The sequence below is a fragment of the Streptococcus sp. HMSC061E03 genome (genome assembly GCF_001813505.1).
GTDB lineage: Bacteria > Bacillota > Bacilli > Lactobacillales > Streptococcaceae > Streptococcus.
Map to the genome: position 1 here is coordinate 459,895 of NZ_KV812784.1, position 57,671 is coordinate 517,565.

The following is a 57,671-nucleotide window of genomic DNA, read 5'->3' on the forward strand; positions in this document are numbered from 1 at the left end:
CATACGCAAAACGACGCTTACTGGGCTGATGGTGGAGATGGCTCTGGGAAGAACAAGCTAGGTCTTCTCCTGATGAAAGTACGGAAAGAGTTGAAAAACGCCACTCTGTAACCTCGCCTCTAGCTATTCCATTTAACACCCTAAGTTTGGTATGAATGCCGCAATGATCAATAATATGGAACTCAAGTCAGTCGGCTTGAGTTTTTTTGCGTGAGCGAATGTGCTGGGAATACCACTAACTAGGCTTTTTTATAGCTGTGAAAGATGTTATAATATGAAAAAATTTAAAGGAGAAATGAATGGGAGATAAATACACCGTAAAAAGTGATCTTTCGGTGGCTGCTAAGCATGCTACTGCAATAGGATCTGCCAATAATCATTCAGCTATTACAGTTCAAAGAGATGAACAAACGACAGTTGCTGGTAATAATAGTGCAAAAAATGGTATTAGTCAATTTGAGAATCTTCAGACTCAGCTATCGAATCATATTGTGAATATGATTCAAAATATCCACAGCTTAGCTGAGCAGTTTGAAGATAAGGATGCCATGATTCGTCAAAATTTAAATATTTTGAATACTATTCAGTCTAAGCCATCATTCTCAAATGAAGCGAAATCAAAATACTTAGATGTAATAGAGGATTAGATATGAATGTAGAAGATACATGGAATAAGCTCCATGAGAAAGAACTACAACTTTCAGATAAGGAGTGGGACTTATACCAGCGGATAGAAAAATTAGATTCGAAGAAAATGGAAGTAATGGATCAGCTGTTGAATGATTCACATTGGTTAAATGATCTAGATTTTCTTTTCGAAGGTAGTAGATATCAAAGTCAAATGATGGATGACCAGTTAGAATTCCAGCATCAAGTGAGAATAATGGAATACAGCCTGGATGAAGAATTAGAAAAACTTCGGAAAGAACATAAATCTATTGAAATAAAGTTAGATTCGATTCACCAAGAAAAAAGACGATTAGTGACGGAGGAAATCACATGAGTATAGATATGTATCTAGAATCCGCCAGAAGTCAGGCAAATAGTTTATCTAGTATATCCGCCCAGTGCGTGCAACAGAATATTGAATTGATTAAAGTTCTTGAAAATTTTGTAGCTGAAGAAGAGTTAAAAGGGCATGCTTACGACTCAGCAAAGGCGCATATTACAAGTACTGTAATTCCATTAATTCAAGGGATTGTCTTATACCAAGAATCACTGGCGGAGGAGTGTCAAAAATTTGTCAGTCAATATACCTCTGATGTAGATAGTAAAAGTTGGCGTCAAGTTGATTTAGAAGAAAAAATTAGGGAAGCAGATCAAAAGATTTCCAATATACAACAGTTAATGGAAACAAAATCGGATAATAAGATTTCAGCTTTTCTAAATCTTTCGGTATCCATAGCCGTATTAGAAGGAGCAAAACAAAAATTACAGAAAATATTAATTAGCCTGCTTACTTTTAATGCAGTATCTCCAACTATCTTTTTAAATTCAGAGCGCTATTTATTGGCCGTTCAAAATGGTTTTGCCCAAGCTGCACAATCATGGGATGCTACTAGCGGAACCTACTTGCCCCCAAGTAATGGAGCTGATCTATCATGGAAGCAAACAATCTCTTTAGGATGGCAAAAACGACAAGCAGTCCTGAACAAAGTGAAGAACCCGAAGGTTGAAACGTTAGAGGAAAAACTCTCAAAAATGTCACGTGCAGAACTGGAGGAAGAGTATGGTTCTGTGATTCAATCATATAAAAGGTTTCTTACAATGGGACAAGGCGATAATGTGACTGCTACTATGGATTATGAGGATGTGAAACTAATTTGGAAGCGATATAATGAAGTGAAGAATGATCACTTAGGATTATTACCTTCAGAATTAGCCAAGGTGGACCCGAAATTTAGGAAACGTATCGATGCAATGGATCAAGAAGCGTTAGAAGAGGCCTACCCAGAACTTAAAACATTGATCTCCATGGCCCATGTGAATCCCTATGCACAACTATTTAAATCTGAAACAGAACGCGCTAATTATGATTACCTACTAGATCGCTATTTCCTTTTAGATAGTCAAAAAATGCTTAGTTGGCGAGATCCCGCCTTTCAAACTAAGTATGATTATTATATAATTGAAGAAGGAATTAATCCTTTTACAGGCAAACCAGCTACACAGGAAGAAATCAATCGGGCAAAAGATATCAAGAACGTGAGGGCTTTTACTGAGAGCTTGCAACTGGCAAGTTCCCTGTATACCTCTTATGTTGGATACAATCAGTACTACAATAAACCCTATACAACGTTCTCGGATGTATTTAGTAAAGTAAAAGGGAAGGTTCCATTCTTCAATAGGAAACCAGTAATTCCTGAGGTAAACCCTAAGGTAGATACCAATGTTAAAACTATAACAGAACCAACAAAAACTTATGATCGTGAACGCATTTTACGAAATATAGAAGAAAGCAAACTTGCAAGGAAGAGTTCAGGTTTTAAAGATTTTGCAACTCGAGAAAGATATCTAGAGAAAGTCTTTGACAAATTAACTCCTGAAGAAAGGGAATTAATTTTTAATATTTCTAAGGACTCACCTAAAGTGAAGTATATTAGAGGTGCATATACTAAGAAGGATATACTTGATATCAAGCCCGAATCTCAGAAAGGAATCTTTCGCCCTGATGTTGAGGAATATCTCACCCCTAAGTATATAGAAGCACACAGACAACTATTTAAAAATGGAGCATCCCGATTCCAAAAATTTCAGCCTAGCGAAAATTGGAATGGAGGTATTGTTGGAGGTGATGATGGAACAAGTTTCTGGTTGAGTAAAGAACATGCAGATATCATTGAAAAGGTTGCCAATGGAGATAATCGTCTTTATGAAATAATATTAGGACTTGATGAAGGTTATTTAGGAGACGGGCCACTTTATCGTTTGGATGTTACTCCAGAAGTAGTAGCAGAAAAAGGGATTTCAATACCAAGTGGAAATGAAGCAGGAGCCAATGACTGGTGGAGACCAGCTGGACGAACTTTCCCAGGAGATATTCCAGAAGGTGTCATGGAAGATATTAGTACCAAGAGAGGAGAACATACATGGAACATAGTAAATTAGGCTGGGAAGATGTTATCCAGTTCGAAGAAGTAAAAGGTTATGGTCAGCACATTTGGAGAGATGGCAATACTCTTTATTACGTTACTGAGGAGGGAGGAATTGCCCCTCAGCGAGTGGTTTATGAATTACCAAATGAGTTATTTGCCTTACTAGAGAGTGGGGAGAGAACGATACGAGAAGTATCTTATAGAGTAAAGAACAATTGTTGGCCACCGACGGAAGAAGAAAAGAACGAAATAAGAAAAAAAAGAGCTAGAGAAAAGCCAATTGTGCTGATATCAAACCGTAAAAATCAGTTGCTTTTTAGTAATAAAGAACTTGAAATACTTATTCCTCAAGCTGAACAACAATGGATAGAATCAATGGGTGAACTTCCAGACGATTATGTATCACCACTTTAGTAAGGAAGGTATAAAATGAAACCAACAAACCTAGAATGGGAAGATGTTATCCAGTTTGAAGAGGTAAAAGGTTATGGTCAGCATATCTGGAGAGATGGTAATCATTTTTATTACGTTACTGAGGAGGGAGGAATTGCCCCTCAGCGTGTAGTTTATGAATTACCAAATGAGCTGTTTGCCTTATTAGAAAGTGGAGAGAGAACGCAGTTAGAAATATTAAGTAAACTTCAGACCGATCGTTGGCCACCGACGGAAGAAGAAAAGAAAGCTAGTGAGAAACGATTCATAGAAGAGAGTCCTACATCATTAATTGATTTACCTGAAACTAGAGAGTTATTTACTCAGGAAGAGCTTGAAAGATTAATTCCGCTTGCTGAACAAAAATGGATTGACTGGAGAGGCAAACTTCCAGATGATTATGTATCGCCACTTAAGTAAAAGAGGTATAAGATGAAACCAACAAACCTAGAATGGGAAGATGTTATTCAATTTGAAGAGGTAAAAGGATACGGTCAGCATGTCTGGAGAGATGGTAATCATCTTTATTATGTTGATGAGGAGGGAGGAATTGCCCCTCAGCGTGTGGTTTATGAATTCCCATTAGACCTATTTCAATTATTAAAGTCTGGGGAAAAAACACTTAAAGAAATTCATTTCAAGCTAAAAAACGACTGTTGCCCACCGAACGTGACACAAGAAGAAGCTAATAAAAATTTCTTTAGGCAATTTCCAGAAGCTTTAAGAGGAAATCCTAAAGCACAAGGCTTATTTACAAAGTCTGAACTAGAAGAAATATTACCTGAAGGGGCTGAAATTCTAGCGAGCAAAGATTAAAATAACTCTTTATATCTATGTTGGAATTGAAACAAATAAGAGTTTACGAATTAAGTATTGGTAAGCTCTTGCTTTAATTCTCGCCTATAAGAATTCTGTAGTGAAAATCCAACAGAGCATTTACAATATCAATTATCCCTTCATGAGCCGAAATATTCAGCCTGAATTACAAGGGAAACAAAAAGACGGATTAAAAAGCAGTGAGGACTATTTTTGGGAAGTCAAGAGGACAAACTTTCCCCAAAGTATCTCAATAGGGCTAGAATAGCCTCACAGAATGATTGGAATAAAGCGAGTGGGGACATTGAACTTTACGATAGGTTTTTTCAAGAGGAACAAATTCGCTTATTTAATATAATTGACCCTAAATATGGAGAGAAGAAGGAAGAAGAATAAACTAAATTGAAGGAAAAAATAAAAATTATAGAAGCTATTAAAGAAGGAAACGTTGAAGATATACTTCGCGGAAGACAAAAGTATCGAATTGAACCTCCAACTCTTGTTCCAGACGTTTTTCCTACAGATATAAATCAGGTACTGTTTGAATATTTTTATAATCAAAGTGATGTCAAAAACATTCAATTATTATTAGAGAACTCTTTAATTAAATTGACAAAGAGTTCAGCTACGGATTTGTATATTTCAATATTATTTTTCGATTCAATACTCTTTATGGAAGATAAGGGTATTGCCACTTTTAAAATTGATACTTCAAGATTAGTAGCTGAAATAGCATCTGGGATACAAAAATTTCGGGAAGAGTTAAAGAAAAGTATAACTTTTGATAATGGATTAATAAAAAAAGACCCTATGAATGTAATTGTTCGCTTCAATCAGAGATACAACAACAAATATAATTTTTCAATTCTTGAGGATTAGAAATAGGCTAGAACAAGTGATAAAAAGACAATATAAATTATTCAAGAGTGTCGACGACAAAATAGCACTCACCGTCCTATATAACAGAGAAAATTATAAAATTTTAACAACCTTTATGATGACGGAAGTTCATACTTTTATCCGGATGTTCGCGAAGCTTTGGAGAATGTCATTTCTAGGAATATGGAAGAATCCGCTTTTGATGGTAATTTATTGGGGATCGAAGTTGGAAAAGATATAACTGAAGTATATTATCAAATGGATGATGAAAGTCTTGGAGACCCTTGCTTCATTCCTACAAATCATGAGAAAGAGGAGTATTTGGACTTAGTTCAAAAGCTAGAGGAATTTGATTACTCTCTTGCCACCTATTTCCGTCGGTTGATTGACTAGAAAGGAGAAAGTCATGAATGATTTACTCCTTATCCCAGTAATTTTTTTAGCAGTAGGAGGAATTCTCATTCTTTTATGGAGACTCTTTCTTATTGCCAGTGGACTTTTCCTTATTGGTTTTGTCAGTTTTCTTATTTTCGTAGAGGTCTATGGAATTTATCTGTTCTTTACTGAACCGACCCTTTATATGGAAGATTTATCCCAGAATGGTCTGATCAGTTTTACAGGATTTTATGCGGTATTTAATCTATCCTTACTTTTATGTGGTGTTTTGAAAATCATTAGTTGGACAAGAAGATTAAAAAGTAGCTGAGCAAGAGATTGTTCAGCTACTTTTTAATTGGGCACTATAAAAATTTTTCTCGAAAATAAGAAACTTGCACGATTTACTCATTACTTAGCCAATACTAGAGTTTATACTAGTTACTGTAAAGATGATCATCTAAAAGAAGGAAGGAGGCAACCTTATGTCTAAAAATACAAGTCGTCCAGAGATTGATTCTCTAAGTTTCGAGGTTGAAAACCAAGAACTTTCCGGGAAATCAGGAGCTAGTGGTGCATAGCTTTTAAAATGACACTAGCAGGTCGCTGTGGATTGTGTTTCACCTGTTCCTATGAGTATACGAGAAATAATGTTTGTTGTTAGATAAAACAAAAGGAAAATTCTTGAGTTTTATTACAAAACATTGACAACACTTTGATTTGGTGTTATATTGACGGGAGAAATACAAATGAAACAAGACCATTTTGAGATTGATTCTTTGGATTATGAAATTAATAGCCAAGAGTTAAATATTAAATATACTGCTGGGTGACGTACGACTGTTAGATTAACAGTACAAGGTCGCTGTGGTTGGTGGTTTACATATTCTTATGAATGTACTTCGCCAAACGTACGCTGTGGATAAAACTACCTCTATTTTTTGATAGGAGGATAAAATGGAAGGAATTATTGGAACACTAGAATTCTATGCACCTGTACTGGTCTTAGGAGTTATTGTCATAGGGATTGTTTACTTTATGAAAAAAAGAAACGATCGCAAATAATCAACATCGACCGATACCTGAAAAAGGCATCGGTTTTTTATAACTTGAATATATTGCACAAAATACTCATGGAAAACCTTGAAAGAAACCGTATAATGAGAGAGTAATAAAGAAACGGAGGAATGAAATGATGAAACAGCTTATTGTGACAGGATTAACGAAAACATTTGGTCAAGGGGATAATATCGTTCATGCTTTATTAGATGTGAACTTGTCCGTTGAAAAAGGTGAATTTCTGGCAATTATGGGTGCCAGTGGTAGTGGAAAAACAACACTCCTCAACTGTATTTCAACGATTGATAAACCAACATCAGGTGAGATTCGATTTGAAGATTTTGACATCATCCATGCCAAGGAAAATGAACTAGCTGACTATCGTGCTAAAAACATTTCCTATATTTTCCAAGCCTACAACTTGGTGGAAACCTTGACGGTCTATGAAAATATCATTCTACCTCTTCAAATTCAGGGGAAAAATATCAAAAAAAATCAGGATAAGATTGAGGAAATTTTGGATAAGTTGGCCATTCAAAACTTAAAAGATAAGTTTCCTAATCAGTTATCAGGTGGCCAGCGACAACGTGTGGCAACTGCTAGAGCCTTGATTGATGATTCTAAACTGATTATCGCAGATGAGCCGACAGGAGCCTTGGACTCTGCCAATTCTGAAAAACTGATGGCACTTTTGCAGGAAATCAATAAAAGTTTTGGTATTACCATTTTACTGGTTACGCATGACCCTGCCGCAGCCAAGTACTCTTCACGGATGGTGCTACTTAGCGATGGAAAGATTATGGATGATTTGGAACGTAACAGCTTATCTAATGAACAGTATTTGCAAGAGATTTACAGCCGTACCAGATAGGAGGAAGAGAGTATGTATCCAAAATTAATTTTACGAAATGTATTTCGAAATTTACAGACTTACACCATCTACTTTTTCAGTCTAACCTTGATTTATAGCTTGCTCTATGCTTTTAATGCTTTACCAAGCCATCCAGTGATGCAAAGTTTATCAGGAGCAAAGGAAATGTTGACGACGGTGATGAGTCAGTACATGGGCTTGCTTTCCTATCTGATTCTATCGGCGATTGCCTTTCTCGTCGTTTATTCCACAAACTTCGTCCTGGGACGGCGCAAGAAAGAGCTGGGACTTTATGCAACGCTGGGAATGAAGAAGAAGCAGATTATCCGTACCCTGTTCTTTGAAACCATGCTGGTCAATATCTTTTCCTTGATTCTAGGTTTCTTGCTTGGCTTGATTTTACTGGTCATTCTATCTAAGGTTGCATCTGAGTTTTTTATGGCCAATTACTTTGGTAGTCTGCTTTTTTTTGATAGCAAGTCTGTCATCTTACTAGTTTATTCCTATTTGGTAACCAGTTTTATTGTTGGTGTCATGGACATTCTTACCTTTAGAAAGCAAAATATCATTGCACTCATTCAAGAAAATGGGGTCAAGAAATCTGTCTTGGCAAAAGGCAAGCCAGTTCTTCAAGCACTTCTCTTTATTCTTTCGACAGCTGTTATCGGTTTTGGTGCTCTCTATTTTTCAGACTATCACCATCTATCACTCTTGAAAAGTTGGGGTATTTTGCTGGTATCTGTCTTCGTGATTTTTGTGATTTTATTTTACAATACCTTGAGCCATTTTATCTTGGTTTCCCTTAGAAAACTGCCTCAAACCTACTATAACAAACTAAACAGTTTTAAAATTCGTCAATTTTCAAAACAAGCTGATAGTAATTCGGTCACGTTGGCTGTCTTATCCTTGACCTTGACCCTGGCTCTCAGCTTACTAGTTTTTAGTGGTAGTGCCTATACGACTATGAACCGAGAGCTGAACAAATACTCACCTTATGATGTAACTGTCAATCTCTATCGTGGTCAGGAGTTCCAGTTTTCTCAGGAATCTGTCAAAGACAGATTAAAAGCAGATGGATTTGACTTTAACCTCATCAAAGAGGAGTACAGCTATCCTATCTATTCTAGTGATTTAATCTATAAAGATTTGATTGATACTAGCAATCTCTGGGCGCATGATAAGGAACTTCCTGAATCAAAAGTACCGATTTTAGGAATTTCTGCCTACAATCATCTCCGCAAACTGCAAGGGGAAAAAGCGGTTGACTTGGCAGATAACCAATTTCTGGTCAATGCTAACTATAAAGGAACTGCCAAGCAGATTCAGGACTTTCTATTAACGACAAAAACTCTCATGATTAACGGTTATTCTCTTAATCTTGCGTCTTCAAAGCCGCTTGAAACAGTTTACTTTTTATCGTCAGTGGGTACAAATGACACAGGAACCTTAATTGTACCAGATAAGGTAGTAGTTGGATTGACGGAAGACCACACGACCTATGTTGCCAATTTCAAAGAAAATATCGACAAACGGAAAGTAGAAACATTCTTAAGTCAGTGGATAGAAAAATACTACTTCACTCGTGATGGAGCAGAGTTGAATCCGTTCACCTATCAAACCAAAGGAAGAATTTTTGAGATATATCTTGGATTTATGGGCGTCATTGTCTTTGTCATGATTTTTGTCAGTGTTATTTTTATCATTATTTCCCTCAGTATCTTGTCCCTTCAAACTTCTACAAGTGCTTTGGATAGTGTCAATGATTATCAAATCTTATATCTTCTTGGGAATAAGAGGAAGCAAAATCGCTCTATTCTTTTGCAACAGATTCTAAGTTATTTCTTGGTTCCGCTGGTCATCGCAGGTCCGCTAGCATTTGCCTTGAGTACCGCACTTCTAGGCTATTTTGAAAATTTCGCTAATACCAGCATTTCTATAGATATCACCTATTTGGGAGTAGCGGTTTTACTCTTTGTCCTTTACTTGCTAGTGACTTACAGAGTAAGTTGGCAAATTATTGAAAATTAAGTCAAATACCAGAGTTGCCTATCCTGCAATTCTGGTATTGTGTTATAATAATATTAAAGTAGTTCAGGAAGTAGATACATATGAAACAGTTTGTCAAATTGTTCTCGAAAAACTCACTTTTATTGTGGTGGTTGACGATTTTGAATCATCTAGCTTTAATGATTTATATTTATCATAGGATCCCTCTGGACTTTTCGACAGATTTTTCCTTGCAGATGGTTTTATTGCTGATTATTGCTTTAATTGTATTTAGCTATATTTGTAATATTGTGACCTTTCGGTATAGTGAGTTGAAACTTTGGTTGCTCCTGATGATGTTTCTCATTAGCTGGCAATCTATATTTAATCAAGGAGTTGCGAGCACCCTGTTGCACTTTTTTGATATTCTTCATCCGCTCAACTCTTTTTTATTGGTGTATAGTTCTCTGTCTATTATCTTTCTGGGAGAGAAAATAGGAGAAGAACTGTTGAGTGTGTCCTTTGTGTTGACACTAATCACCATTAGTTCATATCTGTTAAGTCCTTCAATTTTTCTATTTCTGTCCTTGTTTGCGTCTTTCTTTTTAAACCTTGTTCCCTTGATTTTACTGATTTTATATCATAAAGAGTTGAAAAGTAAACTCAAGTATCAGAGACGAAATTTGTGGATATTAGCTTTGATATTGCCTCTTTCTTATTTCTTTTTGTATATCAATACGAGGGGCTCAGGAGTGATGAACCTAGTCTGGTATCTAGAAATTCTTGGTATCTTAGCTTTTTTACACTTCAAAACAATTATCAGCTCTCTTCAAAAAAAGGTATCAGAGTTAAAATTGTCCTATATAAAAGCTTTTTCACGCTTGTTTTTACTGGTTATGTTTTTGTTAGTAGGCATTTTCATCATCTTTCGTCTAGATTTAAACACGAGCTTTTTGGTCTTGAATATCATGTTACTATTGTTCGGGATTTGTTCGGAAGAATTGATTCGCCTCTTTCGTTCTGCTGAAATGCTAGATTCTGGGGATTATGTAAAAGTTCTCTTTTTAAAGCGTAACCGTATGGTGAAAAATCTGCTGGCAAATGAAGATACAGAACAACAGTTCTCCGAATTTCTTCACAATGAAATCCTGCAAAATGTTATGGCAATAAAAAATTTCAATAAATATAGTAGCAATCAAGCTTTTGGTGAACAGATCAATCTGGTAACAGAGGAGTTGGTTCAGCGGATTCGTGAGCGGATGGATTATTATCAGCCAATGGTAGAAACAGACGAGCAGTTAGACATCCAGTATCAAGGGCTGATTAATCGGATTGTCAAACGCTATCACGCAGAAAATGAAGTAGTCACACAGTTTCCTGCCCACTTTAGGCTTTTATCTCCTTACGATAAAATTGCCTATCGTCTGGTTGAGGAGTTGGCGACCAATGCCGTTAAGTACGCTAGTGGTGGAAGGATTTCTTTGAAGATTGATGTGCATGATGACGCTATTTTTATCATTTCTGAAAATGACTGTCTTCAAACAGAAAAATCCTTAGGTTATGGCTTGAAAAATATGTCTAATAAAATTAGTGTTTTAGGTGGTCAAATGCAGATTTTTGAAAATAATAAGAAATTTCGTGTAGAAATTACTCTCCCGATTGATAAGGAGTTGTGTTATGAAAATTTTGTTAATTGATGATCATAAATTATTTAGCCAAAGTATCAAGATGATTTTAGAGTTATCGGAAAACATTAAAAAGGTCCAGTTAGTGGATAATTTTTCGACTATTTCGGAGATTGCTTTTAATGACTACGACATTATTTTGATTGACATCAACCTGACGAGTCTGTATCAAGATGATGGGCTGACCTTGGCACAAGAGATTATCGACAATGGTTGTTCTAGTAAGGTTGTGATTTTGACAGGTTACAGTAAAAAAATGTATGAACACCGAGCTAAAGTTATGGGGGCTTATGGCTTTCTGGACAAAAGTATGGACCCAGATGAGTTGGTGAAAAAACTGGAAAAGATTTATCTAGGTGGTAAGGTCTTTTCAGATGAAGTGATGGTAGAGGTGCTAACACCACGAGAAATCGAGATACTAGAACTGGTTAGAAATGGCTTGACCATTGATGATGTCTGTGACAAGGTCTATGTTAGTAAACGTACAGTTTCCAATCACTTGGCCAATATCTTTTCAAAATTGGGAGTGACTAACAGGCAGGAGGCGATTCACATCGCTGAGCAGTTGGGCTATTTTCCACCAGATTAAAAAGTTGCAGAAGATGCAGCTTTTTTAATTTATTTACAAAAATTGCACATATTACTCATTCTAATAAACAGTAAATTTGATAATCTATTAGTAATTAAGGAGGAAATCATTATGTCTATGATATCTGAAAAATGGTTTGTATAAAAAAATTTATCAGACGGATTACTAATTTTGTAAGTTATATTGGCCACCTTCGGGTGGCATTTTTACTTCTGTGATACTTTTTTCAAGCTTTATCTGGTATTCTTGACTTAGTTTTTATAGAAAGAAGGTCTAAGATGTTAAATAAAGTCAAAACTAAAGCCTTAATTAGTGTTGGAGCAGTAGCCGCAACTAGCTTTATTCTCATGATGGGATATACTGCTGGTCAACATTCTACTGCTAAACAAAGTCGCAAAGAGATTGAATTGGCTGCAGCTAAACTTGTAGAGGATAAACAAGGAGAAGATAAAGCCAGCATTTTGTCATCAGATACTGTATTAGTACCCCAAATTCAAGAGAAAATTCGTCAGATAGCATCTCCAATAGATGCTGCTTTGGAGGGACGCAATCGACAAAATCCCTTGAGACCAGATTGGGAAGAGGTCAAAGATGAGGTGATGCTTCAGGCCCTTCGAATGAAATTTAGCCAGAATCCAGAAATCGCTGAAGAATTGCTAGCGACAGGAGATGCCATCCTCATCGAACATACGCAAAACGACGCTTACTGGGCTGATGGGGGAGATGGCTCTGGGAAGAACAAGCTAGGCCTTCTCTTAATGCAAGTTCGGGAAGAGTTGAAAAACTCAAACTCGTAACCTCTCCTCTAGCTATTCAACCTATTTCATGCTAGAATAAAGAAAAACAAATTTGGAGGCATTATGAATCAGACAGTGACTTATTTGCAGGAATTAACAGCTATTCCTTCACCGACCGGTTATACACGTGAGATCGCAGACTACTTGGTCAAAACCATTGAAAGCTTTGGGTACGAAGTAACTCGGACTGCTAAGGGTGGCGTGAATGTGACCGTGCCTGGTGTGATCACAGACAAACAACGCTACGTCACAGCCCATGTGGATACCTTGGGAGCTATTGTCCGCGCTGTGAAAGCAGATGGCCGCCTCAAGCTAGACCGCATCGGTGGTTTCCCTTGGAATATGATTGAAGGGGAAAATTGTACAGTCCATGTAGCCAATACAGGAAAGACCCATTCGGGTACGATTTTGGTTCATCAGACTTCTTGCCATGTCTACAAGGATGCGGGGACTGTCGAGCGGACCCAGGACAATATGGAAGTCCGTCTGGATGAAAAAGTAACCAATGAAAAAGAAACCCGTGCCCTTGGCATTGAAGTGGGTGATTTTGTCAGCTTTGATCCCCGGACCATTGTGACAGACACCGGCTTTATCAAATCACGCCACTTAGATGACAAGGTGAGTGCGGCGATTCTCTTGAATCTTCTGCGCGTGTACAAGGAAGAACAGATCCAATTGCCAGTAACGACCACCTTTGCCTTTTCAGTTTTTGAAGAAGTGGGGCATGGGGCTAATTCTAGTATTCCAGCTGAAGTGGTCGAATACTTGGCAGTGGATATGGGGGCTATGGGAGATGACCAAGCGACGGATGAATACACGGTATCCATCTGTGTCAAAGACGCTTCAGGACCATATCACTACGAATTCCGTCAGCATTTGGTAGCCTTGGCAAAAGTCCAAGAAATCCCTTATAAGTTGGATATCTATCCTTTCTACGGATCAGATGCCTCTGCAGCCATGAGTGCAGGAGCAGAAGTGAAACACGCTCTTCTCGGAGCAGGGATCGAATCGAGCCACTCATATGAGCGGACTCACTTGGATTCTGTAGTCGCAACAGAGCGCATGGTCGACGCCTACCTCAAGAGCGACTTAGTAGATTAATAAGGAAAAACTACTCTCCGGAGTAGTTTTTTTAAAGAACTAAAATTTTCTGAAAATTCCTTTTCTTCTGAAAATCTTTGTGGTATAATCTTAAAATAAACTTAAAATTTCTTAAGGAGTTTTACATGAAAAAAAGAAATGTCATTGCACTTGCGGGAGTTGCTCTCCTTTCAGCAGGGATCCTAGCAGCTTGTTCTGGTGGTTCGAAATCATCTAGCTCAAGCAACGGCCAAAAATTCTCATATGTCTATGAGACGGAGCCTGAAAACTTGAACTATATCACATCTGGTAAAGCAGCAACCCACGATATCACAGGAAACTTGATTGATGGCTTGTTTGAAAATGACAAGTACGGTAACTTGATTCCATCTCTTGCAAAAGATTGGACAGTTTCCCAAGATGGCTTGACTTACACTTATAAACTTCGTGACGATGCTAAATGGTATGATTCAGAAGGCGAAGAGTATGCGGATGTCACGGCTAAAGATTTCGTCACAGGGATCAAATATGCAGCTGATAATAAATCAGAAATGCTCTACATCATCCAAGATTCTATCAAGGGCTTGAATGACTATGTCAGCGGTAAAAATAAAGATTTCTCAGCTGTAGGAGTAAAAGCAGTTGATGATCATACCCTTCAAATCACTTTGAACCAACCAGAATCTTTCTGGAACTCTAAATTGACACTTGGGATCACTTTCCCTGTCAACGAAAAATTCGTAAAATCAAAAGGGGATAAATTCGCTCAAGCAAGTGATACTAGCTCCCTTCTTTACAATGGTCCTTACATCTTGAAGAGCTTTACTTCAAAATCTTCTATCGAAATGACTAAGAATGAAAACTACTGGGATAAAGACAAGGTCTACGTCTCAGATGTAAAATTGGAATTCTACGATGGACAAGACCAAAGTAAATTGGCGAAATCATTCGGTGAAAATGCTCTTAGCTTGGCAAAACTTTTCCCAACTGGATCTGGTTACTCAGAGCAAGCCAAAGAATTTAAAGACGAAATCACCTACACTCCTCAAGATGCTGCTTCTTATGTCATTGGTACCAACATCGACCGTCAATCTTACAAACACACAGCTAAGAAGACCGATGAAGAAAAACAATCTACTAAGAAAGCCCTCTTGAACAAGGACTTCCGTCAAGCGATCAGCTTTGCCTTCAACCGTGAAGCTTATGCTGCTCAATTGAACGGAAAAGACGGAGCAAGCAAGATCATCCGTAACCTCTACATTCCACCAACATTTGTCCAAGCTGATGGTAAGACCTTCGGTGAAATGGTGAAAACACAATTGGATACCTATGGAGATGAGTGGAAATCTACTAAACTAGATGATGGTCAAAACGGTCTCTTCGATGCGAAGAAAGCGAAGGAAGAGTTTGCAAAAGCGAAGACTGCCTTGGAAGCAGAAGGTGTGAAATTCCCAATTCACATCGATATGCCTGTAGACCAAACGACTCCATCAAGAGTTCAACGGGTGCAATCTTTCAAACAATCAGTTGAAGAAGCGCTTGGTAAAGAAAATGTCGTCATCGATATCCAAATGCTTTCGAAAGAAGACCTTCAAAATGTGACCCTCTTTGCGCCAAATGCGGCTGGCGAAGACTGGGATCTCTCTGATAATGTTGGATGGAGCCCTGACTACCAAGACCCATCAACTTACATGGATATCTTGAAAGCTTCATCTGGTGAAAATACTAAGACTTTCCTTGGATTTGACCCAAGTGAAAACAATGAAGCAGCTAAAAAAGTTGGTCTGTACGACTTTGAAAAGATGATCAAAGATGCTGGTGCAGAAACACAAGACGTCAACAAACGCTATGAAAAATATGCGGCTGCGCAAGCTTGGTTGACTGATAGCGCCCTTGTTATGCCAACTTCTTCATCAACTGGACGTCCATTCTTGACACGTATCGAACCATTCTCAGCTCCATTTGCATGGACTGGTGGTAAAGGAAAAGACCACGTGATCTACAAAGGAATGAAACTCCAAGACAAAGCTGTGACAAGTGCTGACTACAACAAAGCCCTTGAAAAATGGCAAAAAGAACAAGCAGAGTCAAATAAAAAAGCACAAGAAGATCTTAAGAAACACGTTAAATAAGAATCGATAACCGAGGCTGATGCCTCGGTTTTTTGTGGATCAGATGAATATCTATTTGATATTAAAACGCTTACATAGTATAATGGGAGTGTTGATTACAAAAAAGTTAGGAGACTGAAATGAAAAAGAAAACAATGGTTTCCATTGTCGCATCGAGCTTACTGATCGCTCCGATGGTATTGCATCAAGTAGCAGCAGCAGACGAGCAAACGGAAGAGTTAGCTCCATCAACAGAAGTGGTCCATGCTCCATCTACTGAAGCAAGACCGACAACAAGTGACACAAGTACTAGCTCTAGTGAAGAAGGAACAAACTCAAGTGAGGCATTGCTGGATCGGGCGGCAGGTGCCAATCAAGTAGCTCCTACAAGAGAAGCCCACGCAGCTCCAAGTGAGCCAACTGTTCCAGTAGCAACTCCAGCAGTAACAAACAGGGAAGCTGCACCTCAATCCACTCCTACTTCTGAAGCACCGGCAACAAGTCAGGATTTGGCAAAAGTCACAGGTTCGACCCTTGCAGCGGATCAGGCCTCTAAAGAGTTGACAGTTCAAGATGCTGTTAATGGCTTGCTGCAATGGGCAGCAACGGATCCTAATCAATTGGGGCAAAATCAAGCAGATCGGGAACGCTTTGCCAAAAGTTTAGGTTTGATTGAAACATCAGAAGTTCTGACTCGTAAGGTCAGTCAGCCAGAATTGGTCAAGATGTACGAAACAGCTAAGAAACTCTATGATGCCTACCGGGCTGAAAAGAAAAGCCCTCTCTTTTTAAATGGTCGGGCCCAGCCTATTTTCCCTTATACGACGGGAGAAAAAGCAGACGAAGACTACAAATATGAGGACAGCCAAATTGTGCGTTTCCCAGTCTATGTCGAAACAGACTATGACACCGATGCAGATGGCAAGCCAGACTTGGTCAAAGCCATTGTTCAATTACCAAAGGCAGCCGCTCAAGGAGATTTTAAGGCAGCAACCATTCTGGAAGCGCGTCCTTACGTAGCGGGGACGCTAGACGAAAACTACGTGACCCTTGAAAGTCTGGGGCTTCCGACAGACGGTAGCTACGACATGAAGAAACTGCACAGCCAACCTGCAAAGAGACAGCCAGTTGGCAGTGAGACGACAGTAAAAGCAGCGAAAAAAGCCAAAGCATCGGATTGGTACTACTACAGTCCCTACGAGTATATCTATGACTACGAAGATCTCAACTGGTATGACTATTTTTTGGTCAGAGGTTATGCCTTTATCTCAAGTGCTGGACTTGGTACCAAGGGATCCGAAGGCTTTAACACGACAGGGTCTGATCTCGAAATCAATGCCTTCAAGAATATCATCGAATGGGTCAATGGCAAACGCAAAGCCTACACTGATAAGACCAGCAATATCGAAATCAAGGCAGACTGGGCAAGTGGCAATGTCGCAATGACCGGTCTATCCTGGGCTGGCACCACAACCTTTGGTGTGGCAGCGACAGGCGTAGAAGGCCTAAAGACCATCGTTCCAGCAGCAGGGATTGCTTCTTGGTATGATTATTTCAATAGCCAAGGGACCCAATTTGGCAATGCACCTTATAGTGACCTTTCATGGCTATCCCTCTACGTTAGCACGCGGATGCTGGACCAAGACGATTGGGCAGGGATTTGGCAAAACTATTCCAACTACATCAACCAATTGAACAAGGACCAGTACGCTCATGATCGCAACTACAGTGATGTCTGGAAGGAGCGGGATTATACCCTTCATCCAGAAAATCTCAAGACCAGCGCCCTGATTGTCCATGGCTTGAACGATGACAATGTCAAGACCAAACATTTTGAACTTATGTACGATGCCCTCAAAAAAGCGGGCCAAGATGTCAAGCTCTATCTCCACCAAGGAGACCACGTCTATCCAGCTGCTATGTCCCGTGGATACGGCATCACCGCCAATGGTCAAGATTTTTATGATTTGCTCAATACCTGGTTGACCCACTACCTATATGGCGTGGACAATCACGTCGAAAGCTTGCCAGCGGTTCTAGCTCAAAACAACTATGATCCAAGTAAGTGGACCAGCTATGATAACTGGAAGAGCAGTCAACGTCTCTTTTTGAATGCTCAGTCGAAACGCTTGGAAGAAACCATTTCAAGTGACTATGCGGCTGCGGGTGTTGAGATCGCTAACCGTAATGAAACAGTCAGCAAAGCCTCTTCTAAGGCTAATCTGACCTTTGTTTCTGATGTCACTGAGGACACTACGATCAAGGGCCACATTCCCGTTCATTTCAAGGCAGCTCTTGCCAAAGGTCAAGGAAAGAATTTCCAACTCAATGCCCTCTTGGTAGACGTGGCAGATGAGGACTTTGACGTGGTAGGAAATGGTAGCGTCAAGCAAGATAAAACAGCAGACGGTTTCTGGATGGGAAGCAATTTAAGCAACTTATCTGTAGCCGAATATGAAACCATCAAGACCAAGTACAAGGTGATCGCAAAAGGCTGGATCAACCTTGCCAATCCTGAGTCTGGCTACGATTCAGCAAGCTCTCGTGCAAGCATTGAGCCAAAAGTTGGGGAATACCATGATTACACCGTTTATCTCCAACCAAATCTCTATACGGTTAAGAAAGGCCACAAGTTAGCCCTAGTCTTTAACACCTATGACCCGTCCGATTTAACGGTGGAGCATCCATATGAAGTGACCTTTAAGACAGATTCTATCCAGGCTGCGATTCCAATTGTCGAAAAGACTCGCGCCCAAAAGGCAAGCTATCTACCAAGTGCAAGCGATACAGACTATGCGAATTTGCCAGAAATTGAGGGGGGTGCTTTAGTAGCACCAGAAGTGCACTACAAGGAAGAATATATGCTTCCAACCCCAGAACACCTTGTCCAACCAAGTCAAGATTTTCCTGAGAAGGTCGTTGAGATGAAGACCGCATCAGCTGCCCAAGAGCACCCTCACCTTGCTCTAGCTGTATCCTATGGCCCTCAATTTGTTTCACCAGGATTGGCAGAAGATCCTCAAGCTCCAACTCCTGCAGTAGAAGGAGGGCATGCGGACCATACGCTTCCACAAACAGGTAGCAAAGAACATGCTCTGGGTCTCTTAGGTCTGTTTAGCCTGACAGCTTCTAGCCTCATCTTTTGGCGCAAGAAGAAAGAAGATGCCTAAGGAGTCCCCGTAGCAAATATTTCTAAAATGGCATTATTTAGTGTAAAATAAAAGTAGAAATGCAGAATCAGTAGATGCCTACTGAAAAAGGAGGAAATATGGCACACGTAATCACAGATGCAACTTTTGAACAAGAAACTAGCCAAGGACTTGTCTTGATTGACTTTTGGGCAACTTGGTGTGGCCCATGTCGCATGCAAGCACCGATCTTGGATCAGTTGGCAGAAGAAGTACATGAAGATGATTTGAAAATCTGCAAGATGGATGTAGATGAAAATCCAAATACAGCGCGTCAATTCGGTATCATGTCGATCCCAACTCTTCTCTTTAAAAAAGATGGCCAAGTCGTGAAACAAGTGGCTGGAGTTCATACGAAAGCCCAATTAAAAGAAATCATTGCAGAATTGAGCTAAAAAGAAAACTCGTTTTCCAAACTGGAAAACGAGTTTTTTTGATGGCGTGATTTTCTTTAAAATAAAGGTAGCAAACATTGACAGCGCTTTCTTATAGTGCTAAAATGAAGCTGTATTTCCTATAAAATTTTTACAGGAAAAAATTCTCCTAGGAAAATGTAGATCCTAGGAGAAAATCATATATAAAGGTTATTGGCCCTCTGTATCTTGGGCTACCCAGACACTGACGGAGCGTTCTGCCACTGGGAATTCGGCAGTACCGTCTTCTTGGACTTGGACGGTTTCGCTACAATTTTCTAGGACATCATAGTAGGTGAGGCCTGCGTAGGATGAGCCGATCTCCATGACTTTTGTAGCAGCTTGGTTATTCGAAACTAAGCAGGCGATTGGTGCTGATTCTTCTGTACCTGAACGTGTCCAACCGATGCAATTAGGATCATCGAAGTAGTCCGTTTGTTCCCCATAGGCCAGATCTTTACGAACCCATAAGAGACGATCGAGAACCTCTTGGAAACTTTCTTGTGCAAATTTGCCCTCGATACCGTAGTAGTCTCCATAGAAGACACAAGGCAAACCAGCTTCACGAAGTAAGATCAAGGCATAGGCTGCAGGCTTAAACCATTCTTCAATGGTAGATTCCAAGGCTTGCCCTCTCTGGGTATCATGGTTGTCTACAAAGGTTACGGCCTGTTCAGGATGATTGAGCGCCAGTGTTCCATCAAAAACAGTTCGAAGGTCGAAATTTTCACCCTCTTGGCTGGCTCTGAAGAAATTTTGGTGGAGGGCTACATCGATCAAGTCGTATAGGTAGTCAATGCTTTCCAAGTACTCATCGTTGGTTTCTGTGTCGCCATTCCAAAATTCACCAAAGACGTAGAAATCTTCACCATATTTTTTGGTAATATTGTGGATGAAATTCTTCATAAAGAAGGAGTCAATGTGTTTGACTGCGTCCAGACGGAATCCCTCAACCCCTGTCGTTTCGATAAACCATTCAGCCCATTGATCGAGATTTTCTACAACCTCGGGATGTTTGAAATCGATATCGGCGTACATGAGGTAATCGTAGTTTCCGTTTTCCTTGTCAACCAGATCTCCATGAGCCCAACCTTTGTTGTCCCCTTGGATTTGGTAGATTCCATTCTTATTACGAGAAGCATCGTAGTCCGTACCGGTGAAATGGTACCAATGCCAGTGGAAGTCATTATAGGCGCCATTTCGGCCATCAAAGGTGAATTTAGTCCATCCTTGAATGGTGAAGGGCTCAGTGAGGACCTTGTTTCGATCCATTGGATCCACCTCAACGACCTCGAATTCCTCTAAGCCATCGGCAGCAGCTTTATGGTTGAGAACGACATCGGCCATTGGTTGAATCCCTGCATCTTTGAGGGCTTGAATGGCTTGAAGATAATCGTCTTTGAAGCCATATTTGGTGCGAACCGTTCCTTTTTGATCGAACTCGCCCAAATCAAAGAGGTCATAGACTCCGTACCCAACGTCGTTGTTAGAAGTAGCTTTAAAGGCAGGTGGCATCCAGACTTTACGAATACCCAAGTCTGCTAAGTGTTGCGCATCTTCAGCAAGACGCGTCCAGTGGTTCCCATCAGCGGGCAAATACCACTCAAAATATTGCATTAAGGTTTGATTTTCCATTTTTATTTCTTCTTTCATGTGAATGTCCCTATTTTACCAAAAATAGTTGGATGCGACAAACGATTGCGCTGGAAGCAAGCCCTTTCTAGAAAAGAAACCGCATACATGAAAGAAATGAAGTGAGAATATAAAAAGTAGTATTTTATTTACGTAGAAATATCAGTCTGGTACATTTATTTCTATTCATTTTATAGTTTGATCATATCAAAGGAGGATTGGTTTGAAAGTGAAAACCACCAATAGAGAGAGCATCGAAACGATTTTTACTGAAGCCTTGGCAATCCCGAGCTTTACCAACACTGAGACCGAGCAAGGGATCGAAGCCTACCTGGATCAACGGATTGCCCAGATCCCTTATTTCAAGGAACATCCGGACCATTTTGGGCGCTACCAGGTGCCACAGGATCACTTGCATCGGTCGGTCAATTGGGCCTTGGTTGATAAGGGCAAGAAAAAAACAGTGATCCTTTTCCACCACCATGATACAGTCGATTTAGAAGACTATGGAAACTTGTCGGAAATCGCACTCGATTCTGATAAAGTAGCAGAAGCCTTGAAAACACTGGATAGACGTCCAGATATGCAGGAAGATTTAGCTTCTGGGGATTGGAAATTTGGCAGAGGGTCTTGCGATATGAAAGCAGCATTGGCCCTTCAATTGGGGGTTCTGGAAGCCTATGCGGCAGATCCCGTGGAAGGTCAGGTCAATCTGCTCTATCTCTCTGTTGGAGATGAGGAATCCTATTCACGTGGGATGCGTGGAGCTTTGGGCCTCCTCACAGATTTGCAGGAGAAGTTTGATCTGAATTATGTATTAGCAGTGGATTCAGAACCCTTTGAATCAGAGGTAGGAAAAGAAAAGGTCCTTCACATTGGCACAGTCGGCAAACTCATGCCGGTCGTTGTGGCACAAGGTGTCTTGTCCCATATGAAGGAGCCCCTTAAAGGGATCAATGCCTTGTCCCTCCTAGTAGCCATCGCAAGCCAGCTAGATCTTCATCCCGATCTGGCAGATCAGGCCTTGGGAGAAACGTCTCCCCTTCCTTCTTGGTCCTATCTCAGAGATTTGAAGGAGCAGTACGATGTATCGACCGTGCTTTATGCGGCTGGTTATTTCAGTGTGTTGCATTTGAAGAAAACACCGCAAGAGCTCTTGCAACGAATCTATGAGCTTACTCAGGAGGCCTTGGACGCCTTTTACAAGAAGTACGAGCACTTGCAGGATCAGGCAGGCCAAGAACATATTATTGCAAGGCCAAGAGTCATCACTTATCAAGAACTAGAGGAACGTTGCCAAGCCATAGAGGGCTACCAAGCCTTTAGAGAAGCTTCTAATAAAAAAGCGGAGCAAGATTTTCGTAATGGGACCAGCTGCCAGAGCCTTGCGATTCAGCAAATCCAGCGACTCCTTGAGTTTCTCGGAGATAAGGATCCTATGGTGGTCATCGGTTTTGCGCCCCCATATTATCCTTCCATGAATTGCCGCTTTTTAGACAATACCGATTTCAATATCGTGTCCCTCATCACTGATTACCGCGAGTATCTGGACACAAGAGGTTACCTCTTAAAAGTGGAAGAATACTTTATGGGGATTAACGACACTAGTTATTGTGCCTTGGAAAAGGATGTGGCTTCTTATCAAGTCGTCCTAGATAGCCTAGCCACACCAGCTCAAGTCTATGATCTGGATCTGGAAAAAATTGCCCAAATTCAGGTCCCAGCAGTTAATCTAGGACCATGGGGTAAAGAATTGCATAAGCGAGGAGAGCGGGTCTACAAAGAAGACTTCTTGGAAACCATTCCAAACTATCTGCTAGAATTGCTCTACCATTTCGATGATCGCTTATCAACAGAATAAGAAAAAACGGTCCCAATGAGGATCGATTAGGGAGTTAACATGATTACATTTCACGGAGTTACCAAAGATTACGATGGGCACATTGCCCTTAACCACTTGGATCTGACCATCGAAGATGGGCAAATTGTCGGCCTGATTGGCCACAACGGAGCTGGAAAGTCAACGACGATTAAGAGCCTGGTCAGTGTCATCACCCCAACCACTGGATCCATTGAAGTGGATGGTCAGGACCTCTATAGCCATCGACTGGCGATCAAAAAGAAGATCGGTTATGTGGCAGATTCGCCAGATCTTTTCTTGCGCCTCACAGCCAATGAATTCTGGGAGTTGGTTGCGACCTCTTATGATATGAGTCAGAAAGACTGTGACCAACGCCTAGAGGAGCTTCTTAGGATCTTTGATTTTCAGAGCCACCGCTATGAAGTGATTGAATCCTTTTCACATGGGATGCGCCAGAAGGTCTTCGTCATTGCAGCGCTCTTATCCGATCCAGATATCTGGGTCTTGGACGAACCGATGACCGGATTGGACCCGCAGGCTTCTTACGATTTAAAACAAATGATGCGTCAACATGCGGATCGCGGAAAGACCGTTATTTTCTCTACCCATGTCTTAGAAGTGGCTGAACAACTCTGTGATAAAATTGCTATTCTGAAAAAGGGAAATCTCATTTTCTATGGGACGATCGAGGAATTGAAGGGACAACATCCAGAACAAAGCCTGGAAAGTATCTATCTCAGTTTAGCGGGGCGGAAGGAAGAAGGTGGCGATCATGCGTCTTAAGATCATCCAACAGCTGGTCAATGTCAATATCATCTATGCCAGTCAGCCCGCCCAGATCGCAAAATTACGTGCCAAACAGGCCAAAAAACCGGACGTCAAACTCAATGTTGCCCGTAAATCGGTGCTCAATTACCTCTTTTTAGGCCTAGTCTATTTCGTCATATTTGGCTTGCTCTTTAGCATCTATGATTTTGTGAACCAACCAGCCTTCTTTGTCAATATGGTCGCCCTCTTTTCCTTGATGACCATTTCCCAAGGATTTATGAGCTTTTACAATGTCTTTTATGAAAGCAAGGACCTGCAGTTTTACCGCCCCTATGCCTTCTCAGATGCAGAAGTCATTGCTGGAAAGAGTATCTCGGTCATCCTGACCCTTCTCATGGCTATTCTCCCGTTGATTAGTTATTTTCTGATCCTGCCTGTCCAAGCAGGCGGCTTTAATCCGTTAGGGATCCTGCTAGGCCTCTTTTGTGCCTTGATTCTCTTAGGCGTTCTCTTTTTAGCGACGATTTTACTAGCTCATTTGATCACTAAGACCCTTTTTTTCAAAAAACACACGACCCTGGTCTCCAACATCATGGTCGGAATTGGTTCTCTTCTGAGTCTAGGAGCTTATCTCTATCTGAATCTAGTCCAGACCCATCGGGTAGAAGTGTCGGGTGGAGGAGATATTCCCATTCTATTTCCACCTTTTACGGCCTTTCATCAGTTCATTCTCCATCCTTTTGATGGAGAAGCGATCCTAGGCCTCTTAGGATGGATCCTGGTCCTTTTGGTCTTGATCGGCCTGGTTCGCAAAATCGTGATCCCGCAGTTCTATGATGCGGCCCTTGCAGTTGCGACCAACCAAACCGTTAAAGAGCGCGTGAAAGCCATCCATGTGGGCCAGAAAGACTCCTTTAGACAGTTTGTCATTCAGTATCATCGTAGACTCTTGAGCGATGGAACCCTTATGGTACAAGTCCTCTTGATGATGAGTATTCTGCCATATATTTTCCTCCTCAGTGGAGCAGCAGGAGCATCGAAAAATATAGGAGGCCTCAGTCCTTACCTGACGCCCCAGTATCTGGTGCCACTGACCCTTGTTGCCATCTTGATCGGTGTTTTCAATAGTTTTGGAGGCTTGACCAGTATCGGTATTTCGCTAGAGCGCGAAAACTTTGAATACTTGAGATCGCTCCCTATTGATTTTAAACGCTATCTCTTCATGAAGTTTTGGTTGCTCTATCTGGTGCAATCCATCCTTCCTGTCATACTTCTAGTTGGCGTTTGTCTCTATTTTGGCGTCCATCCCTTGGCTATCCTAGCTATGTTATTGATCTGGGTTGTAACAACCATTCCGATCTGCATTCGAGACTATGTCAAAGATTTTCAAAATTTTAGCACCAATTGGACCAATATCACGGAGTTGATGACCCGTCATCGTGGGAATGCAGTTCTTCAGTCTATTCTCTTGATTGTCTTCCTCTTTGTGATGTTTCTCTTGATCATTGTCAGCTTCATTTGGACCTATCATTCCATCAGCACTCCACTAGCCGTGATCCTTTATAGTGTCATCCTGCTAATTGGAGCTGGGATCAGCTATAGCATCTACCGCAAAAAAATCCGGACTCTCTACCAAGAGATCGGAGAATAAAAAGAGAGAGTGGGACAGAAATCGGTAATTCGTTAGAATTCGATTTCGTCGTCCCACCTCCGCACAGTTGAGTAGGGCTGTATAGATGATGAAATCAGCGTAGTAGAGCCTACTCAACTACTGCGTCTTGCTCGACAATCCAAAAACAATAAAGAGGCTAGGACTTTTGTCCCAGCCTCTTTTTTAGTGGAAACTTAAATTTCATAGCCCATGAGGAGCCCGCCTTCTTCGGCATAGAAACTACATAGTCCGGAAGTAGGAAGGACTTCGATGTTTGCACGGGCAAATTTTTCACGGACCAATGCAGAGAATTGCTCGATAAATTTTTCATTGTTGCGGTGGGCAATGGTAATATGTCCGCCATTATAGCCTGCCTTGATTAATTCATCAAAAGCTGCCTTGATCGCTTTCTTTTGGCCCCGTGCTTTTTGAAGCAACTCAAGGGTACCCGTCTTACTAGCTTCGCCGACCATACGGATATTGAGGAGCCCGACAACAGTCCCGATCAATTTGCTGAGACGCCCATTTTTGACCAGATTATCAACCTTGGCCAAAACAAAGAGCAACTTCGTCTTAGACTGGTAGGTCGTGATCACATCGACCACTTGATCAAAATCAAGGCCTTCAGCGACCAACTGATTGAGCTTGCGAACGATCAGGTCCACCTCACCCCCAGCTGATAAGCTATTAATGACGTGGATATTGGTATTCGGATGCTCTTCCAGATAAATCTTCTTAGCTACCTCAGCACTATTGTAGCTACCTGAAAGGGTTCCAGTGATGGTGACTACGACAATATTTTCAGCCCCTTCAAAAGACTTCATATAGTCATCAGGACTTGGACAGGCAGACTTAGAAGCAGTCGTAGTCGCATACATCTCCTTCATCATCTGATCGATATTGAGTTGGGCGTCATCTGTGTAGATAGTCTCTCCCACTTGGATGGTCAATGGGACACTGACAAACTCCGTATCCGGTGCCAGATTGTCCAAAGAGCGGTAGTCACAGCCTGAATCCGCAATAATTTTCCATTTCATCAGTTCATACCTCATAATTGTATAAAAATGTACATTGACAAGTAGTATGTCTTCTTTTACAATTATATCATGAAGTACAATGCTATCCAAGTAGATATCATCAGGTGAGACAGATAGAAAGTAAATGTTATGGCAGAAAGAAAAATATCTGAGAAATCATTGGAAAATCTCAAACGATTTAACCAAGAAAACAATGCGATTACACGAGAATCCATCGAAATCTCTCTCCTGCAATTGCTGGAGAAAAAAGATCTGAAAAAGATCACCATATCTGAGCTGGTTCAGCGTGCAGGTGTCTCTCGCGCAGCCTTTTACCGTAATTATGACTCCAAAGAAGAGATTCTAGAGTCCATCTTTCAGTCTAGTATCGCAAAGATTACCAAGTCTTTAGATGGCTACAACCTCAAGACAGATCTCTACCAAGTATGGGTCTACCTCTTTAAGGAAGTCAAGAAAGAAGCTAAAATCATTAGCCTGGCCATTGATTACAATTTCGAGCAGCTCTTGACCAAGGCAGTCTATGATTTTTTAGAAAAACGAAATGGCAGCTCCTCGAATGGCGCTGGGAGCTACCTCAATTCTTTCTGGAGCTCCGCCATTGTCTCTGTTATCTCCAAATGGATCAAGGATGGCATGAAGATCCCCGCTGAGAAAATCGCGACCCTTGGCTTGCCCCTCTTTCCACAAAAGAAGAAGTAAACACCACCGAGAGGTGGTTTTAGATTGAAGACAAAGTCATATTAAAAACTTTCCTTAGGTGAGTACGGACGTCAGCGAACTTCGAAGAAGTTCCATGACTTAGTTTTGGACCTAAGGTTCCAAAACTCCCGAGTGCCTGAAAGCATTATGTTTCAGGCACTTTCCTCACGGCGGAAAGTTTTGGTATTTTTTTGAATCGATTTTAAAATTGGAACTCATTTTTGTTTCTTTGCAGAATCGCTTAACTTATTTTACTTTAAAATAGTTTGTATACATTCTAAAACCACCGAGAGGTGGTTTTTTTGGTGCAACTATTTCCAACTAGTGAGGAAGTTGCCCCAGTCGCAAAATTTCGGTATTATGGTAGGAGTTAACTAGTAGAATTAAACCATTAAGTTGGACTTTTAAGTGACTTATTTTAAGATAGAGTAAACAAATTCCAAATCACAACAAGCTAATAACTAAGGAGATTTATGGTAAAAGATTATAAAGAATTAAGAAAACGCTACAATATTCCAGTGATAGTCATACTGATTATCCTAGCCTTACCATTTTTATATATCGTGCAAGTGACTCAAAGTAAAAAAATTGCTCTCATTTGTTTTTTGATTTACTTACTGATGGAGCTGATTCTAGTTATCATTAAAGATACTCTTTTATTCAAAAAGTTGAATAGTCTTATCCACGAGGATATCAATCTTGACTTGATGGCAAGCTATATTCTGAACCAAAAAGGAAAGAGTATCAAAACTATTAAAGCGCGTGTACAGATTGCCACTATTTTCTATTTCTATAGGATTGGTGACTTTGGATCCATTGAAGCAGTTGTAGACGAACTCAAAAAGAATCAAAAGTTTACAAATGCTGTACAAGTAAAATTAAACGAAATTCTATTGAATGCAAATTTATTTTCTAGAACTGATTTGAAGGAAGATGAGTTTGAGGAATTACTCTCTGACTATTTAGCAGATGTTGAACCACTCAAGATGGCATACAGAGCTCGCTATGATATACTGGTCAAAAAAGAGCCCAATGATTCCGTCCTAAAGGAAGTGACGAACAACAAGTTCTCACAATTGGAATCTATGTATCTGAAGGCAGTCAATGAGTACCTCAAAGGGAATAGAAATAAGGCAATGGAGCTATTTCGTACCATTGCGAAAGAAGATGAGAGATTGTATCTGTTCCGAATGGCTCAGGCCTATCTAGATAGTGAAAACTCAGGAGAAAAGAGTGTTTCACTTGATACAAGACAAGAAGAAGTCACTTTGAAACTATTGCGAATGAAGCTGGTAGAAGTCAAACCAGCTAAATCAACTAAATCCACAAAAGGACTCGCTTTTTTCAAAGGCTGGAAAATCGCTCTTCTTTTAATCCCGCCGTTTTTATTGTATGCGATGGTTTTAGTTGTAATAGCCGTCATCAAAAAAATAGGGTCATTCGTTACCCCTAAGTATAGATTATGGCTGCTTTTACTAATTCCTGTAGCAATGATAATGGTCTATATCAAACAAGAACAAGAATTGAATGCTATTACAGATGGACGGTTTTATCTAGTGGTTAAGAATAAATCATCACATAAAGCTTCTCTAGATAAGTCGACTTGGGTAGAGTTTTCTGGGGATCATATTATTTTAAAAGAAGGAAATGTAACGTCTACTATTCTGTATAATAGTGAGGATCGAAGTTTTGAAAAAGAAGGAATAATTTATAGGTTTATTGATGACCATGGAGACTTATCAATCAGTGACATGGTTTCACACGAGTCCGTGTCATATGTCAGTCCAAAGAGTTCAATGTTTTCTGCATATGAAGAAGGTAGAGTCAGAGTGTATGATTGACTTGGCTCATCCATTTTTCAGAGTAGATGCATTTTTAGGTTGTTAGTAGAGGCAGAGGTGCAAAGTGAAGATCAGTAGAAAAACGTTCTTACGAAGTTTAGGATTAGTTATAATTGTCATTCTAGTTATATTTTTTGTTAAACATTCATTTTATAAAAATAAATTATTTCAATATAAGTATTGGATTGCTGATACAGAAATAACAGATTATGAATTTCTTGAAAATGGAGAAGCAATCAGTGTTTCATGGGCTGCGAAAAAGAAAGTAACAGATGAATTAAGAATTCTAGGAGATAAGGTTAAAACAGGCGGTCCGGGTTATGCTGTAGGACAAAAGTTTATTATTTCTCAAGGTGCGAAATTGAAATCCGAACCATCAAGAGATATAACGCATAATAACTTTCCTTATTTAAATCGAAATATACCTAAGGATGGTGAATATTGGCATATTAACGTTTATGATACCTCAAATTCCAAATTGAAAAAGAAAGAATTGGATGTGTTTAAAATAACTAGAGAATATAACAAAAATTATTTTCCAATGTTTATATCGAACTCTCAGAAAATAATCGTTGATGGAGAAAATGAATATATAACTTTAATAGTTGGTAAAATTGGAGATAAATCTTTTCAGGAACAAAAATTAATTAATTTGAAAACAGGTAAAATAGTAGATAATCTAAATAATATTAAAAACCAATCTCTAAGTGTTGGTATTGAATGGCTTGAATCTTTTTCTAAATTATTTAAAAGTAATGGGTTTGATTTTGAGGATAATAAATTCCATTTTTGGAATGTAGGAAATAACTGTCTCCTAGATACAAAGTATCCAAAAACAAGAAAGCTATTATTGAATAATATAGACAACAATTTTATCTATGTTCTCAATCCCAAAAATAGATTAGAAACCACTCTTAATGTTATTAAATTGGCATTTCCAGATGGCACAAATATATTTAAAGATATCACGATACCGGCAGAAAACTCTACAGATAACAAAGAACACCTTATTCAAAGTGAAGAAGAATTTTTACAGTATTATCAACCAAGGTTGGATAACGAATAATCGGACAAAAACGAGTATTACTAGAGCATATAAAAAGTATTCAAACTAGTTTTGATGATTTGAATGGTTATCTATCTTTAATAAGGAATGCAACAAATTAATGATTGTTGCAATAGTATTCCACTGGAATATGCATATCGTAAAGAATACATTGAATTTGATAGACTGGAAGCAGTGGATGTGGATAAATCTATTTACAAAGAAAATTAGAAGGAACTATGCATGCTAAAAAAAGCAAAAATAGAACAATTATCAAAAATTAATCTTCGTTACCGGATCTTACAAATGGATGGTGAGTCTTATTTAGTCGATGCCGATCGTCCGTTTCTCATAAGCTATTTCTTTCCATGGATTTTAAGCTTCATCCCTCATCTAGCCTATCCTTTAACTAAGGAAGAAGTACAGAATCTAGCTCCCTCGGATCTTTCTAAAGTTCTCAATAAAAAGGATACTCGGAAGAAAGGTTTTGCTTCAGCTTTCGGTATGGGTACAACTGCCGTGCTGTTATCGAAGGCCTTTCCTGTTGAAAAATATCTTTATTTTACTTCACATGTGCTAAATTTTGGAATGTTGGCTCTAGTTTTTAGCCTTGTAATAGGAATTCGGATATGGACAAGCATTCGGAAACCAATGCCCAACATTGTAAATAGCAACCACCCTATAAAGGTATACCTCGTCACAAATGATAGAAAGCATCGATTATTATCAATGATGGCTCCAACTATTTTTGCTGGATTGGTTGTATTTTCATCTTGTGCAATATTTAGTAATATTGCTCCAAATTTTATCCTTCATGTAGCTTTATTGATATTTTTATCGCTCTTCATGTTTTTTGGTAATATACTATTTTTTTCACCAGTGGTGGATTACAAAGTGAAAATAAAACCTTCAAGAAAGGATCTGTTTAAATCGTGAAAATTACAAAGAAAAAAGTCATATATTCTTTGCTGGTTCTCCTCACATCTATTGGAGTCATCTGGTTTTCTTATCATACATATGAGAAGCAGTATTATCGTCAATTTAGTCAATATAGTGGAAAAGCAAAAATTGATGACTATGAGATGATTGCAGATGGTGCAGGTGTCATCGCTCACTGGAAATCAGTAACGCCTGAGGAAGATCAAAAGAAGAAGGAGTATGGAGGTTCTTTAAATCTCAGACGCATTCAGGTTGGAGCCCACCATATTTTGCGTTCCAATATAAAATTGAAAGACAGTCCCTATTATTACGAGGAGCATCCATCAAAAGATGAATATTGGACACTGAGCCTTTATAAGATCGAAGGAAAGAAACTAAAAGAAGAGCAAGAAATTGATCTATATAAAATTGTAGAGGATTTTGATTCCAATTATATTCCAACAGAATTAGGGGCTATATATAGTTCGAACGGAAGAGAACTAGCTGCGCTACAGATCCGAAGTCTAAAGGATCCTACCATTCGGAAGATGATGTTTCTAGATTTGGAAACTCATAAACTGGAACAAAATGATCGTTTAACAGAACAGGTATATGGAAAGAAACCTATAGTTCAGTTATACGTCGCTTTAGATAAAGATCAGGGTAGTTTGGAATACTTACCTCTAGATGATGGTAGTTTTTCTATTGATCCGAAGGAGCTTTCAAAAACGCAATTCAAAAAATTTTCAAAAGCATATCAATTGCTTGAACAGAAGGATACCAAAGTGATGGTTTTAAATCCTAAGAACAGCGCCGATCAATATTCAAGAAGTATTTCTGTATTTGAACTCTTTATGAAGAAGGGTATGAATCTTTACCATGACGTCACCATTCCAGCTGAGCTATCAAGAGATGGGCAGACCCATACTACGCAGACAAAAGAAGAATTTGATCACTATTACGATCTAGAAAAGGCTCATAAGGTGTATAATGAGATTGATTGAAGTAAGAAAGACAAAGGACAAGAACGATGATCGAAGAACGAATCCAAGCTGCTAAGCAGTATGTTAAAACCTTATTTGCTGATCGAGCGGATGGCCATGATGTGGAGCATACTCTCCGCGTCTTTAGCAATGCTATGAGAATCGCACAAGCAGAAGGTCCATGTGATCTGGAGATAGTGGGCTTGTCAGCTCTTCTTCACGATGCTGATGATGATAAATTGTTTCAAACTGAGAATAATGCGAATGCTCGCATGTTTCTAGAAGAAATCGGTATTCCTAAAGACCAAATCGACCAGATTTGTCGGGTTATCAATGCTGTTTCTTTCAGCAAAAATCGTGGGAAACATCCAGAAACCTTAGAAGGCAAGATTGTCCAGGATGCAGACCGCCTGGATGCGATAGGAGCTGTAGGTATTGCGAGAACTTTTTCCTATGGTGGCCACAAAGGGAGGTCCCTCACTGATACCGTCCAACATTTCCATGACAAGTTGCTCCTCTTGAAAGATGAAATGAACACGGAGACTGCTAAGCAAATAGCAGAAAGTCGCCATCAGTTTTTAATCACCTTTCTAAAAGAACTAGAGAAGGAACTCTAACAAAAGAGGCTGGGACAAAAGTCCTAGCCTCTCTATTGTTTTTGGATTGTCGAGCAAGACGCAGTTGTTGAGTGGGCTCTAATACGCTGATTTCATCAGCTTATACAGGCCTACTCAACTGTGCGGAGGTGGAACGACGAAATCGAATTCTAACGAATGACCGATTTCTGTCCCACTCTCTTTCTTTATTCTTGGATCATGGCTAGGAGGTCCTCTCCTGTAGTGGTTGGAAGGATCCGGACTCGTTTGAGGGAATAGAGTCCATCAGCGGAGCTGGCTAGTCCATTTTTAGTAGTGAGGCCTAATTTGTAGTCAGCTTTCTTGGCTTGGTCGATCGTGACCTGGCTGTAGCGACCAGATGGGTAGACGATAACGCTAGTATTTTGATCCAGCACCTTATCTAGCAGGCGTTTAGAAGCAACTAGCTCATTCTTTTGGGTCTCAAGACTGGAATTGGCTAGGTCTGGATGATTGACCGTATGGCTTTCAAAGGTCAAGCCAGCACTTTTCATCTCTTTGATTTGGTCAAAGGTCAGGACATTTTCTTTTTCCTTTTGGGTAAAGTCTGTGATGATATTGTTGGTGGCGGTCATCTTGTACTTCTTAAGAAGCGGATAGACGATGGTATAGAAATCCTCGACGCCATCATCAAAGGTCAGCCAGACATATTTCTTTCCTTTGGGGACTTCATTTTTAGCGAGGATGCGATAGGCTTCCTCAGGTGTCAGTGTGTAATAACCGGCTTTTTTCAGAGCCTTTAGTTGGCTTTCAAAGGTCTCTGGATCGACAATCAGATTGGCATTGGCAGCTTCAGACTCGGCCATATTGTGCACGGAGTGGTACATGAGGATGGGCAGTTTGACCGGTTTTTTCACTCGGGTCCACTCGATAGAGGAACTGTGTTCATCTAGCGAGCGCGTCATGGCAGTGCCGCTGGTATTTCCGTCACTCGGCTGAGTGATCCGCTTGATTAGAAGAAAGCTACAAATAAAGATACAGACCAAGAGGAGTGCATTAATTCCAAGTAGGACTTTGATTTTTTTAGGTACTCTTCGTTTACTCATAGTGTCACCGTTTTCATTATTTTCTTTATTGTACCACAAATTCTATGTTCTTTTCCAGAACTTGCTACAGGCAGATCCTGTCATGAACATTCAGAATTTTTAAGGCAATTGGCTGTCAAACGCTCAAGTTTTTGTTATAATGGAGCTACTATAGAAAATTCAAGGAGTCAATAGGATGTCTGTTAAGATTGCCTTACTAGGATTTGGTACTGTTGCTAGTGGCGTACCATTTTTATTAAAAGAAAACCATGAAAAAATCACCCAGGCAGCTCAAGATGAAATCGAGATCGCTAAGGTCTTGGTTCGAGATGATGCGGAAAAGGAAAGCTTGCAAGCGGCTGGTCACAACTACAACTTTGTGACCAATGTCGATGAGATCATTGAAGACAAAGACATTGCCATCGTGGTCGAATTGATGGGTCGTATCGAGCCAGCGAAGACCTTTATCACCCGTGCACTGGAAGCAGGAAAGCACGTAGTTTCTGCTAACAAAGACCTTCTTGCCGTTCATGGAAGCGAGTTGCTAGAGATTGCTCAAAAACACAAAGTGGCCCTTTATTATGAAGCTGCCGTAGCTGGTGGGATCCCAATCCTTCGGACCTTGGTGAATTCCCTTGCTTCCGACAAGGTGACTAAAGTTCTCGGGGTGGTCAATGGAACCTCTAACTTCATGATGACCAAAATGGTCGAAGAAGGCTGGACTTATGAGGATGCTTTAGCAGAAGCGCAACGTCTTGGTTACGCTGAAAGTGATCCAACCAACGACGTTGAAGGAATCGATGCTGCTTACAAGATGGTGATCTTGAGCCAGTTCGCTTTTGGGATGAATATCCAATTTGACCAAGTAGGTCACAAAGGAATTAGCCAGATCACTCCTCAAGATGTATCGGTTGCTCAAAGCCTTGGATATGTCATTAAGCTGGTCGGATCTATCGTTGAAACAGAGTCAGGGATCGCAGCAGAAGTGACACCAACCTTCCTTCCAAAACAACATCCACTCGCAGGAGTGAATGATGTCATGAATGCGGTCTATGTGGAATCCATCGGTATTGGTGAGTCTATGTACTACGGACCAGGTGCTGGTCAAAAACCAACTGCGACAAGTGTCGTAGCCGACCTCGTTCGCATTGTCCGTCGACTAAAAGACGGAACAATCGGTAAAGCCTTCAATGAATACAGTCGCCCTCTTCAATTGGCTAAGCCAGAAGACGTGAAGAACAATTATTACTTCTCAATCAAAGCACCAGATGCGACTGGTCAAATCTTGCGTCTTGCGGAAATCTTTAATGCAGAAGGAGCTTCCTTCAAGCAAATCCTCCAAGAAGACTCAGATGGTCAATATGCAAGTGTGGTGATCATTACCCACCAAGTCAACCAAACACAATTCAAGAACCTGGTTGAAAAACTGGATTCAGAGGCGAATTTCGAACTCTTGAATACCTTTAAGGTCTTGGGAGAATAAGCATGAAAATTATTGTTCCAGCAACCAGTGCCAATGTAGGGCCAGGTTTTGATTCTGTTGGAATTGCCGTGACTCGCTATTTGACCATTGAAGTCCTTGAACCAACTGATACTTGGTTCATTGAGCATGATCTAGGAGCAGGGATTCCGACAGATGAGAAAAACCTTTTGCTCTCAACAGCCCTTTCTATCTCAACTGATATGCAGCCCCATCGAATCAAGATGACCAGTCAAGTGCCTTTGGCGCGTGGTCTTGGATCTTCAAGCTCGGTCATTGTCGCAGGGATTGAATTGGCCAACCAATTAGCCAACCTCCAGCTATCAGACGCTGAGAAATTACGCATCGCGACCGAGATCGAAGGTCATCCGGATAATGTAGCTCCAGCTATCTTTGGGAATATGGTCATCGCGAGCTACATCGGTGAAGATGTCCAATATGTCACGGCTGACTTTCCAAGCTGTGACCTTGTGGCCTTTGTACCGAGCTACCAATTGAAGACCAGTGATAGTCGGAATGTCCTACCGAAAGAATGGTCTTATAAGGAAGCTGTTGCAGCTAGTAGCGTAGCCAATGTCGCTATCGCAGCTCTCCTCAAGGGAGATTTGCTGACGGCTGGTCGCTCCATCGAGTCTGATCATTTCCACGAACGCTACCGTCAATCTCTTGTCAAAGAGTTTCCTCAGGTCAAAGAAGTCGCGCATGCGCATGGGGCTTACGCCACCTATCTGTCGGGAGCAGGCCCAACGATCATGAACCTCTTAGTGCCAGAGCATACAGCAGCCTTTGTCGCAGCTCTCGAAAAACTCGGGCTAGATGGTCAGATTTTCCAACTTAAAATTGACACATTTGGCGTTCGTGTTGAGAAATAAACCTCAATGTAACACAAATGAAAGAAGGATGTATACGAATGTATATGTCCTTTTTGCTTCTCCTATGGTAGAATGGGAACAGTATGGGGAAAAGCTCAAGCTTTCCTGAAAATCTAGGGGGAAACATGAAACCAGAATATTTATATAGTATTGCTACCGATCTTGGTCTGCAATTTGATGGCGAAGCTCGTGTGATGTACGGGGAGCGTGAAGGCTTCTTGTTAGTCATTGAAGGCGCTCAAACCAAGAATGTATTTACCATTTCACTCAGTGTGAAACAAGGTTCCGAAGGAGACTTGATCGAAGATAGTGAAATTCTTTGGAATGAATTAAAAGAACAATCAAAAGCCATTAATGCTATCTCTTTTGATGGTTACTTGACCTCGATCGTTGTCAAAGGCGGAATGACCAAAGGCAAGGCTGTCGAAACCTTATGGACAGCCATCCAAGATATTGTTGATTTCTTGCTCAACCACCAATTTGTGCAAGTGAATGCGCAAACGGGTGAGGAAGGACCAATTGGTCTGTATCAAATTGGAGATGCGATCTTCTTAATCGACGATGCAACCTTTAGAGCTTACCAAGCCGAAGTGCAAGATACAGTTGAGGCTTATGAAGCGCGGGAAGAAAACTTCCTTTTAGGGATTGTAGGGGCTGTGATCGGTGTAATCATCGGTGGAGCAGTTGCCCTCTTGGTAGCGCGTCTTGGCTATGTATCTGTTTTAGCAGGGGCTGCCCTCGGTTATTGTACTATCAAAGGTTATGAGATCCTTGGTAAGAAATTGACTAAAAAAGGTGTGGTAGTTTCAGCTATATTGATGGTCTTGACGGTCTTTTTGGTCAACCAATTAGATTATACTTTGGCGCTCATGAGTGAACTGGATTTGCCATTTGGTATGTCCTGGACGCTTCTCAATGAAGCGACATTCTCAGGGGACGTCCCAGATAAATTTTACTTGAATCTAGGACTCTTAGCTGTCTTCACTCTTGGTGGTGCTTGGATTTCGGTCAAATCAGCTCTGGATGGACAGAAGAATCGTACTATCGCTCGTAAAATTGCATAGTGAATGATAAAAGGAAGGCCTGAATATTATAGGTCTTCTTTTGTTTTTTAGGGTCGAAAAATAGTCAAAAATTTGGTATAATAGTTTGTATTTTTATAGAGAGAGAACAGACAGAAAGATGAATGAAAAAATGAATCAAATTCTTGAAGGGATTGATATCCGTTTTCAAGAACCTTTAAAATATTATACCTTCACAAAGGTAGGTGGGAATGCTGAATTTTTAGCCTTTCCTCGCAATCAATACGAATTAAAACGCATCGTCCAATTTGCCAACCAAGAGCAAATCCCATGGATGGTCCTGGGCAATGCGTCCAATATCATTGTCCGTGATGGGGGCATTCCGGGATTTGTCATTATGTTTGATCGCTTGCGTGACATCAGTGTGGACGGCTATGTGATCGAAGCAGAGGCAGGAGCTAAACTCATCGACACCACTCATGTGGCCTTGCACCATAGTTTGAAAGGCTTCGAGTTTGCTAGTGGCATTCCAGGCAGTGTCGGTGGTGCTGTCTTTATGAATGCGGGAGCCTATGGGGGAGAGATCGCGCATGTCCTTGTATCCTGTAAGGTCTTGACCAAAGACGGAGAGATCGAAACTCTGTCAGCGAGTGAACTAGCTTTTGGCTACCGTCATTCTAAGATTCAAGAGACAGGCGCTGTTGTCATCTCTGCCAAATTTGCTTTGTCACCAGGCAATCACGAGGCGATCAAGCAGGAGATGGATCGGTTGACCCATCTTCGTCAGTTGAAACAACCCCTTGAATACCCTTCTTGTGGATCTGTCTTTAAGCGTCCTGTCGGTCATTTTGCAGGTCAATTGATCAGTGAAGCAGGTCTAAAAGGCTATCGAATCGGTGGTGTGGAAGTTTCTGAAAAGCATGCCGGCTTTATGGTCAATGTCGATAATGGAACAGCTAAGGACTACGAAGATTTGATCGCCCATGTCATTGAGGCAGTAGAAGCTCATTCAGGCGTCCGTTTAGAACCAGAAGTTCGTATTATCGGCCAAGCCTAAGAGCTTAAGTATTGAAGAACAATTGATAGTGAACCATCGATAGCATCAGTCGGAGAGGGGGTGAGTGCCTATCGATACCGTAAATAGGTGGGGCAGTCTAGTAAGTCCCCGAGAGGTATTGGTGGTCTGACAGGTCTTCCTGTCAGCCGCTGCATTTTCGTTTGAAAAGCAGTTTGGTAATTGCAGTAAAGAAGGAATTTATGTGAATTGAAAAAACCAATTATTGAGTTTAAAAATGTTTCAAAGGTCTTTGAAGATAGCGGAACCGTTGTCCTAAAGGATATCAATTTTGAATTGGAAGAAGGGAAGTTCTATACCCTGCTCGGTGCATCTGGATCTGGAAAATCGACCATCCTTAATATCATTGCCGGTCTTTTGGATGCGACGACTGGAGATGTCTATCTTGACGGGGAACGGATCAATGATGTCCCTACCAACAAACGGGATGTCCACACCGTCTTTCAGTCCTATGCCCTGTTTCCACATATGACGGTCTTTGAAAATGTGGCTTTTCCCCTTCGTTTGAAAAAGGTGGACAAGGCTGAGATCGAACGTCGGGTTTCAGAAGTCTTGAAAATGGTCCAGTTAGCTGGATTTGAAAAACGTTCGATCCAAAAATTATCCGGTGGTCAACGCCAGCGGGTAGCTATTGCCCGGGCTATTATCAATGAACCACGAGTGGTCCTTTTAGATGAGCCCTTGTCTGCACTTGACTTGAAACTGCGGACAGACATGCAGTATGAGTTGCGGGAATTGCAACAACGCTTGGGGATTACCTTTGTCTTTGTTACCCATGACCAAGAAGAAGCTCTTGCCATGAGTGACTGGATCTTTGTCATGAATGAAGGAGAAATCGTCCAATCTGGTACACCGGTTGATATCTATGATGAACCGATTAACCACTTTGTAGCCACCTTTATCGGGGAGTCTAACATTCTAGATGGTCGCATGATCGAGGACTACTTGGTTGAGTTCAATGGCAAACGCTTTGAAGCGGTCGATGGGGGGATGCGTCCAAATGAACCAGTTGAAGTCGTCATTCGTCCTGAAGACTTGCAAATCACTCTTCCTGAAGAAGGCAAGCTCCAAGTGAAAGTGGACACCCAGCTCTTCCGTGGTGTTCATTACGAGATCATCGCCTATGATGATTTGGGAAATGAGTGGATGATTCACTCCACTCGTAAGGCTATCGTGGGAGAAGTTATCGGGCTAGACTTTGAACCAGAAGATATCCACGTTATGCGTCTCAACGAAACCGAAGAAGAATTCGATGCACGGATCGAAGAGTACGTTGAAGTGGAAGAGCAAGAAGCTGGTTTGATTAATGCCATTGAGGAGGAAAGAGATGAAGAAAACAACCTCTAATCTATTTATCCTCCCCTATTTCTTGTGGATTTTTCTCTTTGTCTTGGCTCCTGTAGTCATGATCATCTTTCAATCCTTTTTTAACGTTGAAGGGCAGTTTTCACTTGAAAACTACAAAGAGTTCTTTACTTCGCAAAATCTGACCTATTTAAAGATGAGCTTTAATTCGGTCCTTTATGCCGGAATCGTCACCCTGGTGACGCTCTTGATCTCCTACCCGACTGCTTACTTTTTGACGCTGCTCAAACACCGGCAGTTGTGGTTGATGTTGATCGTCTTGCCAACCTGGGTCAATCTCTTGCTCAAGGCCTATGCCTTTATCGGAATCTTTGGTCAAAACGGCTCCATCAATAGCTTTTTAAGCTTTCTCGGAGTCGCTCCCCAGCAGATCCTCTTTACCGATTTCTCCTTTATCTTTGTAGCCAGCTACATCGAGTTGCCTTTTATGATTTTGCCGATCTTTAATGTCTTAGATGACTTAGATCCAAACTTGATCAATGCCAGCTATGATTTGGGAGCCAATCGTTGGGATACCTTCCGTCATGTGGTCTTCCCCTTGTCCATGAATGGAGTCCGCTCAGGTGTACAATCTGTCTTTATTCCTAGTCTGAGCCTCTTCATGTTGACACGGATGATCGGTGGAAACCGGGTCATTACTTTGGGGACTGCGATTGAACAGCACTTCCTGACTACACAAAACTGGGGAATGGGTTCCACCATCGGAGTTGTTCTGATCCTTGCTATGCTCCTTACCATGTGGGCAACGAGAGAAAGGAGAGAACGATGAAAAAAGTATCCCATTTCTATCTAGGCTTCGTCTTTCTGATCCTCTATCTTCCCATCTTCTATTTGATCTTTTATGCCTTCAATAAAGGGGGAGATATGAATGCCTTCACGGGCTTCACGCTTGAGCATTTCAATGAATTGTTCGCAGATAGTCGCCTGATGCTGATCTTATCAGAGACCTTCCTCTTGGCCTTCTTGTCAGCCTTGATTGCGACAGTGATTGGAACCTTTGGAGCCATTTATATTTACCAATCCAAGAAAAAGTTAGAAGGACCATTGCTCTCCATCAACAACATTCTCATGGTAGCACCAGACGTTATGATTGGGGCCAGCTTCTTGATTCTCTTTACGACGGTGAAGTACCAGCTAGGTTTCCTATCTGTTCTGGCTAGCCACGTGGCCTTCTCGATTCCCATTGTGGTCTTGATGGTCTTGCCACGACTCAAGGAAATGAACCGGGATATGGTCAATGCGGCCTATGACTTGGGAGCTACTCAAGTGCAAATGCTCAAAGAGATCATGTTGCCGTATCTGACACCAGCCATCATTGCGGGCTACTTTATGGCCTTTACCTATTCTCTTGATGACTTCGCCGTGACCTTCTTTGTAACCGGAAATGGCTTTACAACCTTGTCTGTAGAGATCTACTCACGTGCGCGTCAAGGGATTTCCCTCAGTATCAATGCCTTGTCCGCCCTTGTCTTTCTCTTTAGTGTGCTCTTGGTCATCGGTTATTACTTTATCACCCGTGAAAAGGAGGAAGCAGCATGAAAAAACTTTATTCATTCCTAACTGGGATTGTCCTTGTCATTCTGGTCCTCTGGGGAATTAGCCACCAGATCGAAGCGAGCATGAATACCAAGAATAGTGACAAGCTGGTCATCTACAACTGGGGAGATTATATCGATCCGGAATTGCTCAAGGAATTTACAAAAGAGACAGGGATTCAGGTGCAATATGATACCTTTGATTCCAACGAAGCCATGTACACCAAGATCAAGCAAGGTGGAACCACTTACGATATTGCGATTCCTAGTGAATACATGATTGCTAAGATGATGGATGAGCATCTGGTTGAAAAGTTGGACCAATCCAAGATCAAAGGGATGGAAAATATCGATCCAAAACTCTTGAACCAATCGTTTGATCCGGGCAACCAATATTCAGTCCCTTACTTCTGGGGTACCTTGGGGATTATCTACAATACCAAGATGGTCAAAAATGCTCCTGAACATTGGTCAGATCTCTGGCGTGAAGAGTACAGAAATGACATCATGATGTACGATGGTGCGCGTGAGGTCATGGGAATTGGTCTCAATACCTTGGGCTATAGCCTCAATGAAAAGGATCCAAAGAAATTGCAAGAGGCAGTAGATAAACTCTACACCTTGACGCCAAACATCAAAGCTTTGGTTGCTGATGAGATGAAAGGCTATATGATCCAAAACAATGCGGCTATTGGGGTTACCTTCTCAGGAGAAGCCAGCCAAATGCTCGAAGCCAATAAGGATCTTCGCTATGTCGTCCCAACTGAAGCCAGCAACCTTTGGTTTGATAACATTGTCATTCCAAAAACCGTGAAAAATAAAGAAGCAGCATATGCCTTTATTAACTTCATGCTTCGTCCTAAAAATGCTTTGAAAAATGCTCTTTATGTCGGCTACTCAACGCCAAATAAAAAAGCCAAAGCCATGTTGCCAAAAGAAATCCAAGATGACCAATCCTTCTATCCAAGCGATGAAACGCTGGACCATTTGGAAGTCTATCAACAATTAGGCAAGAAATTGCTTGGAGTCTATAACGATCTTTACCTTCAGGTCAAGATGTATCGAAAATAACACAAAAGGAACCTCAGGGTTCCTTTTTGATTGCTGCATATAGTCTCTAACTAGTGAGTTAGATTGAGATTCAAATGAAAGATGCTATAATAGTAAGGAAAGTGACTGGCCCATTCAGTCATGAAAGGAAGGATTGGAGAAGAAAAAATGAAAAGACGACTGGAACTTTTTTTGATTATTCTGTTACCGATCCTAGGACTGGTTTTTCTAGGAGGAAAAATCATGAATCTGACCAAAAGACCCGAACAGAAGGTAACGGCTTCATCCTCAAAGAAAGTCGTACAAAAATCAGAAGAAGAAATAAAAAAAGAGCAAATCGCATTTCTCAAGGAACACGAGCAAGAAATCGTTGATTATGTGAGGGCTCAAAATTCAAAAATTGAGTCAGTTCAGATTGATTGGACTGATGTGAGATGGAGTGATGGAGGTTTCTTGTTTCCTGATTATTCTATTGAAGTTTATGGAACAGTGAATCATATTGAAGATTCAGGATGGAGTGCCTCTATGCCGATTAATGATGATGATTCAATCGATTTGAAAAAAATTTCCATATTTAATCATATAACCATCGGTGAAGAAATATTGGAGTAGTAGTTCTTTTGATCTATGTTGAAATTTAAGGATAAATTATGAAGAAACATACTAAAATTATTTTGCTAACAGTAACATCGATAATTGCTTTATTTAGTATCGAAGGATGCACTATAAAATCAAAAGAGCAAACGAAACAAGCGCAAACTGTCACCTCTTCAACTACAAAAGAGGACAAAGAAACCATTAAACAAAAACAGCTAGCCTATTTGAAAGAACATGAAAAAGAAATTGTTGATTTTGTGAAAGCTCAAAGTCCGAAAATCGAATCCGTCCAGATTGATTGGAATAGTATGGTAATTGAAGAGTCTGGGAATGGAACGCCTCAGGGTGGTGGATACAATTTATCTATTTCTGGTAAAATTAATCAATTAAAAAACACAAAATTCTCCGTTGATTTTTACTTAGAAGATCAAAATAGCATACCAACTATCAAAAAAATGGACATGCTTAATGATATCTATATCGAGGAAAATGGTGGCTGGAAAATTTTTTCCTAAGTAAATAGAAGTATTAGTGTTAGGAGGAAAATGAAAAATAAAATGAAATGTACACTTAAGTTATTAGCTTTAATGCTTATTTTCACAAGTATTGGAGGTTGTACTGTAAAGCAAAAAGCGCATAAGAAACAAGCACAAACTGTCACCACTTCCTCCTCCAAAGAAGATATAGAAGTGATCAAACAAAAACGGCTCGCTTATCTCAAAGAGCACGAGCAAGAAATAGTCAATTTTGTGAAATCGAAGAGTTCAAAGATTGAATCTGTTCAAATTTATTGGGACGAAACGCAATGGATTGAGGGTGGAAATGGGACACCACAAGGTGGAGATGAGGTCATAGAAATTTTTGGTACAGTCAATCAGCTAGAAGATTCAGGATGGAGGGTGGATGTTGTATTTGATTCTGATCAAAAGATGACTTTCAGTATGGGCTATAATATTAGTATTAAGGGTGATTATATTGAGTAAGAACTGGAAGATTCAAAGCCTGTAAGGAGGATTTATGAAGAGACAAATGGAACTACTTTTGATCATTTTGTTACCGATCCTAGGACTGGTTTTTCTTGGAGGAAAAATCATGACCCTGACCAAAAGCCCCGAACAGAAGATAACGACCTCATCTTCAAAGAAAGTCGTACAAAAACCAGATGAAGACATAAAAAAAGAACAACTGGACTATCTAAAAGAACACGAACAGAAGGTTATTGATTTAGTCAAAGCACAAAATTCAAAAGTTGAATCCGTTCAGATTGATTGGGATCAGACGCAGTGGGGTGATGGTGGACTGACAACTCCTGAATATTACATGAGTGTTTATGGAGGTATAAATCATATTGAAGAATCGAGTTGGGGAGTAGATATCCCAATTAATGAGGACAATACATTAAATTTAGATGAGATGTATATAGGATCCGACATTAGAATTGGGGGGAGATTATTTGACTAATTGGAATTTAAAAAGTTTTGATAATCTATATGCTTCATTAGCAGAATCAGCTTACAGATATAGACCCAAAAAGTTTCCATATGAATGATTGGATCAATTCCAGGAAGAGCGTTCAAAGCTCAAATGGGAGTATGACAACGAGATAGATGCTTTCTATAAAAATCAGAAAAAGCTGGAATCGAAAGATAAAAAAAATCAGTAAGGTTGTCCTTACTGATTTTTTAGTTGGTTCCAGATGATGCTGTATCTGCGCCACTGTCTGTTGCTGTGGAGCCTTGGTCTTGTGCGGCAGACGAGCTAGATTCAGTAGCAGATGAGCTATCGGTTTCTTTTTGTGAACTTGTTTCTGTATTGCTTGAATTGGTTTGTGTATTGGTGTTAGCATCTGTATTAGTAGCGCTTGAGTCAGATCCCTTATCGTGGACCACGACGACGCTGGTGCTACTAGATGGTTTGTCTTCTGTTTTTTGATTGTCTTTATTGAGCAGACTCATGATGGTAAAGGAAGTGACGATAATCCCTAGGAGACTGGCAATCGTAGCTACAACCGTTTGAAATACGGACAAACCTTGTTTGACTTTCTCACCGCGAGATGGTCTTGTATCAACTTTTTCCTCAGGTTTTTGGTTTTTGTTACTTCTTGAATATTGTGACATGTTCATTCTCTTTCTATCAAAAATTGTTTTTTAACACTTTCCTATTATAAGTCATTTTCTGAAAAATGTCTAAAAAGAACTGAATTTTATAGAGTGATTTTGCCGCATCTCTCTTTATCAAATCCTTGTCCCAAGCGGTTAGAAATGATAAAATAGAAGTTACGTAAAAAGAAAGTGATGGATGCGTAGGACATGATCTATTTTGACAATTCAGCAACGACTAAACCCTATCCAGAAGCCCTTGCGACTTATACAGAAGTAGCGACTCGGATCTGGGGCAACCCTTCTAGTTTGCACAATCTAGGTAGTCAAGCTACTCGTATTTTGGAAGCTTCTCGGAAACAAATTGCGGAGCTAATTGGCAAGAAAGCTGAGGAAATTTACTTCACGTCTGGTGGGACAGAAGGGGACAACTGGATCCTAAAGGGTGTCGCCTTTGAGAAAGCTCCTTATGGCAAGCATATCATTGTCTCTGACATCGAGCATCCCGCTATCAAGGAGTCAGCTGCTTGGCTAAAGACGCAGGGATTCGAAGTGGATTACGCTCCAGTGGATGCGCGTGGCTTTGTCAAGGTGGATGCCTTGGCTAGTCTTCTCCGTCCGGATACGACCTTGGTCTCTGTCATGGCCGTCAACAATGAGATTGGTTCCATCCAGCCCATCCATGAAATCGCAGCTCTCCTGGAAGATCGTCCAACGATTAGTTTCCATGTCGATGCTGTGCAATCCTTGGCAAAGGTAGCAACAGAAGTTTATCTACCAGAGCGCGTGGACTTTGCGACCTTCTCTAGTCACAAATTCCATGGACTTCGCGGAGTCGGCTTTGTCTACATCAAAGAAGGCAAAAAGATCACCCCTCTCTTAACCGGAGGTGGTCAAGAAAAAGAAATGCGCTCGACAACCGAGAACGTGGCAGGCATCGCAGCAACAGCAAAAGCCCTACGCTTAGCTATGGAAAACCAAGAAGCTTTTGCCAACAAGACCCAGCAGATGAAAGAAGTCATCCGCAAAGAATTGGCCAACTATCCAGATGTCACCATCTTTTCTGGTGAGGATCACTTTGCGCCTCACATCTTGACTTTCGGGATCAAGGGAGTTCGTGGAGAAGTAGTGGTCCATGCCTTTGAAGAGTTTGATATTTACATCTCGACAACCAGTGCTTGCTCGTCCAAAGCTGGTAAGCCAGCTGGAACCTTGATTGCTATGGGAGTGGATAAGAGTATCGCACAGACAGCTGTTCGCTTGAGTCTCGATCTTGAAAAAGACATGAGCCAAGTCGAGCAATTCTTAACCAAGTTCAAACTGATTTACGAGCAAACACGAAAAGTACGTTAATTTTAGAAGGAAATCAACATGACCTTAACCTATTCAGAAATTATGATTCGCTATGGAGAGCTTTCTACTAAAGGAAAGAACCGTATGCGTTTTATCAATAAACTTCGCAATAATATCCAAGATGTTTTATCTATCTATCCAGCTGTCAAAGTGACAGCTGACCGCGATCGGGCGCATGCCTATCTGCATGGGACAGATTATGAGCCAGTAGCAGAATCCCTCAAGCAGGTTTTTGGAATCCAAAATTTTTCACCCGTTTACAAGATTGAAAAATCTGTTCCGGCCTTAAAAGCGGCTGTGCAAGAGATCATGAAGGAGATTTACAAGGACGGCTTGACCTTTAAAATCTCAAGTAAGCGCAGTGACCATACCTTTGAACTCGATAGTCGCGAGCTCAATCAAACCTTGGGAGGTGCGGTCTTTGAAGCGATCCCAACTATCCAAGCTCAGATGAAAAAACCAGATATCAACTTGCAGGTTGAAATCCGAGAAGAAGCAGCCTACATCTCTTATGAAACCATTAAAGGAGCAGGTGGCCTTCCTGTTGGTACGTCTGGTAAGGGCATGCTCATGCTTTCTGGTGGGATCGACTCTCCAGTAGCTGGCTACCTAGCCTTAAAGCGGGGTGTGGACATTGAGGCAGTACACTTTGCTAGCCCACCTTATACCAGCCCAGGTGCGCTGAAAAAAGCCCATGATTTAACACGGAAGTTGACCAAGTTTGGGGGCAATATCCAATTTATCGAGGTGCCCTTCACAGAGATTCAAGAAGAAATCAAGGCAAAAGCGCCAGAAGCTTACCTCATGACCTTGACCCGTCGCTTTATGATGCGCATTACAGACCGCATTCGCGAGGTTCGAGGTGGTTTGGTGATTATCAATGGTGAAAGTTTGGGACAAGTGGCTAGCCAAACCTTAGAGAGTATGCAAGCCATCAATGCAGTAACCAATACGCCGGTTATCCGTCCGGTAGTGACCATGGACAAATTGGAAATCATCGATATTGCCCAAGAGATTGATACCTTTGAAATTTCTATCCAGCCATTCGAAGACTGTTGTACCATCTTTGCACCGGATCGTCCAAAGACCAATCCAAAACTCAAAAATGCGGAGCAATATGAGCAACGTATGGATGTGGAAGCTTTGGTTGAGCGTGCGGTAGCAGGTATCATCGTAACAGAGATCACACCAAAAGCAGAAAAAGATGAGGTCGATGACCTGATTGAGGATTTGCTATAGGAGAGACTGGGAGTATCCAGCCTCTTTTTCTAACCAACTTAAAGGAGACAAGATGAAAAAAATTATCGTTTTAATGACAAGTTTGCTTCTGTTGACAGGCTGCGTCAAAGTATCATTTACTGGCCCGAAAAAAGAAGAAAAGACCAGCCAGTCAACCAGCAGTAAAAAAGAACCCCTCACATTTGTCAGAGCCGACCAGTACAAAGACCAGGACAACGAAGTCTTGGAAGCATCTGAGAAATTTATCAAGGAACATCCAACGCTTGGAGAACCTGGAAAATTATTTGTCTTTTTCCCAGGATATACCTTTGGAAATGAGGAAAATCGCTTCGCCTTATTCTTTATTGTGAATCGTACCACCACAACCATCGATCGTGATGGATCCTTTGTCCTGAATTTGGAATATGATGGAGAGCCACTTTTTAAAGATGTTACAGTTGACTATGAAGTGAGCGAATCGGGTGTGTTAAAACCAAATACTGCTGCAGCAATTCCGATAAAAATTACTAAGGAACAAGAAGAAAAAATGAAGGGGATGAACGATTCGTCTAAAGCCAAAATGAGCTTTAATGACTTTAAATTTAAGGATAAGTAGATGAAAGCCGGTTTTGAATGCGATCTTAAACTACAAGATACAAAAAATAGATTTTTCAAAGAAAATTCGCTTTCAAAGCGCAAAAATACTTGTCTTTGTCTGATAGAAGTGATATACTTAGAGAGTTGACTATGCACATGCCTGTGCAACCGCTCGAACATCGTCGCTCATTTCCATGAGAGTAAGTGGTTCGTCCCACGATGCTAGGCGAGTCTTCACAAAAATACGGGGAAACCCAAAAATACATAGGAGGTGCATAATGAGCACATACGCAATCATTAAAACTGGCGGAAAACAAGTTAAAGTTGAAGTTGGTCAAGCAGTCTACGTTGAAAAATTGAACGTTGAAGCTGGTCAAGAAGTTACATTTAACGAAGTTGTTCTTGTTGGTGGTGAAAACACTGTTGTCGGAACTCCACTTGTTTCAGGAGCTACTGTTGTTGGAACTGTTGAAAAACAAGGAAAACAAAAGAAAGTTGTTACTTACAAGTACAAACCTAAAAAAGGTAGCCACCGTAAACAAGGTCACCGTCAACCTTACACTAAAGTTGTCATCAACGCAATCAACGCTTAATTTTTAGGAGAACACATGATACAAGCAGTCTTTGAACGAGCCGAAGATGGCGAGCTGAGGAGTGCAGAAATCACTGGGCACGCTGGAAGCGGTGAATACGGCTTTGATGTCGTGTGTGCATCGGTTTCGACTCTAGCCATTAACTTTATCAACTCTGTTGAGAAATTTGCAGGCTACGAACCGGATCTAGAATTAAACGAAGAAGAAGGTGGCTTCCTTCGGGTCACTATCCCGACAGATATTCCACCACATCAAAGAGAAATGACCCAACTATTCTTTGAATCATTTTTCTTAGGGATGGCAAACTTATCGGAGAACTCTTCAGAGTTCGTCCAAACAAGAGTTATCACAGAAAACTAACATGGAGGAAAACAATTATGTTGAAATTGAATCTTGCTAACTTGCAACTTTTCGCCCACAAAAAAGGTGGAGGTTCTACATCAAACGGACGTGATTCACAAGCAAAACGTCTTGGAGCTAAAGCAGCTGATGGACAAACTGTAACAGGTGGATCTATCCTTTACCGTCAACGCGGTACACACATCTACCCAGGTGTGAACGTTGGACGTGGTGGAGACGATACTTTGTTCGCAAAAGTTGAAGGCGTAGTACGCTTCGAACGTAAAGGTCGCGATAAAAAACAAGTTTCTGTTTACCCAATCGCAAAATAAAAAGGTTCAGTGAACCTTTTTATCCCGAGCCTTGAAATATTAAGGTGAGGAAGCTAGAAATAGCATAAATCAAAGCTTTCCGGATTGACGGAAGGCTTTTTTCTTTTATTTATTTAAAAATATCGTGTTTACTCTTGTTAATATAATGTTTGAATTTGTGTTTTTTGAAAAATGTAGTATAATAGAGACAAATATAGTAGGAATGGAAGTAGTACCATGAAAGATAGCAGACATGTTGAAATTCTTCAGGAACTGGATCGAAAAAGTGTGGTATCGGTCAAAGAGCTCAAGGAACTTTTTGGGGTGACAGATATGACCATTCGTCGCGATCTGATTGATCTTGAAAAACAAGGTCTTTTAGTTCGTGTACATGGTGGGGCCCACAAAAAAGTCAAAGATAGCTTATTAGAAGCTTCTCACAGTGAAAAAAATCTGATCAATATTGATGAGAAACGAAGCATTGCCAAAAAATGTGCAGACTTGATCGAAAATGGGGATACCGTCTTTATTGGCTCTGGTACAACAACAGACTTTATCGGAGATTATTTGGAAGGGAAAGAAATTAGCATCGTCACCAACTCCCTGCCTATTTTTGAGAAGCTCAAGGATTTCCCGAATTATGACTTGATATTAGTTGGTGGTCGCTACCGGGTAAAGACACAAACCTTTGTCGGTCAATTTGCCAATAAACTCTTGAAAGAAATCAAGGTTTCTAAAGCCTTTATCGGGGTGAATGGAATCGATGGCCATAGTGTCTCCACAGCTAATGAAGAAGAAGGAAATGGCAATGCCATTATTCTGAACAATGCGATAGAGAAATATGTGGTAGCTGATAACAGCAAGTTTGATAGTTATTCCTTCTACAGTTTCTATCGTGTGGAAGATCTAAATGCCATTATTACCGATGATAGTATTCCAAAGAAGATCAAAGACAAATACGGCTTGTATACGAAAATCATATAAAACAAAGTGGTCTCAAAAAAGAGACCACTTTTTACTGATTTAAGGATGTTGGAAAATGACGGATAGAAAGCGCTTTAGAGAGATATACAAACAAAATTAAACAAATTTAGACAAAAAATGATTGACAATCAATCAATATAGTGATATACTGAAGCTATAAATAAATAGTTAGATAAGGAGGTGGCAACAATGGGATTAAATCAACTCTTTAACAAAGATCTTGTATTTTGCCTACATGCCAAGGATCAAACAGATCTCTTTGAGCAGGTAGCAAGCTTATTGGAAGAGCGACAGATTGTGACACCAACCTATCGTTCCGCTTTGATTGAGCGTGAAAAGTCTTTCCCGACTGGATTAGACATGGAATTTCTTGGTAAGGACTTACCAAATGTGGCGATCCCGCACACAGACATTGTCCATAATCTCACTGAGAATGTGGTTGTGGTTCGTTTGGATCAACCCGTAACTTTCCATAATATGATTGCTCCAGATAAGGAAGTTCAAGTTTCACTTTTATTCTTCATTATCAATAATACGAGCTCAAGCCAAACCAATATTTTGGCCCAACTGATGGATTTCTTTACATCCAATGGAAATCTCGAAGCTCTATCAAAATTAGATAGTGAAGATAAGCTTTATCAATACATTACGGAAACTATTTCCTAAAACATTCGTAAATATTTATAATGGAGGACATCCAAATGATTAAAATTTTAGCTGCCTGTGGTGCAGGTGTTAACTCTAGCCACCAAATTAAGAATGCTTTGGAAGAAGAGTTGTCAAACCGTGGTTATGATGTGCGTTGTGACGCTGTCATGGTCAAAGACGTCAATGAAGATTTGATTTCTGGTTATGACATCTTTACTCCAATTGCTGCTACTGATTTGGGATTCGATCCTGGTATTCCAGTGGTAGAAGCAGGACCAATCTTGTTCCGTATTCCAGCGATGAGTGCGCCAGTCTTTGATAACATCGAAGCTGCCATTAAAGAACATGGATTAAGTTAATATTTTTTTAAACATGATTGTAAGCGTTATCCAATTATAAAATTGGGAACACTTTATGCTGTAAATTACAAAAAAATTCATAAATCGGGAGGATTTATTATGAATGGCATTATTGATTTTGCCAATAAATTTTTCAAACCCATCCTAGACATGGGTGCTCCGATCATCATGTTGATCGTCCTAACTCTATTGGCACTTTTGTTTGGAGTGAAATTCTCCAAAGCGCTTGAAGGTGGTATTAAACTTGCCATCGCCCTTACTGGTATCGGTGCTATCATCGGTATGTTGAATGGAGCTTTCTCAGCATCTCTTGCAAAATTCGTTGAGAATACTGGTATTCAATTGAATATCACAGACGTTGGTTGGGCGCCTCTTGCGACCATTACTTGGGGGTCTGCCTGGACACTTTACTTCTTGTTGATTATGTTGATCGTCAACGTTATCATGCTTGCGATCAAGAAAACGGATACGCTTGACGTCGATATCTTCGATATCTGGCACTTGTCTATCACTGGTCTTTTGATCAAATGGTATGCTGACAATAACGGTGTCAGCCAAGGAGTTTCACTTTTCGTTGCAACTCTTGCCGTTGTCCTTGTAGGGGTTATGAAAATCATCAACTCAGACTTGATGAAACCAACATTTGATGATTTGTTGAATGCACCAAGTTCATCACCTATGACATCTACTCACATGAACTACATGATGAACCCAATCATCATGGTCTTGGATAAAATCTTTGACAAATTCTTCCCAGGTCTTGATAAATACGACTTCGACGCTGCTAAATTGAACAAGAAGATCGGTTTCTGGGGATCTAAATTCTTTATCGGTTTCCTTCTTGGAATCGTCATCGGTATCATGGGTACTCCACATCCAGTTGCTGGTGTACAAGATGCTGACAAATGGGAATTGGTTATTAAAGGTTGGTTGAGCCTTGGTTTGACTGCCGGTGTCTGCTTGGAATTGTTCTCATTGATCGGTTCTTGGTTCATCGCAGCAGTAGAACCATTGTCACAAGGTATTACAAACGTTGCTACTAAACGTCTTCAAGGACGTAAATTCAACATCGGTTTGGACTGGCCATTTATCGCTGGTCGTGCTGAAATCTGGGCTTGTGCCAACGTACTTGCGCCAATCATGTTGATCGAAGCAGTGCTTCTTTCTAAAGTCGGAAATGGTATCTTGCCACTTGCAGGTATCATCGCTATGGGTGTAACTCCAGCCTTGTTGGTTGTAACACGCGGTAAATTGATCCGTATGATCATCTTTGGAAGCCTTCTCTTGCCACTCTTCCTTCTTTCAGGTACATTGATTGCACCATTTGCAACTCAATTGGCTAAGAGTGTTGATGCCTTCCCTAAAGGGGTAGCTTCTACTCAATTGATCACTCACTCAACTCTTGAAGGACCAGTTGAAAAATTGCTCGGTTGGACAATCGGTAACGCAACAACTGGTGATATCAAGGCTATCCTTGGTGTAGTTGTCTTCTTAGCATTCTATATCGGAATCTTCGCTTGGTACAGAAAACAAATGATCAAACGTAACGAAGAATATGCTGCAAATGCAAAATAATCGTTCCATGTAGTTTGAAAACTGACACCATATCTTTTCTAGATATGGTGTTTTTATTTTTAAAAAATGTTCGAAAATAAACAATTTAATGTTGACTTTCGTTCAAAATAGGTGTAATATAATATCAAAAGTAAGAAAATGTTTCTTTGTGAAAAATTAACAACAGGAATATTTGCTGAAACAAACAAAAGGAGGACAGGACATGTCTATTGTAATTGGTGCAGATGCTGCAGGATTAAGATTAAAAGATCTCGTGAAAGAGTTTCTTGTAAAAGAAAACTTCGATGTTGTAGATGTAACCGCTGAAGGTCAAGATTTTGTAGATGTGACACTTGCAGTTGCGAGCGAAGTGAACAAAAATGATCAAAATCTTGGAATCGTGATTGATGCTTATGGAGCTGGTCCATTTATGGTTGCGACTAAAATCAAAGGAATGGTGGCAGCAGAAGTTTCAGATGAACGTTCTACTTATATGACACGTGGCCACAACAATTCTCGAATGATTACCATGGGAGCTGAAATTGTTGGAGATGAATTGGCGAAAAACATTGCCAAAGGCTTCGTCAATGGTAAATACGACGGCGGCCGTCACCAAATCCGTGTTGATATGTTGAATAAGATGTGCTAATGAGAGGAGAATTCAAATGAGAATTGCAATTGGTTGTGATCACATTGTGACAAATGAAAAAATGGCTGTTTCTGATTTTTTGAAATCAAAAGGATACGAAGTGCTCGACTTTGGGACTTATGACCATACACGTACCCACTATCCAATCTTTGGTAAGAAAGTCGGTGAAGCCGTAGCAAGTGGCCAAGCAGATCTTGGTGTTTGTATCTGTGGTACTGGTGTTGGGATTAACAATGCTGTTAACAAAGTACCTGGTATCCGTTCTGCCTTGGTACGCGATATGACAACTGCTCTCTATGCAAAAGAAGAATTGAACGCGAATGTCATCGGATTTGGTGGTAAAATTACTGGTGAATTGCTCATGTGCGATATCATTGAAGCATTTATCCACGCTGAATACAAACCAACTGAAGAAAATAAAAAATTGATCGCTAAGATCCAACATGTGGAAACACATAATGCTCATCAAGCGGATGCTGATTTCTTTACAGAATTCCTTGAAAAATGGGACCGTGGTGAATACCACGACTAAGAGGTGACGTATGATATTAACGGTCACGATGAACCCTTCGATTGATATTTCTTATCCTTTGGATGTACTCCAGTTGGATACAGTCAATCGTGTGGCTGAGGTGAGTAAGACAGCTGGTGGGAAAGGTCTTAACGTTACTCGTGTACTTTCTGAGATAAAGGATCCAGTGGCAGCGACTGGCCTACTTGGTGGTCGAACAGGGCAATTCATTCTCGATCATTTAGGAGAAGGGATAGAGGAACGTTTCTTTGAAATTGCTGGAGATACACGTAATTGTATCGCCATCCTTCACGAAGGCAAGCAAACAGAAATCTTAGAAAAAGGTCCAACCATTTCTGAGAAAGAAGGGAAAGACTTTCTAGACCATTATCGTCACTTGGTTGAACAAGTAGAGGTTGTTGCCATCTCTGGAAGTCTTCCTGCTGGTTTACCAGTGGACTACTATGCTAGCCTTGTCAAGATTGCAAGGGAAGCTGGGAAACCAGTCGTACTCGATTGCTCGGGAGCTTCTTTAGAAGCTGCCATTCAAGCAGCTGTCAAGCCTACGGTCATTAAACCAAACAATGAAGAATTATCACAGTTGTTAGGAAAAGAAGTGAGTAAGAATGTGGAAGACTTAAAAGAAGTTCTTCAGGATTCTCTCTTTGATGGCATCGAATGGGTGATTGTCTCCCTTGGTGCAAATGGCGCTTTCGCTAAGCATGGGGATGTCTTCTATAAGGTAGATATTCCTAAGATCGATGTCGTCAATCCAGTCGGATCTGGTGATTCGACTGTTGCAGGGATTGCATCTGGTCTCTATCATCATGAGAGTGACGCAGACTTGCTTAAGAAAGCAAATGTTCTTGGAATGTTAAATGCGCAAGAAGCGCAAACAGGACATGTCAACATGGGGCACTATGATGCCTTGTATCAACAATTAATCGTAAAAGAGGTATAAAATGGTATTAACAGAACAAAAACGCAACTATTTGGAACGTCTTAGTACAAAAGACGGTGTCATTTCAGCTTTGGCCTTCGACCAACGTGGAGCTTTGAAACGCTTGATGGCCAAATACCAAGACACTGAGCCAACTGTAGCACAAATGGAAGAATTAAAAGTCCTTGTAGCTGATGAATTGACAAAATATGCTTCATCTATGTTATTGGACCCAGAATATGGTCTACCTGCTACAAAAGCCTTGGACAAAGATGCAGGACTCTTGCTCGCATACGAAAAGACAGGTTACGATACATCTAGCACCAAACGCTTGCCTGACTGCTTGAACCTTTGGTCAGCAAAACGCATTAAAGAACAAGGTGCAGATGCTGTGAAATTCTTGCTCTACTATGATGTAGATAGTGCAGAAGAACTCAACCAAGAAAAACAAGCTTACATCGAACGCATCGGTTCAGAATGTGTGGCAGAAGACATTCCATTTTTCCTTGAAATCTTAGCTTATGATGAAGGAATTGCAGATGCAACCTCTGCTGAATATGCAAAAGTGAAACCTCGTAAAGTCATTGAAGCGATGAAAGTCTTCTCAGATCCTCGTTTCAATATCGATGTATTGAAAGTAGAAGTTCCTGTCAATGTTAACTACGTGGAAGGATTTGGAGAAGGTGAAGTTGTCTATAGTCGTGAAGAAGCGGCTGCTTTCTTCAAGGAACAAGAAGAAGCAACCAACCTTCCATACATCTACCTCAGTGCTGGTGTATCCGCAAAACTCTTCCAAGAAACATTGGAATTTGCTCATGCATCAGGTGCCAACTTCAACGGTGTTCTTTGTGGACGTGCGACATGGGCAGGTTCAGTAGAAGCATACATCAAAGATGGAGAAGCAGCTGCTCGTGAATGGCTTCGTACAGAAGGTCGTCAAAATATTGAAGAATTGAACGCAGTCTTGGCTAAAGTGGCAACACCTTGGACAGAACGCGTGTAAGAAACAAATCGTTATTGCCTCCTAAAGCAACATTTAGAACATTGGAAGGAAGAAATTCCTTCCAATGTTCTTCATTATTTTTAGGCTTTGTTTATTTTTTATAAAAAATGTTTAAAAATTTTCGCTGTAAGGGTTTACAAAATAAAAAACTTATGATAGAATAAGTTCATAAGTTAAATAGCAGTGAGCGTTACTAAGTTAGATTAGGCGTGACCACAAGTAGATTGAATGATTAGCATAGGCTAGTTTTTTCAGTTGCTTCGTGGTCATTTTTATTTGCTTTTAACAAATTTTACAAAGGAGAGCCTCATGTATCGTATTATCCATCCAATGAACAATAATGTTGCTTTGGTTCAAAATGAGCTTCAACAAGAGTTAATTGTTGTTGGGAATGGGATTGCTTTTGGTAAAAAGAAACATGATCTAGTAGCTGATGATAAGGTCGAAAAAGTATTTCGTTTAAACACGGATGAATCAAGAGAAAACTTTATGGCCCTTCTAAAGGATGTTCCTCTTGATTTCATTACAACTACTTATGAAGTGATTGATACCTTGTCTAAGAAATATGCCTATCCTGTTCAAGAATATATCTATGTGACACTTACAGATCACATCTTTTGTTCTTACCAGGCGGTTCAACAGGGAAGATACAAACACAGTGATCTACCTGATGCGTCTGCTATGCATCCGATTCCCTATAAAATCGCAAAGGAAGCGATTGAAATCTTTCGAGAGCGGCTCTTGGATCAATTTCCTGATGACGAAGTGAATCGTATCGCCTATCACTTCATCAATGCACAAGGGGAAGTCATTCATGAGCAGGATCCTGATGTCCAAGATCGCCAAGCGATTTTGAAAGCTGTAGAAGAAAAACTAGCTCAAAATGGATTGAAACGGAAAGAAGAAAACAGTCATTTCTATGATCGCTTTATGATCCATCTCAATTATTTCCTAGATTCGCTAGATAAGGGAAGAGAAGATCCAGAAGGTTTGAGCGAGATGGAACAACTGATTCAGCTAAGTTATCCAAAGGCTTATGAGATTAGTCATCAAATCTACCAAACCATCGCTGAACAGACAGGAGCCAAGATATCTCCTAATGAAAAAGTCTATTTAGCCCTTCATATTCAACGTCTATTATAAAAATTTTCAAAAGGTATCATAAGGAGGAACCAACATGAATAAAGAAGAAGTCCAATTACTTGGCTTTGAAATTGTCGCTTATGCCGGTGACGCTCGATCAAAATTAGTGGAAGCCTTAAAAGCTGCTGAAAATGGTGATTTTGCTAAAGCAGAATCCTTAGTAGAAGAAGCGGGGTCTTGTATCGCTGAGGCTCACAAATCTCAAACGACCATGCTAGCGCATGAAGCAGCAGGAGAAGAAATCCCCTATAGCATTACCATGATGCATGGTCAAGACCATCTCATGACAACAATCCTATTAAAAGACGTGATTCACCATCTGATTGAACTATATAAAAGAGGAGCGAAATAATGAATAAACTGATTGAACTGATTGAAAAAGGGAAACCTTTCTTTGAAAAGATTTCTCGAAACAAATATTTGCGAGCGATTCGGGATGGCTTTATTGCAGGGATGCCTGTTATCCTTTTCTCATCTATCTTCATCCTAATTGCGTATGTACCAAACGCTTGGGGATTCCATTGGTCTAAAGATATTGAAACTTTCTTGATGACTCCATATAGCTATTCTATGGGCATCTTGGCCTTCTTCGTTGGTGGTACAACGGCTAAGGCTTTGACTGATTCAATGAACCGCGACCTTCCAGCAACTAACCAAATCAACTTCATTTCTACAATGTTGGCTTCTATGGTTGGCTTCTTGCTCATGGCTGCCGAACCTGCTAAAGAAGGTGGATTCTTAACAGCCTTCATGGGTACAAAAGGTCTGTTGACAGCCTTCATTGCAGCCTTTGTTACCGTTAATGTTTATAAGGTCTGTGTGAAAAATAATGTGACGATTCGCATGCCAGACGAGGTTCCACCAAATATTTCACAAGTATTTAAAGACCTGATTCCATTTACA

The 57,671-nt window shown here is 40.5% G+C and carries 59 protein-coding genes, 2 pseudogenes and 1 other annotated feature (1 of these 62 running past the window's edge); of the genes and pseudogenes, 57 read left to right on the top strand and 4 right to left on the bottom strand.

Going from position 1 to position 57,671, the window contains the following annotated elements:
* Positions 1-299: 299 nt before the first annotated feature.
* The 19 genes and pseudogenes from HMPREF2917_RS02380 (at position 300) to trxA (ending at position 19,358) form a co-directional block, all read left to right on the top strand.
* Positions 300-647 (top strand): TIGR04197 family type VII secretion effector, encoded by a 348-nt coding sequence (locus HMPREF2917_RS02380; protein WP_049488361.1) that lies wholly within the window; start codon positions 300-302, stop codon positions 645-647.
* A gap of 2 nt (positions 648-649) precedes the next feature.
* Positions 650-1,003: a DUF3958 family protein gene (locus tag HMPREF2917_RS02385; protein WP_049488359.1), complete on the top strand. Its 354-nt coding sequence runs from the start codon at positions 650-652 to the stop codon at positions 1,001-1,003.
* Complete coding sequence (locus HMPREF2917_RS02390; protein WP_049488356.1) at positions 1,000-3,108, top strand: hypothetical protein; 2,109 nt, start codon at positions 1,000-1,002, stop codon at positions 3,106-3,108. The genes HMPREF2917_RS02385 and HMPREF2917_RS02390 overlap by 4 nt, the downstream gene beginning before the upstream one ends.
* Positions 3,090-3,509 carry a hypothetical protein gene (locus HMPREF2917_RS02395; RefSeq protein ID WP_070589712.1) on the top strand — a complete coding sequence of 140 codons (420 nt, stop codon included), beginning with the start codon at positions 3,090-3,092 and terminating at the stop codon, positions 3,507-3,509. Before HMPREF2917_RS02390 ends, HMPREF2917_RS02395 begins: the two co-directional genes overlap by 19 nt.
* Before the next feature lie 15 nt (positions 3,510-3,524).
* A complete protein-coding gene (locus HMPREF2917_RS02400) occupies positions 3,525-3,947 on the top strand; it encodes a hypothetical protein (protein ID WP_049488353.1) in 423 nt (140 codons plus the stop codon).
* A gap of 12 nt (positions 3,948-3,959) precedes the next feature.
* The gene (locus HMPREF2917_RS02405) at positions 3,960-4,343 is read left to right on the top strand and encodes a hypothetical protein (RefSeq protein ID WP_049488351.1); all 384 of its coding nucleotides are present in this window, start codon (positions 3,960-3,962) and stop codon (positions 4,341-4,343) included.
* A 402-nt stretch (positions 4,344-4,745) separates the two neighbouring features.
* Positions 4,746-5,222 (top strand): hypothetical protein, encoded by a 477-nt coding sequence (locus HMPREF2917_RS02415; RefSeq protein WP_049488347.1) that lies wholly within the window; start codon positions 4,746-4,748, stop codon positions 5,220-5,222.
* A gap of 183 nt (positions 5,223-5,405) precedes the next feature.
* Positions 5,406-5,615 carry a hypothetical protein gene (locus tag HMPREF2917_RS11635; protein WP_080979691.1) on the top strand — a complete coding sequence of 70 codons (210 nt, stop codon included), beginning with the start codon at positions 5,406-5,408 and terminating at the stop codon, positions 5,613-5,615.
* Complete coding sequence (locus HMPREF2917_RS02425) at positions 5,608-5,928, top strand: DUF5966 family protein (RefSeq protein WP_080979690.1); 321 nt, start codon at positions 5,608-5,610, stop codon at positions 5,926-5,928. The genes HMPREF2917_RS11635 and HMPREF2917_RS02425 overlap by 8 nt, the downstream gene beginning before the upstream one ends.
* Positions 5,929-6,445: 517 nt before the next feature.
* Positions 6,446-6,523 (top strand): annotated as a pseudogene (locus HMPREF2917_RS11865) (salivaricin M family lantibiotic); the annotation flags it as partial.
* A 269-nt stretch (positions 6,524-6,792) separates the two neighbouring features.
* Positions 6,793-7,527: an ABC transporter ATP-binding protein gene (locus tag HMPREF2917_RS02435; protein WP_049530702.1), complete on the top strand. Its 735-nt coding sequence runs from the start codon at positions 6,793-6,795 to the stop codon at positions 7,525-7,527.
* Between the two features lie 12 nt (positions 7,528-7,539).
* Entirely contained in the window at positions 7,540-9,555 is a 2,016-nt protein-coding gene (locus HMPREF2917_RS02440) for an FtsX-like permease family protein (RefSeq protein WP_070588889.1), read from the top strand.
* A gap of 80 nt (positions 9,556-9,635) precedes the next feature.
* Entirely contained in the window at positions 9,636-11,210 is a 1,575-nt protein-coding gene (locus HMPREF2917_RS02445; RefSeq protein ID WP_049488342.1) for a sensor histidine kinase, read from the top strand.
* On the top strand, positions 11,191-11,787 hold the full coding sequence (locus tag HMPREF2917_RS02450) for a response regulator transcription factor (RefSeq protein ID WP_000698198.1): 597 nt from the start codon (positions 11,191-11,193) through the stop codon (positions 11,785-11,787). Before HMPREF2917_RS02445 ends, HMPREF2917_RS02450 begins: the two co-directional genes overlap by 20 nt.
* Positions 11,788-12,065: 278 nt before the next feature.
* Positions 12,066-12,557, top strand: a pseudogene (locus HMPREF2917_RS11870) (NADAR family protein); the annotation flags it as partial.
* Positions 12,558-12,647: 90 nt separating this feature from the next.
* Complete coding sequence (locus HMPREF2917_RS02460; protein WP_070588890.1) at positions 12,648-13,685, top strand: M42 family metallopeptidase; 1,038 nt, start codon at positions 12,648-12,650, stop codon at positions 13,683-13,685.
* A 125-nt stretch (positions 13,686-13,810) separates the two neighbouring features.
* Positions 13,811-15,796, top strand: coding sequence for a peptide ABC transporter substrate-binding protein (locus HMPREF2917_RS02465; protein ID WP_070588891.1), 1,986 nt, complete (start codon positions 13,811-13,813; stop codon positions 15,794-15,796).
* A 119-nt stretch (positions 15,797-15,915) separates the two neighbouring features.
* Positions 15,916-18,945, top strand: a complete 3,030-nt coding sequence (locus HMPREF2917_RS02470; protein ID WP_070588892.1) for a CocE/NonD family hydrolase — start codon at positions 15,916-15,918, stop codon at positions 18,943-18,945.
* A 98-nt stretch (positions 18,946-19,043) separates the two neighbouring features.
* Positions 19,044-19,358, top strand: coding sequence for a thioredoxin (trxA, locus tag HMPREF2917_RS02475; RefSeq protein ID WP_003002728.1), 315 nt, complete (start codon positions 19,044-19,046; stop codon positions 19,356-19,358).
* A gap of 189 nt (positions 19,359-19,547) precedes the next feature.
* On the opposite strand, the gene HMPREF2917_RS02480 is transcribed toward trxA, so the two are convergent.
* Complete coding sequence (locus HMPREF2917_RS02480) at positions 19,548-21,029, bottom strand: alpha-amylase (RefSeq protein ID WP_083307665.1); 1,482 nt, start codon at positions 21,027-21,029, stop codon at positions 19,548-19,550.
* 208 nt (positions 21,030-21,237) lie between these two features.
* On the opposite strand from HMPREF2917_RS02480, the gene HMPREF2917_RS02485 reads away from it, so the two are divergent.
* The 3 genes from HMPREF2917_RS02485 to HMPREF2917_RS02495 are packed head-to-tail and all read left to right on the top strand — an operon-like array spanning position 21,238 to position 25,288.
* A complete protein-coding gene (locus tag HMPREF2917_RS02485; protein ID WP_070589714.1) occupies positions 21,238-22,869 on the top strand; it encodes a M20/M25/M40 family metallo-hydrolase in 1,632 nt (543 codons plus the stop codon).
* A gap of 39 nt (positions 22,870-22,908) precedes the next feature.
* Complete coding sequence (locus HMPREF2917_RS02490; RefSeq protein WP_003010968.1) at positions 22,909-23,652, top strand: ABC transporter ATP-binding protein; 744 nt, start codon at positions 22,909-22,911, stop codon at positions 23,650-23,652.
* The gene (locus HMPREF2917_RS02495) at positions 23,642-25,288 is read left to right on the top strand and encodes a hypothetical protein (protein WP_070588894.1); all 1,647 of its coding nucleotides are present in this window, start codon (positions 23,642-23,644) and stop codon (positions 25,286-25,288) included. Before HMPREF2917_RS02490 ends, HMPREF2917_RS02495 begins: the two co-directional genes overlap by 11 nt.
* Positions 25,289-25,482: 194 nt before the next feature.
* Here HMPREF2917_RS02495 and HMPREF2917_RS02500 read toward each other — a convergent pair whose 3' ends face one another.
* The gene (locus HMPREF2917_RS02500; protein ID WP_070588895.1) at positions 25,483-26,325 is read right to left on the bottom strand and encodes a DegV family protein; all 843 of its coding nucleotides are present in this window, start codon (positions 26,323-26,325) and stop codon (positions 25,483-25,485) included.
* Between the two features lie 129 nt (positions 26,326-26,454).
* On the opposite strand from HMPREF2917_RS02500, the gene HMPREF2917_RS02505 reads away from it, so the two are divergent.
* From HMPREF2917_RS02505 to HMPREF2917_RS02530, 6 genes are all read left to right on the top strand, one after another.
* The gene (locus HMPREF2917_RS02505; RefSeq protein WP_070588896.1) at positions 26,455-27,024 is read left to right on the top strand and encodes a TetR/AcrR family transcriptional regulator; all 570 of its coding nucleotides are present in this window, start codon (positions 26,455-26,457) and stop codon (positions 27,022-27,024) included.
* A 473-nt stretch (positions 27,025-27,497) separates the two neighbouring features.
* Positions 27,498-28,865, top strand: coding sequence for a hypothetical protein (locus HMPREF2917_RS02510; RefSeq protein ID WP_070588897.1), 1,368 nt, complete (start codon positions 27,498-27,500; stop codon positions 28,863-28,865).
* Between the two features lie 64 nt (positions 28,866-28,929).
* Positions 28,930-29,931 (top strand): hypothetical protein, encoded by a 1,002-nt coding sequence (locus tag HMPREF2917_RS02515; protein ID WP_049506773.1) that lies wholly within the window; start codon positions 28,930-28,932, stop codon positions 29,929-29,931.
* 222 nt (positions 29,932-30,153) lie between these two features.
* Entirely contained in the window at positions 30,154-30,846 is a 693-nt protein-coding gene (locus HMPREF2917_RS02520; RefSeq protein ID WP_031573544.1) for a DUF443 family protein, read from the top strand.
* Positions 30,843-31,832, top strand: coding sequence for a hypothetical protein (locus tag HMPREF2917_RS02525; protein WP_031573546.1), 990 nt, complete (start codon positions 30,843-30,845; stop codon positions 31,830-31,832). Before HMPREF2917_RS02520 ends, HMPREF2917_RS02525 begins: the two co-directional genes overlap by 4 nt.
* Before the next feature lie 26 nt (positions 31,833-31,858).
* On the top strand, positions 31,859-32,428 hold the full coding sequence (locus HMPREF2917_RS02530; protein WP_070588898.1) for an HD domain-containing protein: 570 nt from the start codon (positions 31,859-31,861) through the stop codon (positions 32,426-32,428).
* Positions 32,429-32,613: 185 nt separating this feature from the next.
* On the opposite strand, the gene HMPREF2917_RS02535 is transcribed toward HMPREF2917_RS02530, so the two are convergent.
* Entirely contained in the window at positions 32,614-33,492 is an 879-nt protein-coding gene (locus HMPREF2917_RS02535; RefSeq protein ID WP_070588899.1) for a polysaccharide deacetylase family protein, read from the bottom strand.
* A gap of 175 nt (positions 33,493-33,667) precedes the next feature.
* On the opposite strand from HMPREF2917_RS02535, the gene HMPREF2917_RS02540 reads away from it, so the two are divergent.
* From HMPREF2917_RS02540 to HMPREF2917_RS02595, 12 genes are all read left to right on the top strand, one after another.
* Entirely contained in the window at positions 33,668-34,954 is a 1,287-nt protein-coding gene (locus tag HMPREF2917_RS02540; RefSeq protein WP_070588900.1) for a homoserine dehydrogenase, read from the top strand.
* Positions 34,955-34,956: 2 nt separating this feature from the next.
* Complete coding sequence (thrB, locus tag HMPREF2917_RS02545) at positions 34,957-35,823, top strand: homoserine kinase (protein WP_070588901.1); 867 nt, start codon at positions 34,957-34,959, stop codon at positions 35,821-35,823.
* An 83-nt stretch (positions 35,824-35,906) separates the two neighbouring features.
* Positions 35,907-36,887 carry a hypothetical protein gene (locus HMPREF2917_RS02550; RefSeq protein WP_070588902.1) on the top strand — a complete coding sequence of 327 codons (981 nt, stop codon included), beginning with the start codon at positions 35,907-35,909 and terminating at the stop codon, positions 36,885-36,887.
* A gap of 118 nt (positions 36,888-37,005) precedes the next feature.
* Positions 37,006-37,902: a UDP-N-acetylmuramate dehydrogenase gene (gene murB, locus HMPREF2917_RS02555; protein WP_023918387.1), complete on the top strand. Its 897-nt coding sequence runs from the start codon at positions 37,006-37,008 to the stop codon at positions 37,900-37,902.
* Between the two features lie 207 nt (positions 37,903-38,109).
* Positions 38,110-39,267: an ABC transporter ATP-binding protein gene (locus tag HMPREF2917_RS02560; protein WP_003002881.1), complete on the top strand. Its 1,158-nt coding sequence runs from the start codon at positions 38,110-38,112 to the stop codon at positions 39,265-39,267.
* Entirely contained in the window at positions 39,248-40,054 is an 807-nt protein-coding gene (locus HMPREF2917_RS02565; protein ID WP_049475040.1) for an ABC transporter permease, read from the top strand. Before HMPREF2917_RS02560 ends, HMPREF2917_RS02565 begins: the two co-directional genes overlap by 20 nt.
* A complete protein-coding gene (locus tag HMPREF2917_RS02570; RefSeq protein WP_003002847.1) occupies positions 40,051-40,824 on the top strand; it encodes an ABC transporter permease in 774 nt (257 codons plus the stop codon). Before HMPREF2917_RS02565 ends, HMPREF2917_RS02570 begins: the two co-directional genes overlap by 4 nt.
* Positions 40,821-41,891, top strand: coding sequence for an ABC transporter substrate-binding protein (locus HMPREF2917_RS02575; RefSeq protein WP_003016505.1), 1,071 nt, complete (start codon positions 40,821-40,823; stop codon positions 41,889-41,891). The genes HMPREF2917_RS02570 and HMPREF2917_RS02575 overlap by 4 nt, the downstream gene beginning before the upstream one ends.
* Positions 41,892-42,011: 120 nt before the next feature.
* Positions 42,012-42,482, top strand: a complete 471-nt coding sequence (locus tag HMPREF2917_RS02580; RefSeq protein WP_049498235.1) for a hypothetical protein — start codon at positions 42,012-42,014, stop codon at positions 42,480-42,482.
* 38 nt (positions 42,483-42,520) lie between these two features.
* Positions 42,521-42,982 (top strand): hypothetical protein, encoded by a 462-nt coding sequence (locus HMPREF2917_RS02585; protein WP_070588903.1) that lies wholly within the window; start codon positions 42,521-42,523, stop codon positions 42,980-42,982.
* Positions 42,983-43,012: 30 nt separating this feature from the next.
* The gene (locus HMPREF2917_RS02590; RefSeq protein WP_049498237.1) at positions 43,013-43,450 is read left to right on the top strand and encodes a hypothetical protein; all 438 of its coding nucleotides are present in this window, start codon (positions 43,013-43,015) and stop codon (positions 43,448-43,450) included.
* 34 nt (positions 43,451-43,484) lie between these two features.
* Positions 43,485-43,928, top strand: a complete 444-nt coding sequence (locus HMPREF2917_RS02595) for a hypothetical protein (protein WP_049498238.1) — start codon at positions 43,485-43,487, stop codon at positions 43,926-43,928.
* 221 nt (positions 43,929-44,149) lie between these two features.
* Here the strand turns inward: HMPREF2917_RS02595 and HMPREF2917_RS02600 are convergent, their stop codons facing one another.
* Positions 44,150-44,584, bottom strand: a complete 435-nt coding sequence (locus tag HMPREF2917_RS02600) for a DUF6556 family protein (RefSeq protein WP_049498239.1) — start codon at positions 44,582-44,584, stop codon at positions 44,150-44,152.
* A gap of 192 nt (positions 44,585-44,776) precedes the next feature.
* On the opposite strand from HMPREF2917_RS02600, the gene HMPREF2917_RS02605 reads away from it, so the two are divergent.
* The 17 genes from HMPREF2917_RS02605 to HMPREF2917_RS02685 form a co-directional block, all read left to right on the top strand.
* Positions 44,777-45,919, top strand: a complete 1,143-nt coding sequence (locus HMPREF2917_RS02605) for a cysteine desulfurase family protein (protein WP_070588904.1) — start codon at positions 44,777-44,779, stop codon at positions 45,917-45,919.
* A gap of 18 nt (positions 45,920-45,937) precedes the next feature.
* On the top strand, positions 45,938-47,158 hold the full coding sequence (thiI, locus tag HMPREF2917_RS02610) for a tRNA uracil 4-sulfurtransferase ThiI (RefSeq protein ID WP_049488308.1): 1,221 nt from the start codon (positions 45,938-45,940) through the stop codon (positions 47,156-47,158).
* Between the two features lie 52 nt (positions 47,159-47,210).
* Positions 47,211-47,753 (top strand): membrane lipoprotein lipid attachment site-containing protein, encoded by a 543-nt coding sequence (locus HMPREF2917_RS02615; RefSeq protein WP_070588905.1) that lies wholly within the window; start codon positions 47,211-47,213, stop codon positions 47,751-47,753.
* A gap of 137 nt (positions 47,754-47,890) precedes the next feature.
* Positions 47,891-47,978 (top strand) — a sequence feature (ribosomal protein L21 leader region).
* Positions 47,979-48,012: 34 nt separating this feature from the next.
* Positions 48,013-48,327 carry a 50S ribosomal protein L21 gene (rplU, locus tag HMPREF2917_RS02620; protein WP_003007734.1) on the top strand — a complete coding sequence of 105 codons (315 nt, stop codon included), beginning with the start codon at positions 48,013-48,015 and terminating at the stop codon, positions 48,325-48,327.
* Between the two features lie 15 nt (positions 48,328-48,342).
* On the top strand, positions 48,343-48,687 hold the full coding sequence (locus HMPREF2917_RS02625; RefSeq protein ID WP_031573608.1) for a ribosomal-processing cysteine protease Prp: 345 nt from the start codon (positions 48,343-48,345) through the stop codon (positions 48,685-48,687).
* A gap of 17 nt (positions 48,688-48,704) precedes the next feature.
* A complete protein-coding gene (rpmA, locus tag HMPREF2917_RS02630) occupies positions 48,705-48,998 on the top strand; it encodes a 50S ribosomal protein L27 (RefSeq protein ID WP_003002805.1) in 294 nt (97 codons plus the stop codon).
* 216 nt (positions 48,999-49,214) lie between these two features.
* Positions 49,215-49,961 (top strand): DeoR/GlpR family DNA-binding transcription regulator, encoded by a 747-nt coding sequence (locus HMPREF2917_RS02635; protein ID WP_049498244.1) that lies wholly within the window; start codon positions 49,215-49,217, stop codon positions 49,959-49,961.
* Positions 49,962-50,150: 189 nt separating this feature from the next.
* Positions 50,151-50,627: a PTS sugar transporter subunit IIA gene (locus HMPREF2917_RS02640; RefSeq protein ID WP_023918370.1), complete on the top strand. Its 477-nt coding sequence runs from the start codon at positions 50,151-50,153 to the stop codon at positions 50,625-50,627.
* A 35-nt stretch (positions 50,628-50,662) separates the two neighbouring features.
* Complete coding sequence (locus HMPREF2917_RS02645) at positions 50,663-50,968, top strand: PTS sugar transporter subunit IIB (protein WP_003002828.1); 306 nt, start codon at positions 50,663-50,665, stop codon at positions 50,966-50,968.
* Between the two features lie 99 nt (positions 50,969-51,067).
* A complete protein-coding gene (locus tag HMPREF2917_RS02650; protein WP_049498245.1) occupies positions 51,068-52,543 on the top strand; it encodes a PTS galactitol transporter subunit IIC in 1,476 nt (491 codons plus the stop codon).
* 202 nt (positions 52,544-52,745) lie between these two features.
* Complete coding sequence (gene lacA, locus HMPREF2917_RS02655; RefSeq protein ID WP_070588906.1) at positions 52,746-53,171, top strand: galactose-6-phosphate isomerase subunit LacA; 426 nt, start codon at positions 52,746-52,748, stop codon at positions 53,169-53,171.
* A 16-nt stretch (positions 53,172-53,187) separates the two neighbouring features.
* Entirely contained in the window at positions 53,188-53,703 is a 516-nt protein-coding gene (gene lacB, locus HMPREF2917_RS02660) for a galactose-6-phosphate isomerase subunit LacB (protein WP_003002763.1), read from the top strand.
* Positions 53,704-53,713: 10 nt separating this feature from the next.
* A complete protein-coding gene (locus HMPREF2917_RS02665) occupies positions 53,714-54,643 on the top strand; it encodes a tagatose-6-phosphate kinase (protein ID WP_049498246.1) in 930 nt (309 codons plus the stop codon).
* Position 54,644: 1 nt separating this feature from the next.
* Positions 54,645-55,625: a tagatose-bisphosphate aldolase gene (lacD, locus tag HMPREF2917_RS02670; RefSeq protein WP_049484016.1), complete on the top strand. Its 981-nt coding sequence runs from the start codon at positions 54,645-54,647 to the stop codon at positions 55,623-55,625.
* A gap of 309 nt (positions 55,626-55,934) precedes the next feature.
* Positions 55,935-56,768 (top strand): PRD domain-containing protein, encoded by an 834-nt coding sequence (locus HMPREF2917_RS02675; protein ID WP_049485463.1) that lies wholly within the window; start codon positions 55,935-55,937, stop codon positions 56,766-56,768.
* 34 nt (positions 56,769-56,802) lie between these two features.
* The gene (locus tag HMPREF2917_RS02680; protein WP_003007713.1) at positions 56,803-57,120 is read left to right on the top strand and encodes a PTS lactose/cellobiose transporter subunit IIA; all 318 of its coding nucleotides are present in this window, start codon (positions 56,803-56,805) and stop codon (positions 57,118-57,120) included.
* Positions 57,120-57,671, top strand: partial view of a lactose-specific PTS transporter subunit EIIC gene (locus HMPREF2917_RS02685; RefSeq protein ID WP_031573630.1) — the 5' end (the start) only. It continues 1,143 nt past the right edge of the window; only the first 552 of its 1,695 coding nucleotides appear in the window; it begins with the start codon at positions 57,120-57,122; its stop codon lies off the right edge, out of view. Before HMPREF2917_RS02680 ends, HMPREF2917_RS02685 begins: the two co-directional genes overlap by 1 nt.

What these genes read in the sequence shown, in the direction of transcription:
- HMPREF2917_RS02615 (WP_070588905.1), top strand. Translation starts at nt 47,211, where the DNA reads ATGAAAAAAATTATCGTTTTAATGACAAGTTTGCTTCTGTTGACAGGC.
- HMPREF2917_RS02405 (WP_049488351.1), top strand. Translation starts at nt 3,960, where the DNA reads ATGAAACCAACAAACCTAGAATGGGAAGATGTTATTCAATTTGAAGAG.
- HMPREF2917_RS02465 (WP_070588891.1), top strand. Translation starts at nt 13,811, where the DNA reads ATGAAAAAAAGAAATGTCATTGCACTTGCGGGAGTTGCTCTCCTTTCA.
- HMPREF2917_RS02635 (WP_049498244.1), top strand. Translation starts at nt 49,215, where the DNA reads ATGAAAGATAGCAGACATGTTGAAATTCTTCAGGAACTGGATCGAAAA.
- HMPREF2917_RS02395 (WP_070589712.1), top strand. Translation starts at nt 3,090, where the DNA reads ATGGAACATAGTAAATTAGGCTGGGAAGATGTTATCCAGTTCGAAGAA.
- HMPREF2917_RS02435 (WP_049530702.1), top strand. Translation starts at nt 6,793, where the DNA reads ATGAAACAGCTTATTGTGACAGGATTAACGAAAACATTTGGTCAAGGG.
- HMPREF2917_RS02470 (WP_070588892.1), top strand. Translation starts at nt 15,916, where the DNA reads ATGAAAAAGAAAACAATGGTTTCCATTGTCGCATCGAGCTTACTGATC.
- murB (WP_023918387.1), top strand. Translation starts at nt 37,006, where the DNA reads ATGAATGAAAAAATGAATCAAATTCTTGAAGGGATTGATATCCGTTTT.
- HMPREF2917_RS02665 (WP_049498246.1), top strand. Translation starts at nt 53,714, where the DNA reads ATGATATTAACGGTCACGATGAACCCTTCGATTGATATTTCTTATCCT.
- HMPREF2917_RS02460 (WP_070588890.1), top strand. Translation starts at nt 12,648, where the DNA reads ATGAATCAGACAGTGACTTATTTGCAGGAATTAACAGCTATTCCTTCA.
- HMPREF2917_RS02480 (WP_083307665.1), bottom strand. Translation starts at nt 21,029, where the DNA reads ATGAAAGAAGAAATAAAAATGGAAAATCAAACCTTAATGCAATATTTT.
- HMPREF2917_RS02625 (WP_031573608.1), top strand. Translation starts at nt 48,343, where the DNA reads ATGATACAAGCAGTCTTTGAACGAGCCGAAGATGGCGAGCTGAGGAGT.
- HMPREF2917_RS02580 (WP_049498235.1), top strand. Translation starts at nt 42,012, where the DNA reads ATGAAAGGAAGGATTGGAGAAGAAAAAATGAAAAGACGACTGGAACTT.
- rpmA (WP_003002805.1), top strand. Translation starts at nt 48,705, where the DNA reads ATGTTGAAATTGAATCTTGCTAACTTGCAACTTTTCGCCCACAAAAAA.
- lacD (WP_049484016.1), top strand. Translation starts at nt 54,645, where the DNA reads ATGGTATTAACAGAACAAAAACGCAACTATTTGGAACGTCTTAGTACA.
- HMPREF2917_RS02600 (WP_049498239.1), bottom strand. Translation starts at nt 44,584, where the DNA reads ATGTCACAATATTCAAGAAGTAACAAAAACCAAAAACCTGAGGAAAAA.
- HMPREF2917_RS02500 (WP_070588895.1), bottom strand. Translation starts at nt 26,325, where the DNA reads ATGAAATGGAAAATTATTGCGGATTCAGGCTGTGACTACCGCTCTTTG.
- trxA (WP_003002728.1), top strand. Translation starts at nt 19,044, where the DNA reads ATGGCACACGTAATCACAGATGCAACTTTTGAACAAGAAACTAGCCAA.
- thiI (WP_049488308.1), top strand. Translation starts at nt 45,938, where the DNA reads ATGACCTTAACCTATTCAGAAATTATGATTCGCTATGGAGAGCTTTCT.
- HMPREF2917_RS02565 (WP_049475040.1), top strand. Translation starts at nt 39,248, where the DNA reads ATGAAGAAAACAACCTCTAATCTATTTATCCTCCCCTATTTCTTGTGG.
- HMPREF2917_RS02510 (WP_070588897.1), top strand. Translation starts at nt 27,498, where the DNA reads ATGGTAAAAGATTATAAAGAATTAAGAAAACGCTACAATATTCCAGTG.
- HMPREF2917_RS02520 (WP_031573544.1), top strand. Translation starts at nt 30,154, where the DNA reads ATGCTAAAAAAAGCAAAAATAGAACAATTATCAAAAATTAATCTTCGT.
- HMPREF2917_RS02445 (WP_049488342.1), top strand. Translation starts at nt 9,636, where the DNA reads ATGAAACAGTTTGTCAAATTGTTCTCGAAAAACTCACTTTTATTGTGG.
- HMPREF2917_RS02590 (WP_049498237.1), top strand. Translation starts at nt 43,013, where the DNA reads ATGAAAAATAAAATGAAATGTACACTTAAGTTATTAGCTTTAATGCTT.
- HMPREF2917_RS02505 (WP_070588896.1), top strand. Translation starts at nt 26,455, where the DNA reads ATGGCAGAAAGAAAAATATCTGAGAAATCATTGGAAAATCTCAAACGA.
- lacA (WP_070588906.1), top strand. Translation starts at nt 52,746, where the DNA reads ATGTCTATTGTAATTGGTGCAGATGCTGCAGGATTAAGATTAAAAGAT.
- HMPREF2917_RS02650 (WP_049498245.1), top strand. Translation starts at nt 51,068, where the DNA reads ATGAATGGCATTATTGATTTTGCCAATAAATTTTTCAAACCCATCCTA.
- HMPREF2917_RS02440 (WP_070588889.1), top strand. Translation starts at nt 7,540, where the DNA reads ATGTATCCAAAATTAATTTTACGAAATGTATTTCGAAATTTACAGACT.
- HMPREF2917_RS02645 (WP_003002828.1), top strand. Translation starts at nt 50,663, where the DNA reads ATGATTAAAATTTTAGCTGCCTGTGGTGCAGGTGTTAACTCTAGCCAC.
- HMPREF2917_RS02535 (WP_070588899.1), bottom strand. Translation starts at nt 33,492, where the DNA reads ATGAGTAAACGAAGAGTACCTAAAAAAATCAAAGTCCTACTTGGAATT.
- HMPREF2917_RS02495 (WP_070588894.1), top strand. Translation starts at nt 23,642, where the DNA reads ATGCGTCTTAAGATCATCCAACAGCTGGTCAATGTCAATATCATCTAT.
- HMPREF2917_RS02400 (WP_049488353.1), top strand. Translation starts at nt 3,525, where the DNA reads ATGAAACCAACAAACCTAGAATGGGAAGATGTTATCCAGTTTGAAGAG.
- HMPREF2917_RS02390 (WP_049488356.1), top strand. Translation starts at nt 1,000, where the DNA reads ATGAGTATAGATATGTATCTAGAATCCGCCAGAAGTCAGGCAAATAGT.
- HMPREF2917_RS02540 (WP_070588900.1), top strand. Translation starts at nt 33,668, where the DNA reads ATGTCTGTTAAGATTGCCTTACTAGGATTTGGTACTGTTGCTAGTGGC.
- thrB (WP_070588901.1), top strand. Translation starts at nt 34,957, where the DNA reads ATGAAAATTATTGTTCCAGCAACCAGTGCCAATGTAGGGCCAGGTTTT.
- HMPREF2917_RS02380 (WP_049488361.1), top strand. Translation starts at nt 300, where the DNA reads ATGGGAGATAAATACACCGTAAAAAGTGATCTTTCGGTGGCTGCTAAG.
- HMPREF2917_RS02640 (WP_023918370.1), top strand. Translation starts at nt 50,151, where the DNA reads ATGGGATTAAATCAACTCTTTAACAAAGATCTTGTATTTTGCCTACAT.
- lacB (WP_003002763.1), top strand. Translation starts at nt 53,188, where the DNA reads ATGAGAATTGCAATTGGTTGTGATCACATTGTGACAAATGAAAAAATG.
- HMPREF2917_RS02575 (WP_003016505.1), top strand. Translation starts at nt 40,821, where the DNA reads ATGAAAAAACTTTATTCATTCCTAACTGGGATTGTCCTTGTCATTCTG.
- HMPREF2917_RS02385 (WP_049488359.1), top strand. Translation starts at nt 650, where the DNA reads ATGAATGTAGAAGATACATGGAATAAGCTCCATGAGAAAGAACTACAA.
- rplU (WP_003007734.1), top strand. Translation starts at nt 48,013, where the DNA reads ATGAGCACATACGCAATCATTAAAACTGGCGGAAAACAAGTTAAAGTT.
- HMPREF2917_RS02530 (WP_070588898.1), top strand. Translation starts at nt 31,859, where the DNA reads ATGATCGAAGAACGAATCCAAGCTGCTAAGCAGTATGTTAAAACCTTA.
- HMPREF2917_RS02680 (WP_003007713.1), top strand. Translation starts at nt 56,803, where the DNA reads ATGAATAAAGAAGAAGTCCAATTACTTGGCTTTGAAATTGTCGCTTAT.
- HMPREF2917_RS11635 (WP_080979691.1), top strand. Translation starts at nt 5,406, where the DNA reads ATGGAAGAATCCGCTTTTGATGGTAATTTATTGGGGATCGAAGTTGGA.
- HMPREF2917_RS02605 (WP_070588904.1), top strand. Translation starts at nt 44,777, where the DNA reads ATGATCTATTTTGACAATTCAGCAACGACTAAACCCTATCCAGAAGCC.
- HMPREF2917_RS02450 (WP_000698198.1), top strand. Translation starts at nt 11,191, where the DNA reads ATGAAAATTTTGTTAATTGATGATCATAAATTATTTAGCCAAAGTATC.
- HMPREF2917_RS02570 (WP_003002847.1), top strand. Translation starts at nt 40,051, where the DNA reads ATGAAAAAAGTATCCCATTTCTATCTAGGCTTCGTCTTTCTGATCCTC.
- HMPREF2917_RS02675 (WP_049485463.1), top strand. Translation starts at nt 55,935, where the DNA reads ATGTATCGTATTATCCATCCAATGAACAATAATGTTGCTTTGGTTCAA.
- HMPREF2917_RS02550 (WP_070588902.1), top strand. Translation starts at nt 35,907, where the DNA reads ATGGGGAAAAGCTCAAGCTTTCCTGAAAATCTAGGGGGAAACATGAAA.
- HMPREF2917_RS02595 (WP_049498238.1), top strand. Translation starts at nt 43,485, where the DNA reads ATGAAGAGACAAATGGAACTACTTTTGATCATTTTGTTACCGATCCTA.
- HMPREF2917_RS02490 (WP_003010968.1), top strand. Translation starts at nt 22,909, where the DNA reads ATGATTACATTTCACGGAGTTACCAAAGATTACGATGGGCACATTGCC.
- HMPREF2917_RS02585 (WP_070588903.1), top strand. Translation starts at nt 42,521, where the DNA reads ATGAAGAAACATACTAAAATTATTTTGCTAACAGTAACATCGATAATT.